58 protein-coding genes, 1 tRNA gene and 1 pseudogene (1 of these 60 running past the window's edge) are annotated in these 55625 nt (G+C 71.8%); 46 read left to right on the top strand and 14 right to left on the bottom strand.

The genetic code is table 11. The features are described 5' to 3' along the window. The 6 genes from cbiQ to HT134_RS37340 all read left to right on the top strand — a co-directional run. Window positions 1–9, top strand: partial view of a cobalt ECF transporter T component CbiQ gene (cbiQ, locus tag HT134_RS37365; RefSeq protein ID WP_175605210.1) — the 3' portion only. It extends 747 nt beyond the left edge of the window; the window shows 9 of its 756 coding nt (coding positions 748–756); its start codon lies off the left edge, out of view; the stop codon is at window positions 7–9. A 29-nt stretch (window positions 10–38) separates the two neighbouring features. Further along, window positions 39–770: an energy-coupling factor ABC transporter ATP-binding protein gene (locus tag HT134_RS37360; protein ID WP_312888721.1), complete on the top strand. Its 732-nt coding sequence runs from the start codon at window positions 39–41 to the stop codon at window positions 768–770. 54 nt (window positions 771–824) lie between these two features. Continuing rightward, window positions 825–1163, top strand: a complete 339-nt coding sequence (locus tag HT134_RS37355; RefSeq protein WP_175605208.1) for an STAS domain-containing protein — start codon at window positions 825–827, stop codon at window positions 1161–1163. Between the two features lie 48 nt (window positions 1164–1211). Continuing rightward, window positions 1212–1985 (top strand): SDR family NAD(P)-dependent oxidoreductase, encoded by a 774-nt coding sequence (locus HT134_RS37350; protein WP_175605207.1) that lies wholly within the window; start codon window positions 1212–1214, stop codon window positions 1983–1985. 6 nt (window positions 1986–1991) lie between these two features. Next, window positions 1992–2756 (top strand): crotonase/enoyl-CoA hydratase family protein, encoded by a 765-nt coding sequence (locus HT134_RS37345; RefSeq protein ID WP_175605206.1) that lies wholly within the window; start codon window positions 1992–1994, stop codon window positions 2754–2756. Between the two features lie 110 nt (window positions 2757–2866). Further along, window positions 2867–3490 carry a rhomboid family intramembrane serine protease gene (locus HT134_RS37340; protein ID WP_175605205.1) on the top strand — a complete coding sequence of 208 codons (624 nt, stop codon included), beginning with the start codon at window positions 2867–2869 and terminating at the stop codon, window positions 3488–3490. Window positions 3491–3560: 70 nt separating this feature from the next. On the opposite strand, the gene serC is transcribed toward HT134_RS37340, so the two are convergent. Then, window positions 3561–4670: a phosphoserine transaminase gene (serC, locus tag HT134_RS37335; RefSeq protein ID WP_175605204.1), complete on the bottom strand. Its 1110-nt coding sequence runs from the start codon at window positions 4668–4670 to the stop codon at window positions 3561–3563. A 152-nt stretch (window positions 4671–4822) separates the two neighbouring features. Here serC and HT134_RS37330 point away from each other — a divergent pair, with 152 nt between their 5' ends. Then, window positions 4823–7333, top strand: a complete 2511-nt coding sequence (locus HT134_RS37330; RefSeq protein WP_175605203.1) for an ABC transporter substrate-binding protein — start codon at window positions 4823–4825, stop codon at window positions 7331–7333. Between the two features lie 49 nt (window positions 7334–7382). Here HT134_RS37330 and HT134_RS37325 read toward each other — a convergent pair whose 3' ends face one another. Beyond that, window positions 7383–8489 (bottom strand): citrate synthase 2, encoded by a 1107-nt coding sequence (locus HT134_RS37325; protein ID WP_175605202.1) that lies wholly within the window; start codon window positions 8487–8489, stop codon window positions 7383–7385. A gap of 176 nt (window positions 8490–8665) precedes the next feature. Here HT134_RS37325 and pdxH point away from each other — a divergent pair, with 176 nt between their 5' ends. Then, window positions 8666–9319 (top strand): pyridoxamine 5'-phosphate oxidase, encoded by a 654-nt coding sequence (gene pdxH, locus HT134_RS37320; RefSeq protein WP_175605201.1) that lies wholly within the window; start codon window positions 8666–8668, stop codon window positions 9317–9319. 10 nt (window positions 9320–9329) lie between these two features. After that, window positions 9330–10568: an MFS transporter gene (locus tag HT134_RS37315; protein WP_312888719.1), complete on the top strand. Its 1239-nt coding sequence runs from the start codon at window positions 9330–9332 to the stop codon at window positions 10566–10568. On the opposite strand, the gene HT134_RS37310 is transcribed toward HT134_RS37315, so the two are convergent. Continuing rightward, window positions 10543–11190: a UdgX family uracil-DNA binding protein gene (locus HT134_RS37310; protein ID WP_175605200.1), complete on the bottom strand. Its 648-nt coding sequence runs from the start codon at window positions 11188–11190 to the stop codon at window positions 10543–10545. The genes HT134_RS37315 and HT134_RS37310 overlap by 26 nt on opposite strands. A 104-nt stretch (window positions 11191–11294) precedes the next feature. Here HT134_RS37310 and HT134_RS37305 point away from each other — a divergent pair, with 104 nt between their 5' ends. The 3 genes from HT134_RS37305 (at window position 11295) to HT134_RS37295 (ending at window position 15154) form a co-directional block, all read left to right on the top strand. Continuing rightward, on the top strand, window positions 11295–12002 hold the full coding sequence (locus tag HT134_RS37305; RefSeq protein ID WP_175605199.1) for an iron-dependent transcriptional repressor DtxR: 708 nt from the start codon (window positions 11295–11297) through the stop codon (window positions 12000–12002). A gap of 123 nt (window positions 12003–12125) precedes the next feature. Continuing rightward, window positions 12126–14345: an ATP-binding SpoIIE family protein phosphatase gene (locus HT134_RS37300; RefSeq protein WP_175605198.1), complete on the top strand. Its 2220-nt coding sequence runs from the start codon at window positions 12126–12128 to the stop codon at window positions 14343–14345. A 17-nt stretch (window positions 14346–14362) separates the two neighbouring features. Beyond that, window positions 14363–15154 carry an alpha/beta fold hydrolase gene (locus HT134_RS37295; RefSeq protein WP_175605197.1) on the top strand — a complete coding sequence of 264 codons (792 nt, stop codon included), beginning with the start codon at window positions 14363–14365 and terminating at the stop codon, window positions 15152–15154. 28 nt (window positions 15155–15182) lie between these two features. Here the strand turns inward: HT134_RS37295 and HT134_RS37290 are convergent, their stop codons facing one another. Continuing rightward, entirely contained in the window at window positions 15183–15551 is a 369-nt protein-coding gene (locus tag HT134_RS37290; RefSeq protein ID WP_175605196.1) for a winged helix DNA-binding protein, read from the bottom strand. A 20-nt stretch (window positions 15552–15571) separates the two neighbouring features. Here HT134_RS37290 and HT134_RS37285 point away from each other — a divergent pair, with 20 nt between their 5' ends. Then, a complete protein-coding gene (locus HT134_RS37285; protein WP_175605195.1) occupies window positions 15572–16003 on the top strand; it encodes a MarR family winged helix-turn-helix transcriptional regulator in 432 nt (143 codons plus the stop codon). Window positions 16004–16046: 43 nt separating this feature from the next. Here HT134_RS37285 and HT134_RS37280 read toward each other — a convergent pair whose 3' ends face one another. Then, window positions 16047–16790 carry an ABC transporter permease gene (locus HT134_RS37280; RefSeq protein ID WP_175605194.1) on the bottom strand — a complete coding sequence of 248 codons (744 nt, stop codon included), beginning with the start codon at window positions 16788–16790 and terminating at the stop codon, window positions 16047–16049. Then, window positions 16787–17488, bottom strand: a complete 702-nt coding sequence (locus tag HT134_RS37275; RefSeq protein WP_175605193.1) for an ABC transporter ATP-binding protein — start codon at window positions 17486–17488, stop codon at window positions 16787–16789. Before HT134_RS37275 ends, HT134_RS37280 begins: the two co-directional genes overlap by 4 nt. 88 nt (window positions 17489–17576) lie before the next feature. Here HT134_RS37275 and HT134_RS37270 point away from each other — a divergent pair, with 88 nt between their 5' ends. Together HT134_RS37270 and HT134_RS37265 are read left to right on the top strand one after the other, a co-directional pair. Beyond that, window positions 17577–18680 (top strand): sensor histidine kinase, encoded by a 1104-nt coding sequence (locus HT134_RS37270; RefSeq protein WP_175605192.1) that lies wholly within the window; start codon window positions 17577–17579, stop codon window positions 18678–18680. Then, complete coding sequence (locus HT134_RS37265) at window positions 18677–19306, top strand: response regulator transcription factor (RefSeq protein WP_175605191.1); 630 nt, start codon at window positions 18677–18679, stop codon at window positions 19304–19306. Before HT134_RS37270 ends, HT134_RS37265 begins: the two co-directional genes overlap by 4 nt. Here the strand turns inward: HT134_RS37265 and HT134_RS37260 are convergent. Both HT134_RS37260 and HT134_RS37255 read right to left on the bottom strand, forming a co-directional pair. Continuing rightward, window positions 19303–19464, bottom strand: a complete 162-nt coding sequence (locus HT134_RS37260; RefSeq protein ID WP_175595499.1) for a hypothetical protein — start codon at window positions 19462–19464, stop codon at window positions 19303–19305. The genes HT134_RS37265 and HT134_RS37260 overlap by 4 nt on opposite strands. 83 nt (window positions 19465–19547) lie before the next feature. Beyond that, window positions 19548–20693: an acyl-CoA dehydrogenase family protein gene (locus HT134_RS37255; protein WP_175605190.1), complete on the bottom strand. Its 1146-nt coding sequence runs from the start codon at window positions 20691–20693 to the stop codon at window positions 19548–19550. A gap of 182 nt (window positions 20694–20875) precedes the next feature. Here HT134_RS37255 and HT134_RS37250 point away from each other — a divergent pair, with 182 nt between their 5' ends. From HT134_RS37250 to HT134_RS37220, 6 genes are all read left to right on the top strand, one after another. Next, window positions 20876–22246, top strand: a complete 1371-nt coding sequence (locus HT134_RS37250; protein ID WP_175605189.1) for a hypothetical protein — start codon at window positions 20876–20878, stop codon at window positions 22244–22246. Continuing rightward, window positions 22246–23163 (top strand): class F sortase, encoded by a 918-nt coding sequence (locus tag HT134_RS37245; protein WP_175605188.1) that lies wholly within the window; start codon window positions 22246–22248, stop codon window positions 23161–23163. The genes HT134_RS37250 and HT134_RS37245 overlap by 1 nt, the downstream gene beginning before the upstream one ends. Window positions 23164–23387: 224 nt before the next feature. Next, the gene (locus HT134_RS44955) at window positions 23388–24188 is read left to right on the top strand and encodes a hypothetical protein (RefSeq protein ID WP_217708821.1); all 801 of its coding nucleotides are present in this window, start codon (window positions 23388–23390) and stop codon (window positions 24186–24188) included. Between the two features lie 7 nt (window positions 24189–24195). Next, entirely contained in the window at window positions 24196–24951 is a 756-nt protein-coding gene (locus tag HT134_RS37230) for a class F sortase (protein WP_175605185.1), read from the top strand. Window positions 24952–24974: 23 nt separating this feature from the next. Then, on the top strand, window positions 24975–25652 hold the full coding sequence (locus tag HT134_RS37225) for a hypothetical protein (protein ID WP_175605184.1): 678 nt from the start codon (window positions 24975–24977) through the stop codon (window positions 25650–25652). Between the two features lie 60 nt (window positions 25653–25712). Further along, window positions 25713–26858, top strand: coding sequence for an acetyl-CoA C-acetyltransferase (locus tag HT134_RS37220; protein ID WP_175605183.1), 1146 nt, complete (start codon window positions 25713–25715; stop codon window positions 26856–26858). Window positions 26859–27361: 503 nt separating this feature from the next. Here HT134_RS37220 and HT134_RS37215 read toward each other — a convergent pair. Further along, a complete protein-coding gene (locus HT134_RS37215) occupies window positions 27362–27817 on the bottom strand; it encodes an Lrp/AsnC family transcriptional regulator (RefSeq protein ID WP_175595491.1) in 456 nt (151 codons plus the stop codon). A gap of 80 nt (window positions 27818–27897) precedes the next feature. Between HT134_RS37215 and HT134_RS37210 the strand changes: the two genes are divergently transcribed. The 5 genes from HT134_RS37210 (at window position 27898) to HT134_RS37190 (ending at window position 34421) form a co-directional block, all read left to right on the top strand. Beyond that, window positions 27898–29169: an APC family permease gene (locus HT134_RS37210; RefSeq protein WP_175605182.1), complete on the top strand. Its 1272-nt coding sequence runs from the start codon at window positions 27898–27900 to the stop codon at window positions 29167–29169. 67 nt (window positions 29170–29236) lie between these two features. After that, window positions 29237–31099, top strand: coding sequence for an acyl-CoA dehydrogenase family protein (locus tag HT134_RS37205; RefSeq protein WP_175605181.1), 1863 nt, complete (start codon window positions 29237–29239; stop codon window positions 31097–31099). Window positions 31100–31304: 205 nt separating this feature from the next. After that, a complete protein-coding gene (locus tag HT134_RS37200; RefSeq protein ID WP_312888718.1) occupies window positions 31305–32582 on the top strand; it encodes an extracellular solute-binding protein in 1278 nt (425 codons plus the stop codon). Between the two features lie 70 nt (window positions 32583–32652). Continuing rightward, window positions 32653–33537 carry a carbohydrate ABC transporter permease gene (locus HT134_RS37195; protein ID WP_175605180.1) on the top strand — a complete coding sequence of 295 codons (885 nt, stop codon included), beginning with the start codon at window positions 32653–32655 and terminating at the stop codon, window positions 33535–33537. Further along, window positions 33537–34421, top strand: a complete 885-nt coding sequence (locus tag HT134_RS37190) for a carbohydrate ABC transporter permease (RefSeq protein ID WP_175605179.1) — start codon at window positions 33537–33539, stop codon at window positions 34419–34421. Before HT134_RS37195 ends, HT134_RS37190 begins: the two co-directional genes overlap by 1 nt. A gap of 3 nt (window positions 34422–34424) precedes the next feature. On the opposite strand, the gene HT134_RS37185 is transcribed toward HT134_RS37190, so the two are convergent. Continuing rightward, a complete protein-coding gene (locus HT134_RS37185; protein WP_312888717.1) occupies window positions 34425–35135 on the bottom strand; it encodes a class I SAM-dependent methyltransferase in 711 nt (236 codons plus the stop codon). 131 nt (window positions 35136–35266) lie between these two features. Here HT134_RS37185 and HT134_RS37180 point away from each other — a divergent pair, with 131 nt between their 5' ends. Further along, window positions 35267–35824 (top strand): RNA polymerase sigma factor, encoded by a 558-nt coding sequence (locus HT134_RS37180; protein WP_312888716.1) that lies wholly within the window; start codon window positions 35267–35269, stop codon window positions 35822–35824. Next, window positions 35811–36626 carry a hypothetical protein gene (locus tag HT134_RS37175; protein WP_217708820.1) on the top strand — a complete coding sequence of 272 codons (816 nt, stop codon included), beginning with the start codon at window positions 35811–35813 and terminating at the stop codon, window positions 36624–36626. Before HT134_RS37180 ends, HT134_RS37175 begins: the two co-directional genes overlap by 14 nt. Window positions 36627–36647: 21 nt before the next feature. Here the strand turns inward: HT134_RS37175 and HT134_RS37170 are convergent, their stop codons facing one another. After that, the gene (locus HT134_RS37170) at window positions 36648–37667 is read right to left on the bottom strand and encodes an adenosine deaminase (RefSeq protein ID WP_175605177.1); all 1020 of its coding nucleotides are present in this window, start codon (window positions 37665–37667) and stop codon (window positions 36648–36650) included. A gap of 70 nt (window positions 37668–37737) precedes the next feature. Here HT134_RS37170 and HT134_RS37165 point away from each other — a divergent pair, with 70 nt between their 5' ends. The 4 genes from HT134_RS37165 to HT134_RS37150 all read left to right on the top strand — a co-directional run bounded on the left by HT134_RS37165 (window position 37738) and on the right by HT134_RS37150 (window position 40798). After that, window positions 37738–38238, top strand: coding sequence for a SigE family RNA polymerase sigma factor (locus tag HT134_RS37165; protein WP_175605176.1), 501 nt, complete (start codon window positions 37738–37740; stop codon window positions 38236–38238). Beyond that, window positions 38235–39140 carry a PASTA domain-containing protein gene (locus HT134_RS37160; RefSeq protein WP_175605175.1) on the top strand — a complete coding sequence of 302 codons (906 nt, stop codon included), beginning with the start codon at window positions 38235–38237 and terminating at the stop codon, window positions 39138–39140. Before HT134_RS37165 ends, HT134_RS37160 begins: the two co-directional genes overlap by 4 nt. Window positions 39141–39457: 317 nt before the next feature. Next, window positions 39458–40267, top strand: a complete 810-nt coding sequence (locus HT134_RS37155; RefSeq protein ID WP_175605174.1) for a hypothetical protein — start codon at window positions 39458–39460, stop codon at window positions 40265–40267. 27 nt (window positions 40268–40294) lie between these two features. Then, complete coding sequence (locus HT134_RS37150; protein ID WP_175605173.1) at window positions 40295–40798, top strand: hypothetical protein; 504 nt, start codon at window positions 40295–40297, stop codon at window positions 40796–40798. Window positions 40799–40894: 96 nt separating this feature from the next. Here the strand turns inward: HT134_RS37150 and HT134_RS37145 are convergent, their stop codons facing one another. Further along, window positions 40895–42103 (bottom strand): pyridoxal phosphate-dependent aminotransferase, encoded by a 1209-nt coding sequence (locus HT134_RS37145; protein ID WP_175605172.1) that lies wholly within the window; start codon window positions 42101–42103, stop codon window positions 40895–40897. Window positions 42104–42322: 219 nt separating this feature from the next. Between HT134_RS37145 and HT134_RS37140 the strand changes: the two genes are divergently transcribed. From HT134_RS37140 to rplA, 5 genes are all read left to right on the top strand, one after another. Next, window positions 42323–42395, top strand: a tRNA-Trp gene (locus HT134_RS37140). A 78-nt stretch (window positions 42396–42473) separates the two neighbouring features. Beyond that, window positions 42474–42719, top strand: coding sequence for a preprotein translocase subunit SecE (gene secE, locus HT134_RS37135; protein ID WP_175605171.1), 246 nt, complete (start codon window positions 42474–42476; stop codon window positions 42717–42719). 78 nt (window positions 42720–42797) lie between these two features. Next, complete coding sequence (gene nusG / locus HT134_RS37130; protein ID WP_175605170.1) at window positions 42798–43571, top strand: transcription termination/antitermination protein NusG; 774 nt, start codon at window positions 42798–42800, stop codon at window positions 43569–43571. A gap of 117 nt (window positions 43572–43688) precedes the next feature. Beyond that, window positions 43689–44120: a 50S ribosomal protein L11 gene (rplK, locus tag HT134_RS37125; RefSeq protein WP_175605439.1), complete on the top strand. Its 432-nt coding sequence runs from the start codon at window positions 43689–43691 to the stop codon at window positions 44118–44120. 57 nt (window positions 44121–44177) lie between these two features. After that, on the top strand, window positions 44178–44897 hold the full coding sequence (gene rplA / locus HT134_RS37120) for a 50S ribosomal protein L1 (RefSeq protein ID WP_175605169.1): 720 nt from the start codon (window positions 44178–44180) through the stop codon (window positions 44895–44897). A 112-nt stretch (window positions 44898–45009) separates the two neighbouring features. On the opposite strand, the gene HT134_RS37115 is transcribed toward rplA, so the two are convergent. Further along, window positions 45010–45609: a hypothetical protein gene (locus HT134_RS37115; protein WP_175605168.1), complete on the bottom strand. Its 600-nt coding sequence runs from the start codon at window positions 45607–45609 to the stop codon at window positions 45010–45012. Window positions 45610–46063: 454 nt separating this feature from the next. On the opposite strand from HT134_RS37115, the gene HT134_RS37110 reads away from it, so the two are divergent. The 5 genes from HT134_RS37110 (at window position 46064) to HT134_RS47320 (ending at window position 51523) form a co-directional block, all read left to right on the top strand. Then, window positions 46064–46699 (top strand): MBL fold metallo-hydrolase, encoded by a 636-nt coding sequence (locus HT134_RS37110; protein ID WP_175605167.1) that lies wholly within the window; start codon window positions 46064–46066, stop codon window positions 46697–46699. A gap of 116 nt (window positions 46700–46815) precedes the next feature. Then, complete coding sequence (locus HT134_RS37105) at window positions 46816–47643, top strand: SCO4651 family lipoprotein (protein ID WP_246366259.1); 828 nt, start codon at window positions 46816–46818, stop codon at window positions 47641–47643. A gap of 283 nt (window positions 47644–47926) precedes the next feature. Next, window positions 47927–48451: a 50S ribosomal protein L10 gene (gene rplJ, locus HT134_RS37100; RefSeq protein WP_175605166.1), complete on the top strand. Its 525-nt coding sequence runs from the start codon at window positions 47927–47929 to the stop codon at window positions 48449–48451. A gap of 69 nt (window positions 48452–48520) precedes the next feature. Beyond that, window positions 48521–48913, top strand: coding sequence for a 50S ribosomal protein L7/L12 (gene rplL / locus HT134_RS37095; RefSeq protein ID WP_175605165.1), 393 nt, complete (start codon window positions 48521–48523; stop codon window positions 48911–48913). Between the two features lie 330 nt (window positions 48914–49243). After that, window positions 49244–51523 (top strand): glycosyltransferase family 39 protein, encoded by a 2280-nt coding sequence (locus HT134_RS47320; RefSeq protein ID WP_312888715.1) that lies wholly within the window; start codon window positions 49244–49246, stop codon window positions 51521–51523. 672 nt (window positions 51524–52195) lie between these two features. Here HT134_RS47320 and HT134_RS37085 read toward each other — a convergent pair. Continuing rightward, window positions 52196–52585 (bottom strand): nuclear transport factor 2 family protein, encoded by a 390-nt coding sequence (locus HT134_RS37085; protein WP_217708819.1) that lies wholly within the window; start codon window positions 52583–52585, stop codon window positions 52196–52198. An 87-nt stretch (window positions 52586–52672) separates the two neighbouring features. Between HT134_RS37085 and HT134_RS47905 the strand changes: the two genes are divergently transcribed. From HT134_RS47905 to HT134_RS37065, 4 genes and pseudogenes are all read left to right on the top strand, one after another. Continuing rightward, a complete protein-coding gene (locus tag HT134_RS47905) occupies window positions 52673–53233 on the top strand; it encodes a TetR/AcrR family transcriptional regulator (protein ID WP_175605163.1) in 561 nt (186 codons plus the stop codon). 210 nt (window positions 53234–53443) lie between these two features. Continuing rightward, a complete protein-coding gene (locus tag HT134_RS37075) occupies window positions 53444–53896 on the top strand; it encodes an Rv1363c family protein (protein ID WP_217708818.1) in 453 nt (150 codons plus the stop codon). A 41-nt stretch (window positions 53897–53937) separates the two neighbouring features. Next, window positions 53938–54435 (top strand): hypothetical protein, encoded by a 498-nt coding sequence (locus HT134_RS37070; RefSeq protein WP_312888714.1) that lies wholly within the window; start codon window positions 53938–53940, stop codon window positions 54433–54435. 436 nt (window positions 54436–54871) lie between these two features. Continuing rightward, a pseudogene (locus tag HT134_RS37065) lies at window positions 54872–55625 on the top strand (DNA-directed RNA polymerase subunit beta); the annotation flags it as partial.

Raw genomic sequence — 55625 nt, 5'->3', positions numbered from 1 at the left:
TCCCTGTGAACTCTCCGAACGACGTGAACTCTCTCGAGGTGTCTCGCCTGGCCTACGCCTACCCGGACGGCACCCAGGCGCTGTTCGGCGTGGACCTGACGATCGGCCGGGGCGAGCGGGTCGCGCTGCTCGGCCCGAACGGCGCGGGCAAGACCACGCTCGTCATGCACCTCAACGGCATCCTCACCGCCGGGCACGGCACGGTCACCGTGGGCGGCACGCCCGTGCGCAAGGACACGCTCAAGGAGGTCCGCCGCCGGGTCGGCCTGGTCTTCCAGGACCCCGACGACCAGCTCTTCATGCCGACCGTCCGCGACGACGTGGCCTTCGGCCCGGCCAACATGGGCCTGACCGGCGAGGAGCTGGAGCGCGCGGTCAAGGGCGCCCTCGACCGCGTCGGCATGCTGGAGGCCATCGACCGGCCGCCGCACCACCTGTCCTTCGGCCAGCGGCGCAGGGTGGCCGTGGCGACCGTGCTCGCGATGGAGCCCGAGATCCTCGTGCTGGACGAGCCGTCGTCCAACCTCGACCCGGCCGCCCGCCGGGAGCTGGCCGAGATCCTGCGCTCGCTCGACGTGACCGTGCTCATGGTCACGCACGACCTGCCGTACGCGCTGGAGCTGTGCGAGCGCTCGCTGATCCTCTCCGGCGGGGTGATCGCGGCCGACGGGCCCACGCGCGAGCTCCTCGCCGACACCGAGCTGCTCGCGGCCCACCGGCTGGAGCTTCCCTACGGCTTCGCCGTCCCGGCCCCCGCCGAGCCCGCCTGAGCCGCGCCACGGCGCCTCAGGGAGAAGTACAGTGGCTCAACGAGGAGGGGCCCTATGAAGCTGCGGCTTGCGCGACACGCCCTCGGTGACGCCGTGGTGGTGGCCGTGGAGGGTGAGCTCGACCTTTTCACGGCGCCGTTCCTCCGCGACGAGGTACGCGACGCCATCAAGCAGGACAGCGCCCGGCTCGTCCTCGACCTGCAGCAGCTGTCCTTCATGGACTCCAGCGGCCTGTCGGTGCTCATCGAGGCGTGGCGGCTGGCGACCGGCGAGGGCGGCGGGGTGTCGCTGGCCGCGCCGCAGGCTCCGGTGGCCCGGATCCTGCACACGACCGGCCTCGACCGGCGGATCAAGGTGTACGCCGACGTCGACAGCGCCGTTGGCGAGATTTAACCCACCCCGAGTAGAACTTCATTCGGTCGTCGGGTTAGGGTCCGGGATATGGACGTGAACGGATCTGCAGCAATCATCTCCGGCGGCGCCAGCGGCCTCGGTGAGGCCACCGCCCGCGAGCTCGCGCGGCACGGCGCGACCGTCGTCGTCGCCGACCTGAACGAGGAGCGCGGCAAGACCGTCGCCGACGAGCTCGGCGGCGTCTTCGTCCGCACCGACGTGGCCGACGAGGACCAGGTGCAGGCCGCCGTGGACGCCGCCGTCGCCACCGGCAAGCCGCTGCGCGTCGTGGTCAACAGCGCGGGCATCGGCTGGGCCGAGCGCACGGTCAACCGCGAGGGCAACCCCCACAGCGCGGCCTCCTACCGCAAGGTCATCGAGGTCAACCTGATCGGCACGTTCAACCTCATGCGCATCGGCGCCGCCGCCATCGCGAAGACCGAGCCGGTGGACGGCGACGGCCAGCGCGGCGTGGTGATCAACACCGCGTCCGTGGCGGCCCTGGAGGGCCAGACCGGCCAGCTCGCCTACTCCGCCTCCAAGGGCGGCATCGTCGGCATGACCGTGCCCGCCGCCCGCGACCTGGCGGCCATCGGCGTCCGCGTCAACACGATCTGCCCCGGCATCATCGACACCCCCATCTACGGCTTCAACCCCAACGCCGAGGAGTTCAAGGCCAAGCTGGTCGCCCCGGTCGTCTTCCCCAAGCGCATGGGCCAGGCGAGCGAGTTCGCCCACCTCGTCCGCTCCCTCGTCGAGAACGACTACATGAACGCCGAGGTCGTCCGCTTCGACGGCGGCATCCGCTTCCAGCCCAAGTGAGGTCACGTGTCTGACGACGTCCTCGTCGAGGAGTCCGGCGGCGTCGCCGTGCTCACGATCAACCGCCCGAAGGCGCGCAACGCGATCAACGGCGCGGTGGCCCGGGGCATCGCCGAGGCGCTGGACGCCCTCGACGGCCGCCCCGACGTGTCCGCCTACGTCCTGACCGGCGCGGGCGGCACGTTCAGCGCCGGCATGGACCTCAAGGGGTTCCTGGCCGGCGACTTCCCCGTGGTCGAGGGGCGCGGCTTCGGCGGGCTCACCGAGGCGCCGCCGCGCAAGCCGCTGGTGGCCGCGGTCGAGGGGTACGCCCTCGCGGGCGGCTTCGAGCTGGCGCTGTCCTGCGACCTGATCGTGGCCTCCTCCGAGGCGACGTTCGGCCTGCCCGAGCCCAGGCGGGGGCTGGTCGCGGGCGCGGGCGGCATCATGCGGCTGCCGCGCCGCGTGCCGTACCACGTGGCCATGGAGATCGCCCTGACCGGCGACCACTACCCGGCCTCACGCCTGTACGAGCTGGGCCTGGTCAACCGGATCACCGAGCCCGGCGCCGCCCTGGAGGGCGCGCTGGAGCTGGCCCGCAAGATCGCCGCCAACGCGCCGCTGGCCCTCGCGGCGACCAAGCGGGTGATCATCGAGTCGCAGGACTGGCCGCTGGAGGAGATGTTCCGCCGCCAGGGTGAGATCATCAACCCGGTGTTCGGCTCCAAGGACGCCATGGAGGGCGCGGCGGCCTTCGCCGAGAAGCGCGCCCCCCAGTGGAAGGGCGAGTAGCCCGGCGGACCCGACGACCCCCTCCCCGCCCAGGGGAGGGGGTCGTTTTCCGCACGCGCGCATGACGGGCCCTGCGTACGGTAAAGAGAGGGCGTCGAGCGGGAGGGCGTATGAGCGGCGATTCCAGTGCGAGGTACGACTCGGTCAAGCGCGGGGCGGGCACGCTGCTCACCGGCGCGCTGAGCGCCCTCGTCGTCATGGTGGTGATCCTCGGCCTGATGTGGGGCGTCGAGGTCGTGGACTACGTGCTGGGCGGCACCCTCGACCGGCAGTTCGGCATCGTCGGCTGGGAGCCCGACGGGCTGGCCGGCATCGTGTTCGCGCCGTTCCTGCACGTCGGCTTCGGCCACCTCATGGCCAACTCGCTGCCGCTGCTCGTCCTCGGCTTCCTGGCCGCCGTGCGCGGCCTCGGCCGGTTCTTCGCGGCCAGCGCGCTCATCATCGTCATCGGCGGCCTCGGCACCTGGCTCACCAGCCCGGAGATCATCACGGTCGGCGCCAGCGGGCTGGTGTTCGGCTACTTCGGCTACGTCGTGTGCCGGGGGCTGTTCGACCGCCGCCCCCTCGACATCGTCATCGGCGTCGGCGTGGCCATCGCGTACTACTCGATCCTGTGGGGGCTGCTGCCCAACCAGCAGGGCATCTCGTGGCAGGGCCACCTGTTCGGCCTGATCGGCGGCGTCGTGGCCGCCTGGGTGCTGCGCCGCAAGCGCCCCGCCGCCCTGCCGTCCTGACCTCGCGACGCGAACGGCCCCGCACACCGCCTGCCGGCGGGTGCGGGGCCGTCTCCGCGTGACGCGCCGGCTAGAGGCGCTCGACCACGTGGTCGATGCACACGGTCAGGGCCTCGATGTCGGCCGGGTCGATCGCCGGGAACATCGCCACCCGCAGCTGGTTGCGGCCCAGCTTGCGGTACGGCTCGGTGTCGACGATGCCGTTGGCGCGCAGCACCTTGGCCACCGCCGCCGCGTCGACCTCGTCGGAGAAGTCGATCGTGCCGACCACCTGCGAGCGGAACTCCGGCGCCGCGAACGGCGTCGCGTAGGACGACTTCTCGGCCCACGAGTACAGGCGCTGCGCCGAGTCGGCCGTGCGGGAGGTGGTCCAGGCCAGGCCGCCGTTGCCGTTCATCCAGTCGAGCTGGTCGGCCAGCAGGAACAGCGTGGCCACGGCCGGGGTGTTGTAGGTCTGGTCCTTGGCGGAGTTGTCGATGGCGACCGGCAGGCTGAAGAACTCCGGCACGTAGCGGTCGGTGGCGGCGATCTCCTCGACGCGGGCCAGCGCGCGCGGCGACATCAGCGCGATCCACAGGCCGCCGTCGGAGGCGAAGCTCTTCTGCGGCGCGAAGTAGTAGACGTCGGTCTCCTCGATCGACACGGGCAGGCCGCCCGCGCCGGAGGTGGCGTCCACGAGCACCAGCGAGTCGTCGGAGCCGACCCGCCGGATCGGCATGGCCACGCCGGTCGAGGTCTCGTTGTGGGTGAGCGCGTAGACGTCGACGCCGTCCTCGGCGACCGCCGTCGGGTGGGTGCCGACCTCGGACTTGATCACCGAGGGCTCGCCCAGCCACGGCGCCTTGCGGGCGACGGTGGCGAACTTGGAGGAGAACTCACCGAACGACAGGTGCTGCGAGCGGTCGCGGATGAGCCCGAAGGAGGCGATGTCCCAGAACGCGGTGGTGCCGCCGTTGCCGAGGACGACCTGGTAGCCCTCGGGCAGCGAGAACAGGTCGGCCAGCCCGGAGCGCACGCGGCCGACCAGCTCCTTGACCGGCTTCTGGCGGTGGGAGGTGCCCATGACGCTCGCCCCGGCGGAGGCGAGGGCGGCCAGCTGCTCGGTGCGAACCTTCGAGGGCCCGCAGCCGAAGCGGCCGTCGGCGGGCTTGATGTCAGCGGGAATCACGATGTCAGCCACCCGACCAGGTTACTGAGCCGGTCAGGGTGACTCGGCCCGGGTCCGGAATGTGAGATGTCCGTGGACCTGGCCTCATCTCAGGATGATCACATACGCTCGGCCTCATCAGCCGAATCCCGGGGGACACGTCAGGTCCGGAGGCCCGATCGCGTATGCCCAGAACGCCGGTGTACCAGGTGATCGACGAGGCCGTGCGGCGGCCGTCGCCGCTGTCGAGGGAGCGCGGGCTGCCGATCCTGGTGATCGTCGGGGAACCGGCGGCCGCCGCGCGGGCGGCCGGCACCGCGGCGTGGTTCGGGCGGCGGGTGCCGTACGCGGAGCTCGACGCCGGCGACTTCCCGGACGTGGCCGCGATCGCCGAGCGGCTGGCCGGCGCCCAGGGCATGCTGTCCACCTGGGTCCGCGGCACGCTGCTGCCCCCGCCCCGCTTCCCGCTGACCCTGTTCGCCCTGTGGGCCTGGAGCCGGCGCGGGGCCGAGGTCCCCGGCGCGGGCACCCCGCCCAACCCCGTGGTCAAGCGGCTGGTGTTCCGCCAGTGGATGGCCGAGTGGCGCAAGGAACGGGCCCGCACCGGCCGCGTGCGCCGGGCCATGGCCGACTACGTGGGCCGCGCCATGACCACCTGGATCCCCGCCTCCGGCCTGGCCGCGTACGGGCTGCAGAAGCTCGTGGACGGCGTCAGCCTGGTGGTGTGGGGGGCGGGCATCGCCGTGGCCCTCGTGGGCGGCCTGGTGCACGCCCTGCTGCTGATCCGCGGGCCGATCTTCTACCGGTGGTTCCGGCGGGCCCCGTACTTACGGCGCGGGCGCGACGAGAGCGTCGTCGAGTACGCGGTGCGCGTGAGCGAGGCGCCACCGGAGGAGGTCGAGCGGCTGCTGGTCGCCGCCCTGCTGGAGGACCTGCGCCAGGCGTACCAGCGCCGGGTCATCCCGTGGCCCGGCTGGGGCCGCGACACCTATCCCGTGCTCCAGCTCAGGAACGCCGAGCCCGGCACGGCCGGCCGCCGGTTCATGGAGCTGGTCGACGACGTCAGGAGCGTCGCCGGGCAGAAGGGCCCGCTGCTGGTCGTCGCCTCGACCACCGTGGCGCCCGCGGCCGAGCCCGTGGAGCCGCCCACCGGGCCCGAGCCGGACGCGGTCGAGCTGTTCCGCGGCTGGCGCGAGCGGGTGCGGCGGCTGCGGCCCAGCCCGTACGTGGTGATCGAGGCCGAGCCGTCGGCCGGGACCGGCAAGGACGAGCCCCGCAGGCTGCTGCCCGTCCGGCCGCTGGGGTACTGGCTGGCGGTGACGGCGCTGCTCGTGCTGCCCCTCACCGGGGCCGTCGTCGCCACCTCCGGCTGCGGCGCCGAGCTGACCCGGGTGGCCGAGCAGTGCGTGGGCCTCGGCGCGCTGGAGAAGATGGCGCCCCACCCGCTCGTCCAGCCGGTGCTGGAGCGCATCGAGCGGCAGAACGCGCGGATCCCGTTCACCGCCAAGGTCTTCACCGTCGCCTACCTCGGGCCGCTGACGACGCAGCCGGGCGCGGCGTTCAAGGACGGGCAGATGGCGGCGGTGGCCGGCGAGCTCACCGGCATCGGCGCGTACCAGGACAGCTACAACCGCGGCAAGTCCGACTGGAAGATGAGGATCGTCTTCGCCAACACCGGCCAGGACTTCCTGAGCGCCGAGCTGGCGGCCCGCGACGTCGAGGAGCGCGCCCGGCGCGACCCGTCCCTGACGGCGGTCGTGGGCTTCGCCTGGAGCCGCGAGGAGGTCAGGCGGGCCGTGGACGTCCTGACCCGGGCGAACCTGCCGATGGTCAGCACGGTGAGCACGGTCGGCCGGATCGCCGGGACCGGACGGCAACGCTCGGCCTACCTGTTCCGGCTCGCGGTCGTGGACGAGCTGCAGACCAGGGCCACGGTCGCCTGGCTCGACACGCTGGGCCTGGCCGACGACGTGGGGCCGCGGCCGGACGTGGCCGTGGTCTGGCAGCGCCAGGAGGGCGAGCTGTACAGCGAGGACCTGAAGAACCTCTTCCTGCGCGACTACCCGGGACGCAGGTCCGACCACTCCTTCGGCGACGACGCCTCGCTCGGCGCGGCGATGGAGGAGGCGTGCGGCAGCGGGGCGCGGGTCGTCTACTACACGGGCCGGGCCGACTTCCTCACCAGCCTCAAGCGGGCCTGGGGCGCCTCGTGCGAGCGGCGCAAGGTCCGGCTGCTCGTCTCGGACGACCTCACCGGTGCCGTCGCCAACGACGTGGCCTCCAACGGAGGCGGTCACGACACGACCCTGTCGTTCGTGTCGCTGACCGACGTGCGCGACGCGTCGCTCAACCAGGGGCAGAAGTCGCTGCGCCAGTGGGCGGGCACGTCGGGGGTGTTCTCGTTCGCGCACGCCTCGTTCGGCTACGACGCGGCGCAGGCGGTGGCGATCGCGGTCGACGCGTACCGGACGCAGGGCGGCGCGGAGGACATCCGGGCCGGCGTCCACTACAACCTGCGGGGCCTGCGCTTCGACGGCGCCACGGGGACGGTGACCTTCTCCGGCGACGCCAAGGACCATGACGCGCAGGGGCGCGAGGTGTGGCTCATGTCCGTCGCCTCGGGACAGCCCATCCGCGCGATGTGGGTGTGCCGGCCGACGGCGGCGCAGGCGGGCTGCACCGCACCGCCCGGGTGATGTCGCACCCGGGCGGCGAGCGGACCGTACGGCCCTGTGGGCGCCGTGGTCAGATGGTGCCGGCGACCTCGTCGGCGCCGGGCACGTCGCTGAGCGGACGCGAGGCCGGGCCGGTGTACCTGGCGCTCGGGCGGACCAGGCGGCCCGTCTTCTTCTGCTCCAGGATGTGCGCGGCCCAACCGGCCGTGCGGGCGCAGGTGAACATCGAGGTGAACATGTGCGAGGGCACCTCGGCGAAGTCGAGGACCACGGCGGCCCAGTACTCCACGTTGGTGGCCAGCACCCGGTCGGGCTTGCGGGCGTGCAGCTCCTCCAGAGCCGCCTGCTCCAGAGCCGCGGCGACCTCGTAACGCGGGGCGCCGAGCTCCTTGGCCGTGCGGCGCAGCACGCGGGCACGCGGGTCCTCGGCGCGATAGACGCGGTGGCCGAAGCCCATCAGCCGCTGGCCCTTGTCCAGCTCGCTCTGCACGTACTTCTTGGCGTCGCCCATCTGCTCGACGCCCTCGATCATGTGCAGCACGCGGGCCGGGGCGCCGCCGTGCAGCGGGCCCGACATGGCCCCCACGGCGCCGGACAGCGCGGCCGCCACGTCGGCGCCGGTCGAGGCGATGACCCGGGCGGTGAACGTCGAGGCGTTCATGCCGTGCTCGGCGGCCGAGGTCCAATAGGCGTCGATGGCCTTGACATGCCGGGGGTCCGGCTCACCGCGCCAACGGACCATGAACCGCTCGACGATCGTCTTCGCCTCGTCCACCCGGCTCTGCGGCACCATCGGCAGGCCGAGGCCGCGCGCCGACTGCGCCACGAAGGACAGGGCCATCACGGAGGCGCGGGCGAGCTGGTCGCGCGCCTCCTCGTCCGAGATGTCGAGCAGCGGCTTGAAGCCGTACGCCGGGGCCAGCATGGCCAGGGCGCTCTGCACGTCGACCCGGATGTCACCGGAGTGGACGGGAATGGGGTACGGCTCCGCCGGGGGCAGGCCCGGCTGGAACTTGTTGTCCACCAGCAGGCCCCAAACGTGCCCGAACGGGACACGGCCGACCAGCTCCTCGATGTCGACGCCCCGGTATCGAAGGGCGCCTCCTTCTTTGTCCGGTTCCGCGATCTCGGTCTCGAAGGCCACGACGCCTTCGAGGCCGGGTTTGAAGTCGGACATTATTGGCCGCCTCCCTTTCTTGCCATGTTCCGGCAATGCCTTGATGTCGAGATACCGGCGGGTCAATTTAACCCCCTGCCGAGTCATGCTCGGTCTTCGGACCCGTTGAAACGCCATCGCCCCAGGTCGGGGGCTCGTTATGGGGTCCACGGCCGAGCGCGCAAGAATACCGTCTCGTGGATGCCACCTCGCGCCCGCCCTCGCTGGCCGGGCTTCGCCGCACGTACGAGGGCGAGCCGCTGCTCGAAGCCGGGGCCGCCGCCGATCCGATCACCCAGTTCAGCGTCTGGTTCGAGGACGCGCTGCAGGCGGGCGTGCCCGAACCGAACGCCATGGTGCTGGCCACGGCCTCGGCCGGCGGCCGGCCCAGCGCCCGCACGGTCCTGCTCAAGGGCTACGACGAGCGGGGCTTCGTCTTCTACACCAACTACGAGTCGCGCAAGGGCCGCGACCTGACCGAGAACCCCCGGGCCTCGCTGCTGTTCCCCTGGCACCCGATCCGCCGCCAGGTGCGCGTCGAGGGCTCGGTGACGCGCCTGTCGCACGAGGAGTCGGCGGTCTACTTCCGCTCCCGCCCGTACGGCTCGCGCATCGGCGCGTGGGCGTCGCGGCAGAGCGCGGTGGTGCGCTCGCGGGAGGAGCTGGACGCCCGCTACGCGGAGCTGGCGGCGCGCTGGCCGGACGATCCGCCGGTGCCCGACTTCTGGGGCGGCTACCGGGTCGTGCCGCTGGAGGTGGAGTTCTGGCAGGGGCAGCTCGACCGCATGCACGACCGCCTCCGCTACCGGCGAACCGGATCTCGGTGGGTCTTGGAGAGACTTGCCCCTTAATGTGCCTTAAGTGGCAATCGGGGAGCTGGTTAAACGTCATCTACTGGACACCCGGCCGCTGGGCGTGCCCGCGTACCGGCGGATCTGGATCGGCCAGTCCGTCTCGCACGTGGGCAACGCCGCGACCCTCGTCGCGGTGGGCCAGCAGGTCTACGTCCTCACGCACTCGTCCCTCTGGGTGGGCCTGCTGGGCATGGCGAACTTCGTCCCGCTGGTCGCCTTCGGCCTGTGGGGAGGAGCGGTCGCCGACGCCGTGGACCGGCGCCGCCTCCTGCTCGTCGGCTCGGCCATCTCCTGGGCGAGCACCCTGCTCATCCTGCTCCAGGCGCTCGCCGGCCTGGACAACGTCTACGCGCTGCTCGCGGCCGTCGCGCTGAACGCCACCGGCTTCGCGATCAGCTCGCCCACCCGGGGCGCGATCATCCCGCGCATCCTCACCCCCGAGCTGGTTCCGGCGGCCAACGCCCTCAACTCCCTGGTGTACAGCCTCGGCGCCATCGCCGGGCCGATGATCGGCGGCCTGGTCCTCGCGTGGTCCGGCTACGCGGCCGTCTACGCGCTCGACGCCGTCCTGTTCGGCGCCGGCCTGTACGCCGCCCTGCGCCTGCCCCCGCTGCCGCCGCAGGGCGAGGTGCGCCGGCCCGGGGCCCGCGCGGTGGTCGAGGGGCTGCGGTTCATCCTCGGCAGCCAGGTGCTGCTCATGTCGTTCGTGGTGGACATCATCGCGATGGTGCTGGCGCTGCCCCGGGCGCTGTTCCCCGAGGTGGCGGCCGAGCGGTTCGGCGGCGACCCCCTCGCCCTGGGCTGGCTCAACGCGTCCATGGCGATCGGCTCGGCCGCCGGGGCGCTGTTCTCCGGCTGGGTCGGCCGGGTCACCCGGCAGGGGATCGCCCTGGTCGCCGTCATCGCCGTGTGGGGTCTGGCGGTCGCCGCGGCCGGGATCGTCCACCAGCTGTGGGCCGTCGTGGCGTTCATGGCCGTGGGCGGCGCGGCCGACGTCGTGTCGTCCGTGTGGCGGCAGTCCATCCTCCAGCTCCACGCGCCCGACGAGATGCGCGGCCGCATGCAGGGCGTCTTCCTGGTGGTCGTGGCCGGCGGGCCGCGCCTCGGCGACCTGCGGGCCGGCGCCACGGCCGTCGCGTTCGGGCTGGGGGCCGCCTGGGTGGGCGGCGGCCTGGCGTGCGCCGCCGCCGTGCTGGCCGTCGGCCTGTCCGTCGCCCGCTTCAGGGACTACCGCGCCGATCGTTGACGGTGCCGGCGGCGACCAGGAGGTCGGCGAGCAGGCCCGCGTAGGCCGCGTCCCGGTCGGGGGCGCGCAGCACCGCCGACGGGTGGATGGTCGCGACCGCCAGCGCGCCGGCCCCGTCGCCCAGCGGCACGGGCTGCCCCCGCTGCCGCGTCACCCGGAAGGCGGGCCCCAGCAGCGAGCGCGCCGCCGTGGCGCCCAGCACCACGACCACCTCCGGCTCCACCAGCGCCAGCTCGGCCGTCAGCCACGGCCGGCAGGCGTCCACCTCGGCCGCCGTCGGCTTCTGGTGGATGCGGCGCTTGCCCCTGAGCACGAACGAGAAGTGCTTGACCGCGTTCGTCACGTAGACGTCGTCGCGGTCGATGCCGGCCTCCTCCAGCGCCCGGTCCAGGATCCGCCCGGCGGGCCCGACGAAGGGCGCGCCCTTGCGGTCCTCCTGGTCGCCCGGCTGCTCACCCACCAGCATGAACCGGGCCGACGCCGGTCCTTCGCCGAAGACGGTCTGGGTGGCGTCGCGGTAGAGGTCGCAGCCCTCGCAGCGGGTCGCCGCCTCGCGCAGAGAGTCCAGGTCGAGGCGGTCGGGAAGGAACGGGGCCGCCCCGTTGTTGCCGTCCTTTGCCATCGCCGGTCCTTGTCCGCAAGTAAGGTTTCCTCTGACTTGTGTGCCCGAGGCGGACGGGCTCAGTCCCCGCCGTGACCGGCGTAGCATTCCAGTTGGGAGGAGCCTTGACCGCACACGGCCTGATCGACACCACGGAGATGTATCTCCGGACGATTTACGAGCTCGAGGAGGAGGGCATCGTCCCGCTCCGGGCGCGCATCGCCGAGCGCCTCCAGCAGAGCGGCCCGACGGTGAGCCAGACCGTGGCCCGCATGGAGCGCGACGGACTGGTCCGCGTCGAGGGCGACCGGCACCTGTCGATGACGGAGCTGGGCCGCACGCTCGCCACGCGCGTGATGCGCAAGCACCGCCTGGCCGAGTGCCTGCTGACCGAGGTGATCGGCCTGCCGTGGGAGGAGGTGCACATCGAGGCGTGCCGCTGGGAGCACGTGATGTCGGAGTCCGTGGAGGCCCGGCTGGTGACGCTGCTGCACAACCCGACGACGTGCCCGCACGGCAACCCCATCCCCGGCCTGGCCGAGCTGGGGGCCAAGGAGCCGTCCGACGAGACGAGCCTGTCCATCCTGACCTCGATGTCGGCGCTCGCCGGTCCACGGGACGTACCGGTCGTCGTGCGGCGAATTAGCGAACAAGTGCAAAGCGATCCCGCCGTGATGCTTAAACTCAAGCAAGTTGGGATACAACCCGGACGCGAGGTCACGCTCGCGGCGAGCGACGACGGTGTACGGGTGACAGGTGACGGTGACGCGAACAACACTCCCGCGGAACTACCGCGCGACGTTGCGGCGCACGTTTTCGTCTCCAAGCGCTGACGCGCGCGCTGCTGCTTGGTTGAATCCCTCGAGGGAGGCCCTCCACTCCCCTCCGGTCAAGACTGTTGCAGGAGCGCCCGTGGTTCGCTTTGCGCACATGCCTCCCCGAGGAGTGGTCTCCGGATGAAGCGATGGGGGGATCTCTCCGAGGACGCGGCCGACCACCTCGCCGCGGAGTCCGTCCTGGACCACGCCGAGATGGCGGTCGTCGTGACCGACCGTTTCAGCAACCTCCTCTACTGGAACCCCTTCGCGGAGAAGCTGTTCGGCCGGCCCGGCAAGTCCGTGGCGAGCGACACCTCCGTGCTGTCCCTCGGCATCCTGGAGAAGGACCACCCGCTCGCGATCGAGCTGGCCAAGCACGTGCTCAAGGGCGGCGTCTGGGAGGGCACGTTCGACGTGCGGCGCGGCGACGGCACGATCGTCTACGTCCGCGCCCAGGCCGTGCCGCTGCGCCACTCCTCCGGCTCGGTCACCGGCATCGTCATCACGGCGCGCGAGGCGCTGCGCAGCAACGAGCGCGAGAAGGACCGCTTCGGCCTGCTGGAGCGCATCGGTGAGCGGCTCGCGGGCTCCCTGTACGTCGAGGAGACGCTCAAGCGGGTCGCCGAGATGCTCGTCCCGCAGTTCGCCGACCACTGCTTCATCGAGCTGATGGAGGGCGACCGCCTGGTGCGCCGGGTGTCGCAGCACGTGCAGGGCTGGACCCCGCCGCCCGGCACCTGGAAGCCGGTCGGCGCGGAGATCCGCTACCCGCCCGGCCACTACGCCGAGGTCGCGATGCGCCGCCAGGAGACGATCCTCGTCGAGGACTTCTCCTCCAGCAGCTTCCCCGCCCCGAGCGAGGACAGCGCCAAGCTGTGCGGCGAGGTCGGCATGACCTCCGCCATCGTGGCGCCGCTGTGCGTACGCGGCGAGACGCTGGGCCAGATGTACCTCGGCCTGTCCAACCTGACCGACCGGCGCAGCCCCCACTACGACGCCTTCGACCGCGACTTCGTCGGCGCCATCGCCACCCGCGTCGCGCTCGCCATCGACAACGCGCTGCTGTTCGAGGAGGAGCGGCACACCGCCGAGTCGTTCCAGAAGCACCTGCTGCCGCGGGCGCTGCCGAAGCTCGACGGCCTGCAGATCGCCGTGCGCTACTATCCGGCGGCGCCGCTCGCCTCCCACGGCCAGGGCATCCAGACCCAGGTCGGCGGCGACTGGTACGACGTGATCCCGCTGTCGGCCGGCCGGGTCGGCATCGTCATCGGCGACGTCGAGGGCCGGGGCGCCCGCGCCGCGGCGATCATGGGACAGCTCCGCGCCGCCCTGCGCGCCTTCGCCCAGGACGACAAGTCGCCCGCCGACATCCTCGCCCGGCTCGACGAGTGGACCCGCATCATCGCCACTCCCGAGAAGGACGACAACGGCGCCGACGTCAGCGTCCCGCCCATCGTGACCTGCCAGTACCTCGTCTACGACGCCTGGTCGCGCACGCTGTCGTTCGCCAACGCCGGTCACGCGCCGCCGCTGCTGCTGGTCGACGGCCAGTGCGTCGAGATGGACATCGAGGAGGTCGGCCAGCCGCTCGGCGTGCGCGCCAAGGGCCTGCACGCCGACCTGGTCTACAAGGAGCAGACCCGCGTGCTGCCGCCCGGCGCCGCGCTGCTGCTCTACACCGACGGCCTGGTGGACCGGCGTCCCAACCGCGACGGCCGGATGCCGAGCGACGAGGAGACGCTCGGCGTGCTGTGCGAGAAGCTCGGCAAGTACGCCGACGCCGAGGTGGAGCGGGTGGCCGACGCCGCCACGGTGGCCGTGCCCGGCGAGATCGACGACGACATGGCGATCCTCGTGGTCCGCTCCAGCCAGGCCGACCTGGACGTGGAGGAGCGCACGTTCCCCGCTCAGCCGATCATGGTCGGTGAGGCGCGGCGCATGGCCTCGGAGGCGTTCGACGCCTGGAACGTACCCGAGGAACGGGCCGAGCTGGCCTGCCTGCTCGTGTCGGAGGTCGTCACCAACGTGGTGCTGCACGCCGCGAGCGCCAGCGTGCCGCGCCGCGAGCTGACCGTGGACGGGCCGCTGCCGTTCGACGAGTCGTGGGACGTGCCGGGCTTCGAGGACGAGGTCGTGGGCGAGAAGGAGTTCACCCTGCGGCTGCGCCGGGGCGACGAGGCGGTCTGGGTCGAGGTGTTCGACCAGGACCTGCGGTTGCCGCGCATCCGCAGCGCGGGGGAGAACGACGAGGGCGGGCGCGGCCTGTACCTCGTCGACCAGCTCGCCCGGCGTTGGGGCTCGCGTCCCACCAGGGAAGGCAAAGCCGTCTGGTTCGAGATTCCCACCCGCAGCCGCTGAGTGGTTCACTCCTACGCATGGAGTTGGCCTTCGAGCGGCGCGGCGCCGGTCCGCCGCTGATCCTCGTCCACGGCATCGGCCACCACTGGCAGGGCTGGCTGCCGGTCATGGACCGGCTGGCCGCCTCGCGCACGGTGATCGCGCTCGACCTGCCCGGGTTCGGGGTCTCGCCGCCGCTGCCCGCCGGCACGCCGTACACCGCGGAGGCGCTGGCCGACGCGGTCGAGGCGTTCTGCGACCTGCTGGGCGTGCGGGAGCCGCACGTGGCGGGCAACTCGCTGGGCGGCTACATCGCGCTGGAGCTGGCCTCGCGCGGCGTGGTCCGCACCGCCACCGCGCTGTCGCCGGCCGGCTTCTGGTCGCCCTCGGAGCTCGTGTACGCCCGGACGGTGCTGCGCGCCCTGCGCGCGTCGGCCGGGGCGCTGCCGCCCGAGCAGGCGGCCCGGGCCGCCGCCACCCCGGCGGGCCGGGCCCTGACCGCCGGGCTGCTGGTCGCCCGTCCCTCCAGGCTGGCGCCGGAGGCGCTGGTGGCCGCGGCGCAGGCGATGGCGGCCGCGCCCGGCTTCGAGGAGACGCTGGAGTCGTTCGCCGGGATGATGCCGCCCGCGCCGCCCAAGGCGCCGATCACGATCGCCTGGGGCGAGCACGACCGTCTGCTGCCGCGCCGCCAGGCCGTGCGCGCCGCCCGGTGGTCGGGGCAGCGGGTCAAGCTGCTGCTCGGGTGCGGGCACCTGCCGATGAGCGACGACCCCGAGCTGGTGGCCAGGGTGCTGCTGGAAGGCAGCGGCGGTCAGGCGGCTTCGGGATAGCCGGTCGGGCGGCCGCGGGGGAGGGCCGTCAGGCGGCTTCGAGGTTGGCCGCCATGCGGCGCAGCACGTCGATGGTGGCCGCGTACTCCTCTCGGCTCACTCCCTCCGCGGCGCGCCGGCGGATGCGGCCGACCTGCTCCGCGAGCGCCGCGTGCGCGCGCCGTCCCTCCTCGGTGAGCTCGGCGCCCTCGGCCCATCCGCGGCCGGCCAGGCGTTCGTGCGCGTCGTCCACCCCGGCGAACGGGGCGAGCTGGGCGCGGGGATCGTCGCCGGCGGCGAGCACGTTGAGCACCTGCCACTCCCTGCGCGTCACCCCTCCCGCGTCCAGGGTCGCCGTGAGCGTGTTCTCGAACAGCTCGTCCAGGTGCTTGAGCCAGTAACCGATCATTCTCTCCATGAATGTAGAATAGCAACTATATGTACGATGACAACAATCTTGCGGCGGTCGAACGCGCCATGGTCGCCATCAGACGCAGGCAGAGCAGGCGCGTCCTGGCGCGGCAGCAGGGCGCGCCGGCCCCCGAGCACGAGGTGCTGGACGTGCTGGAGGCGGCGGGCGAGCCGGTGACCGTGTCGGTCGTCGCCGAGGCGCTGTCGGTCGACCAGCCGCGCGCGAGCCGCCTGGTGGCGGCGGCGGTGTCGGCCGGTCTGGTACGGCGCGAGGCCGACCAGGCCGACGGCCGCCGGGCGCTGCTGGTCATGACCGAGGCGGGGCGCGAGGCGGTCGAGCGGGCCCACCAGGGCCGGCGCGCGACCTTCGACCAGGCCATGGCCGGGTGGACCGGCGAGGAGCGCGCGCAGTTCGCGCGGCTGCTCACCCGCTTCGTCGAGTCGCTGCCGGGCGGCTAGAGCCGGTTGGAGCCGGCCTACGGCGGTCGAGGGACCCGGCTCGCTACGACACCCGCTCGTTGGCGAGGACCGCGATCAGCAGCGGTACGACAGCCCAGGCGCCGAGGACGGCGAAGGCGGCCGCGTCCGGCATGATGTCCGGCAGCTGCTCGATGAGCTGGAGCGCCGGATAGCCCGGCAGGATCCGGTTGACCACCTCGCCGCCCGGCAACATCAGCCCGGCGAAGGGAACCAGCACCATGAGCAGCATGAGCACGCAGACGGCCACGACGCCGTTGCGGAAGATCGCGCCGAGCGCGAGCCCGAGCAGCGTGGTCATCACGATCATGAGCGTGCCGCCGCCGACCACCGCCCATGCTCCGGCGGGGGGCAGCGTGGGGCCGAAGCGTGAGGCGACCGCGTGCCCGTACAGGTATCCGGGGATCGCGATGACCAGTGAGGCCGCGACGGCGATCGCCGCCAGCACGGCCGCCTTGGCGAGCAGCACCCGTGAGCGCGACGGCGTGGCGACGAAGGTCGTGTTGATCATGCCGGAGGCGTACTCACCGCTGATCGACATGGTGCCGAGCATGCCGAGCGGCAGCTGGGCCAGCACGACTCCGACGTAGTCGGCCACGACGATCCCCATCGCGGCCTGCTCGCCCGTCCGGCCCGGGGCCCAGCGCGAGATCACGGTGGAGGCGCCGAGCGCGGTGAGCGCGAGCGCCGTCAGCACCCCCACGCCCAGGGCCCACCAGGTCGAACGCAACGTGCGCAACTTGATCCACTCGGCCGCGACGGCGTTCACGACGCGCTCCCGATGACATCCATGAACGTGTCCTCCAGCGACCTGCCGGGGCGCACGAACCGCGTCATCTCCGTGTCGGCCAGCAGCCGGCCCCGCCCGATGACGATCAGGTGGTCGGCGGTGACGGCCATCTCGTGCATGAGATGGCTGGAGACCAGCACGGTCCGCCCCTCGGCCGCCAGCGACTTCAGCAGCCCGCGCATCCACCGGATGCCTTCGGGGTCGAGCCCGTTGAGCGGCTCGTCGAGCAGCAGCGCCTCGGGATCGCCGAGCAGGGTGGCGGCCAGTCCCAGCCGCTGCTTCATGCCGAGGGAGAAGGCGCCCACCCGCTGGCGCCCCGCTTCGCCGAGCCCGACCAGCTCCAGCAGCCCGCCGATGCGCGTGCTGGGGATCCCGTTGGTCCTGGCCAGCCACCGCAAGTGCTGCTCGGCACGGCGTCCGCCCTGCACGGCGCTCGCGTCGAGCAACGCGCCGACATGGGTGAGGGGTCTGGCCAAGGTCCGGTACGGCACGCCGTTCACGGTGGCCCGTCCGGAGGTCGGCCGGTCGAGTCCGAGGATGATCCGCATGGTCGTGGTCTTGCCCGCGCCGTTCGGCCCGAGGAATCCGGTGATCTTTCCTGGGGCGACGGTGAAGGACAGGTCGTCGACGGCGGCGCTCCGTCCGAAGCGTCTGGTCAACCCGATGACTTCGATCATGCCCAGCACGATGCGCCGCGGCGGCCGGCCCGCGCATCGGTCCTGAGACCGATACGCGCCGCCGACCCCGGTGGTTAGGGTCGAGGACGTGCCTGATCAGCCCCGACCTCCCCTGCTGAGCCGGATACCGGGCTGGGCCTGGGTGGCCCTCGACGCCGTGGTGGCCCTGCTGCTGGCGGTCGGCTTCCTGGGGCTCATCGCCTCGCGCAACCCCGCGCCGCCCGATGCGCTCGACCACGCGGTGGCCCTGGCCACCAGCCTGCCTCTCGCGGTCAGGCGCCTGTGGCCGCGGGCGGTGTTCGTGGTCGTGCTGGCCGGCGGGCTGGGGATGCGGGAGTTCCTCCTCCCGCCGGCGGACCCGTTCGGCCTGCCGCTCGTGCTCTACACGTTGGCCACCCGGAGCAAGGCGGTGCCCGCGCTGCTCGTGGCGGTGGCGGTCACGACGCAGGGGCTGGTGGAGTTCCCGCTGCGGGGCCAGGCCCTCGACCGGCTCGGGCTGGTGCTGGCGATCGTCGTGGCGGCCTGGACCACCGGCACCGCGGTACGGCAGCGCAGGCTCTACACCGAGCAACTGGCCGCCAAGGCCGAGGAGCGGGCCCGTGCCGAGGCGGCGAAGGAACGTCTGCGCATCGCCCGCGAGCTGCACGACGTCATCGGTCACAGCCTCAGCACGATCGCCGTGCAGGCCGGCGTCGAACGGCACGTCGGCGACGCCGCGGAGATGAGCCGCGCGCTGGGCTCGATCGAGCAGACCAGCAGGTCGGCGTTGCGCGAGACCAGGCGCCTGCTCGGGGTGCTGCGCGAGGACGGCCCGGCGGACCTGGCCCCCGCTCCCGGGCTCGGCGACCTCGACGAGCTCCTGGCCAGGACCAGGGCCGCGGGCCTGGAGGTGGAGTTGCGGCTCGACGGCGAGGTCCGGGGGGAGATGGAGCTCACGGTCTACCGGATCGTGCAGGAAGCGCTGACCAACGTGCTCAAGCACGCCGGGGCCCGGCGGGCCACGGTCCTGATCGAACGGCGGGAGGAGGAACTGGTCGTGGAGATCACCGACGACGGCGGGAACGCGCGGGAGCGGCCCTACGGCCACGGGCTGAAGGGGCTGCGCGAGCGCGTGCGTGTCTTCGGCGGCGAGTTCGAGGCGGGCGTCCGCCCGGTGCGTGGTTTCCGGGTGATGGCGAGGCTGCCGCTGTGATCAAGGTGCTGGTGGCCGACGACCAGCCGCTCATCAGGGCGAGCTTCCGCCGGCTGATCGACAGCGTGCCGGGGTTCCAGGTGTACGGCGAGGCCGCGACGGGCGCGCAGGCGGTCGCCGTCGCCGCGAGCGAACCGCCCGACCTGGTGCTGATGGACGTGCGGATGCCCGAGCTGGATGGCATCGAGGCCACGCGCCGCATCTGCGCCGCGGATCCGCGGGCGCGCGTGCTCATCGTGACCACCTTCGACCTGGACGAGTACGTCTACGGAGCGCTCCGGGCCGGCGCCACGGGCTTCCTGCTCAAGGACACCCCGCCGGCCGAGCTGATCCGAAGCGTGCGGGCCGTCGCGTCCGGGGACTCCCTGCTCGGACCCGGCGCCACGCGGCGGCTGATCGAGCGTTACGTGAGCCGGCCGGCCCGTCGCCTGGACATCACCGAACGCGAGCGGGAGGTGCTGGTCCTGGTGGCGCGCGGCCTGTCCAACGCGGAGATCGCGCAGACCCTGTACGTCACGCTGAGCACGGTCAAGACGCACGTCAGCAGCCTGCTGCTGAAGCTCGGCGCCCGGACCCGGGTCCATCTGGTCATCGCCGCCTACGAGGCGGGTCTCGTCCAGGGCTAGCGGAAGGTCTGGCCCCAGAGCAGCAGCATGACGATCACGAAGACGATCATGATTCCGGCGTAGCCGACGGCGCCCAGGCGCAGCGCGCGCCGCACACGGTTCAGGCCCCAGGCGAACAGCAACGCGAGGAACACCAGGAGGATCAGGCCGCCGTCCATGCTGCCCAGTATGCGCCGCCGGAAAGCCCGGCGCGCGCGGCCATGCCGGGTCCGCGCGAAAAGCCGCAGGGGCCGTTGGCCCGTCAGAAGCCGAACGAGCGGCCGATGATCTCCTTCATGATCTCGGTGGTGCCGCCGTAGATCGTCTGCACGCGACTGTCCACCCACGCCTTGGCCACGGGGTACTCCATCATGTAGCCGTAGCCGCCGTGGAGCTGGAGGCAGCGGTCGATGACCTTGGTCTGCAGCTCGGTGGTCCACCACTTGGCCTTGGCCGCGTCCACCGCGCTCAGCCGCCCCGCGTTGAGCGCGAGGACGCACTTGTCGACGTAGTGCCGGGCGATCTCCGTCTCGGTGGCCAGCTCCGCCAGGACGAACCTGGTGTTCTGGAACGAGCCGATGCTGCGGCCGAACGCCTGCCGGCCGCGGCAGTACTCCACGGTCTGCTCCAGCACGGTCTCGGCCGCCGCCACCGCGCCCACCGCGATCGACATGCGCTCCTGCGGCAGGTTGCGCATGAGCTGGAAGAACCCCTGTCCCTCGGCGGGGCCGAGCCGGTTGGCCACGGGCACGCGCACGTTCTCGAAGAACAGCTCGGCGGTGTCCTGCGCCTTCATGCCGATCTTGTCGAGGTTCCGGCCCCGGCCGAACCCCTCCATCCCGCGCTCCACGACCAGCAGCGTGATGCCCCGCGCCCCGGCGTCCGGGTCGGTCTTGGCCACGACCACGACCAGGTCGGCGTTGACGCCGTTCGTGATGAACGTCTTCTGCCCGTTGAGCACGTAGTGGTCGCCCTCGCGGACGGCGGTGGCGCGCACGCCCTGCAGGTCGCTGCCCGCGCCGGGCTCGGTCATCGCGATCGCCGTGATCAGCTCGCCGCTCGCGAACCCCGGCAGCCACCGCTGCCGCTGCGCGTCGTCGGTCAGCTCCACCATGTACGGGGCCATGACGTCGTTGTGCAGGGAGAACCCGAGACCGGTGGCGCCGTGGCGCATGATCTCCTCGACGATCACGGTGTTGTAGCGGAAGTCGGTGACGCCGGCGCCGCCGTACTCCTCGGGGACCGAGAAGCCGAACATCCCGATCTCGCCGGCCTTCTTCCAGACCTCGCGCGGGACGATGCCGTCCTGCTCCCAGCGGGCGTGGTGCGGGACCACCTCCCGGGCCATGAACTCGCGCACGGTCTCGCGGAAGAGCAGGTGCTCCTCCTCGAAGAGGTCTCGCTCCATCGGTCTCCTCCAGGGCGGGCGGTACGGACGCCAGAATACGATTCTGTTACCCCGAGGTATACCCCGGCTGAGCGCCTGCTTTGTGGAGTGGACACGGCTTCATCACAAGTGCCGAACATCGGCTGATTGAAAGTGGAATCGCCTTAAGATCTACCTTCGGTCGATGTGTGTCGGGAGTGTCCGTGAATCGGTGGCGCAAGGCGTTGATCGGCGCAACGGTCGGCATGGCCGCGTCCGCCGCCTTCGTGGCGGCATCCCACCCTGGGCAGGCCGAGGCGTCGCTGGTCGTCACCTATCAATGCCGTGACGGCATCGCGGGAGCCGGAGTCAAGGTCGAGGCGAGGGTCACACCCCGGATCGCGGCCGGCGGCATGCTGGACGTCGGCTGGTCGCTGAGCTACCTGGAGGAGAACAGAAGGTTCGGATCTCCGGGCTTCTTCGCCAAGGGCTCCACGCTCGACCTCGAAGGCGTGGTGGACATCAGCGGAGCCTGGAAAGGTCAGCTACAGCCCACCGGATCCAAGGAGCAGCCCGAGTTGGTGCCCGGCTCCTTCTTGGAGCTCCCCGAAGGGCTGTCCGATGCGGGCTCGATCCAGCGTCCCGGAAAGATCCGAGTGAAGCCGGGCGCTCTGACCGTGAGGTTCAAGCCCGCCAAGGGCGAGGTCATGGTCAACGACTCCAACAAGGCCATCAAGTATGACGGCCCCTGGTGGTCACACCACACTGAGCAGGAGTTCGGCGACCACCTCTATGACGTGAGTGAGACCGGACAGCAGGGCGCCTCCGCCGAACTCACCTTCACCGGTACCCAGGTCGCCTACATCGGCAGACGCGAGCGGGACCTCGGGCCGGTGCAGGTGTTCTTTGACGGGAAGGCCGTGACCGACCCGCTGGTCGAGCCGGGCAAGGACACCAACGGCACGCCGATGACCGGGACCAAGTCCAAAGAGGTGCTCTGGACCTCGCCGGTGCAGACGTATGGCGAGCACACCATCAAAATCGTCAATATGGAGGCCAAGAAGGCGTACCTTGACGCCTTCCGGGTGACCACGGGTGACAGTGAGGTGCCGCCGCCCTACAAGGAGGCGCACTGCGAGATCGTGGGAGACCCCGGCGCCATCGACGTCGTCGTGCCAGGCGCCACCCCGACCAGCACGCCGACGACTCCCACTCCTACCGTGACGACCCCCACGCCGACCGGCACCGGGGGCACCCCGACGTCAACGGCCACCACGCCGAACCCGAACAACTCCTCGCCCTACTCCCACACCCCCGGCTCGTCCCACGTCAGCGTGGTCACCGGAGGTGTGCGGACCGCGACGGCCACGGCGACGGTGACGCCGACCCGGTCGCCCAAGGCGACCACCACCAGGTACGTGAAGGCCCAGGTGGCCAAGACCCCCAAGGGCGGGGTGGACACGGGTGAGGCGCCGGAGCCCACGAGTTCCTCGTACGGGCTGATCGCCGGCGGTTCGCTGCTGCTGATGGGGAGCGCCACGGGCGGGCTGCTGCTGCGCAGACGGCAGGCCGCGCACGCCGGAGGAGGCCGCTGATGAGCGAGCACACGACTGGGCAGCCGAACGAGCCGACGCCCGAGCAGCCGAACGCACTGACAGCCGGGCAGCCGAACGCGTTGCCGCCCGGACAGGCGCACGCGCCGGCGGCCGGGCAGGCGCACGAGCGCGCGCGGGCGCGTAAGGCGGCGCTCGACAAGGCGATGCCGGGGCTGCTGGTCGCCGGCTCCCTGGGCGGCGTGGGCGCCATCATGGCCGGACTGCTGTCCCTGGCCCCCGCCGTGGACGACGGCTCCGCCCCCGTGCCGGGCGTGGTCGCGCAGGGCGAGCCGAGCACGGTGCAGATCCAGAACATGGGCGCGTTCGTCCTGTCGCCGACGGTCGGCCCGGGCGGCAAGGACGTGCCCCTGACCCCCGCCCGTCTCGACGCGCCGCCGCCCCCGGCCGCGGCCCCGGTCGTGGCGGCGATCCCGCCCGCGAAGACCACGACGAAGAAGAAGCCCGCGCCGACCCGCATCAAGATCCCCAAGATCAAGGTCAACGCGCTGATCGGCTCGGTCACGGTGGACTCCAAGGGGAACCTGACCACGCCGCCGCTGTCCAAGCCCAACCAGGCGGGCTGGTACCGCTTCTCGCCCGTGCCCGGCGAGCTGGGGCCCTCGGTGATCAACGGCCACGTGAGCACCCGCAAGGGCGCCGCCGTCTTCTACCGCCTGCGGGAGCTGGCCAAGGGCGACGCGATCTACGTGTACCGGTCGGACAAGAAGGTGACCAAGTTCACGGTCAGCGGGATCGAGCAGGTCGGCAAGACCTCGTTCCCCACCAGCCGGGTGTACGGCAACACCGCGAACGCGCAGCTCAGGCTGATCACCTGCGGGGGCGTCTTCAACAAGACCGCCCACTCCTACACGGACAACGTCATCGTTTACGCGACCTTGTCCAAGAAGAAGGGGTAGCGCCGCATTTGCGCGGGTTTCCCGGTTTACAGGAGATTTACAGGCACAATTCGTAAGATCTCAACCTAACCGTGACCAATGGCTGCCAGTCTGGTACGCCTGTTGAACCTGTGCCGAAACGGAGAAGGACAGTGCTGACGTCCAAGGCGCGGCGCCGCCGCCTCGCCCTCAAGACATCCGCCTTAGCCGCAGCAGGTGCAGGTATCTTCGGTGTCGTCCCGGCTGTGGCGGCACTGGCGACCCCTGTGGAGCGCCCCTACGTCTGCACGCCGGCCACCGGGGCCGGGGTCCCATCGCCCGCGCCCACCATGACGGTTCCCTTCAGCATGGAGCTGGTGACGCCGGCGGCGGCCACGCCACATGCGACGGTGACGGTCAACTGGCAGATCGTGCAGCCCACCACCGGAGCACTCACCGCGCCGGCCACGATCAGCGCCCAGGCCACCCTCGCCGCCGAGGCCACGGTGACGCCGAGCGGCACGCCGATCACCTCCTTGCCCGTCGTGGCCTCTGGCGCGGTCACGCCCTACAGCGTGATCACCCCGGGCGCGACGCCGCAGCTTCCCAACATGAAGATCGTGGTGACACCGACGGCGACGGGCACGGTCGCCATCAAGGGCGACGGGTTCGCGCTGAAGGTCAACAACACCACGTGGTACAACTGCGCGCCTCAGAGCGCGGGCGGCGGCCCCACTCTGGCCTTCGTCGTCGGCACCGGCACCCCGACCAGCACCTCGACCTCGACGTCGACCTCCACCTCGACCCCCAGCAGCACCCCGACCACCCCCACGCCGACCCCCACCAAGACGACCCCGACCCCCAAGAAGACCAAGACCAGCTACGTCACCGTGGTGGAGACCCCCACGAAGCGCTCGTCCAAGACCCCCAAGGCCGGTGCCAACACCGGTGCCGGTGGTGAGATGGGGCCCGACGGGCGGATGTTCGTGCTGGTCGGTTCCGCGCTGATCCTGGCGGCCGGCGTCGGGGGGCTGGCGATGCGTCGCCGCGGCGTCAACAGGGGCTGACGGCGCCATGGCCCAGCACTACCCCTACGGTGGCGAGCCGCCCGACGACCCCGGCGGGCGGGTGCTGCGCACCGTCCTCATCCTGGCCGCCATCGCGGGTGTGGTCACGGTCGTGGCCGGCATGCTGATCGTCTTCAACTCCCCGGAGGAGTACGGGCTGGCCTCCTCCCGGCGCGACCAGCTGCCCCTCAGCGCCCAGCCCGACGGCAAGGCCACCGGCCAGCCGGCGCAGGCGCTGTTCAAGGCCGCCCCGACCGTGCCGCCGCCCCTGCCGCTGCCGGACCCGGCTCCGCCGATGATGCCCTCCAGCCCGGTCCGCGTCGTGATCAAGAAGCTCGGCGTGAACGCCCCGGTCAAGTCGCTCGGTCTGGCCAAGGACGGCACGATCCAGGTCCCGCCGGCCGACAATCCCAACCTGGTGGGCTGGTACCGCGAGATGGCCACCCCTGGCGAGGCCGGCGCCGCCGTCATGCTGGGCCACAAGGACACCTACACGCGCGGCGCCGTCTTCAGCCGCCTGCACGAGCTCCGCAACGGCGACACCATCGAGGTCAAGCGGCAGGACGGCGTCACGGCGGTGTTCACGGTCGGCGGCATCGAGCAGGCCAGCAAGAAGACGTTCCCGACCGAGCGCGTCTACGGCAGCCGGGCCAACGCGCAGCTCCACCTCATCACGTGCGGTGGCACGTACAACCGCGCGATCGGTCACTACACCGATAACATCATCGTCTACGCGACGATGACGAGCTCCTATCGAAGCTGATCGCGGAGGCGCGCATGGGCTGGATGGCGAAGCGGAGACTGCGTACTGGCCCGACGGCGGCGTTGCCCGCCAAGCCGGCGCGTGGTGAGGTGCTGCGGCTGGTGCGGCTGGCCGATCCCGACGCCCGCGAGGACGGTGAGGACCTCGTCGCGACCGACGTCCGGGTCCACGCGCCGGTGGAGGCCGAGCCCGACCTGGTGGGCGGCGTGCTGGAGCAGGTGTGGGCGGTGCGGGTGTCGGCCGAGGGGCCGCTGCCGTTCGACTTCTTCGACCGTTACCTCGCGGAGGGCCTGGCGTTCCGGCTGGGCGGGCTCGCGGTGTGCCGGGGCGAGGTGAGCGATCCGGCCGACGAGGAGGGCGGCGGGCCCGCCGTGATCGTCCCCGTACGCCCGGCCGACGACGAGTTGCGTCCCCTGCTGGAGGCCGAGCTGGGCGAGGTCGAGCAGGAGGAGGAGTTCGTCCACCTGGGCGACGGCGTGCGGGTGCTCGTCGTGCCGCAGAAGGGCCGGCCGCCGGCCGTGGGCGAGCTGCTGCCGTTCGCCTCCGACCTGACGGCGATCGAGCTGCGCGGCGAGGACGCCGAGCGGCTGGGCGCGCTCGCCTTGCGGCTGGCCGAGGCGTTGAACGGCCTGGTGGTGGACCGGTGGCGGTTCCGGGTGGACGCCGTGACCGATCTGCTGCCTCCGGCCGGGAAGGCGTAGAGCATCGTTCTGTTGTAGTCTCTCCCTATAACCGAATAATGCTCGGTTTCAGGAGGCACTGTGGCAGAGGCGTACATCGTCGGGGCGGTCCGCACCCCGGTCGGCAAGAAGAAGGGCGGCCTTTCCACCGTCCACCCCACTGACCTGGCCGCGCACACGCTCAAGGCGCTGATCGACCGCACCGGCGTGGACCCGGCGGCGGTCGAGGACGTCATCATGGGGTGCGTGATGCAGTTCGGCCCCCAGAGCATGGACATCGCGCGCAACGCGTGGCTGTCGGCCGGGCTCCCCGAGACCACGGCCGGCGTCACGATCGACCGGCAGTGCGGCTCCTCGCAGCAGGCGGTCCACTTCGCCGCCCAGGGCGTGCTGTCCGGCACCCAGGACCTCGTCGTGGCGGCCGGTGTCGAGTCCATGAGCATCGTGCCGATGGGCGCCTCGATCACGGCGGCGCTGGAGAAGGGCATGCCGTTCCCGTTCGGCGACAGGTGGGTCGAGCGTTACGGCAAGCAGGAGATCTCGCAGTTCCGCGGCGCGGAGCTGATGTGCCAGAAGTGGGGCCTCTCTCGGGAGGAGCTGGAGCGGTTCGCGCTGGAGTCGCACCAGCGGGCGGCCAAGGCGGTCGCCAACGGCTACTTCCGCGACCAGATCGCGCCGGTCAACGGCGTCGAGGACGACGAGGGCCCGCGTCCCGACACGACGCTGGAGAAGATGGCCGAGCTGAAGACGCTCAAGGAGGACGGCCAGATCACCGCGGCCACCTCCTCGCAGATCTCCGACGGCTCCGGCGCGGTGCTCATCGCCTCCGAGCGGGCCGTCCGCGAGCACGGCCTCACCCCGCGCGCGCGGATCCACCAGCTCGCGCTCATGGGCGACGACCCCGTCTACATGCTGACCGCGCCGATCCCGGCCACCCGCAAGGCCCTGGACAGGGCCGGCATGTCGATCGACGACATCGACGTGGTGGAGATCAACGAGGCGTTCGCCCCGGTGCCGCTCGCCTGGATCAAGGAGCTGGGCGCCGACCCGGCCCGGGTCAACCCGAACGGCGGCGCCATCGCCCTCGGCCACCCGCTGGGCGCCACGGGCGCGATCCTCATGACCAAGCTGCTGCACGAGCTGGAGCGCACCGGCGGCCGGTACGGCCTGCAGACGATGTGCGAGGGCGGCGGCCAGGCCAACGTCACCATCATCGAACGCCTCTGACCCGAGAAGCGGTCCAGCGCGGCGCCCCGGCCCCACGTGGAGGCCGGGGCGCCGCGGTGGTGTGCGGGGGCCCATGGCGTACGGGCCGCGCGCCGCACTTCACCACCATCCCGGTAGTGGTCTAGCGCCCCTTGGGCGGGATGCGCCGCGGCGGCGCGATCGGCCGCTGCGGCAGTTTGGGCAGCTTCCGGGGCGCCGGCGAGGCCGGACTCCCCGGAAGGCTGGGGGCGTTCTTCTTTCGTTTACCGCTGGCACGTACTCGCATACGAGACTCCTTCGCGTGACTCGCGACGCGGCTGTGGAACGCCGGTCGACAAGCTCAGCTGCCGCGTCTGGACGGACTCGCCCGCGGGAGTGGACACCGCCGGGCGGATGGGCTGCCGAGTGGCCGGGCCGATCGAGGTCGGCCCCGCTCATCACAGGAAGAAACGCATGTCCTGGACGGTAGGGGACGCGGGGGAAGGGGCGCAACCGATTATTTCCGCGACGCCTTCGCCGAGGTGCTAGTCCAGCCGCGCCGGAGCGGTGTCGTGGACCTGCTGGAAGATGACCGACGTGCGGAAGCCGGCGATCTCGCGCCGCTTGCTCAGCCGGTCCAGCAGGAACGCGTGCAGGTGGTCGAGGTCCTGCACCGCGACGTGCAGCAGGAAGTCGTCGCCGCCCGCCAGCACGAAGACGCTGAGCACCTCCGGCAGCTCGGCGGCCGACTGCTTGAACGCGTCGATGACCTCCCGGCTGAGCGGGCGCACCTGCACCGACACCATCGCCTGGACCGACCGGTTGAGCGCCGCGGGGTCGATGTCGGCGTGGTAGCCGCGGATCACGCCGCGCCGGGTGAGCGCGCGGACGCGTTCCAGGCAGGTGGAGGGCGCCACGCCGAGCTTGCGGGCCAGCTCGCGGTTGGACTGGCGCGCATCTGTTTGGAGAAGGCGCACGATCGCCGAATCTAGTTCGTCCATGACGGCAGTCTCGCACCGGTTCCGGCCGTCTGTTCGGTCGCTATGCCACCAGAGCGGGCGAATGACTAGTTTTTCGGGATATGACAGGACAGACCGGTGGGCGGCTCGGGGCCGCGCAGGGGACGGCGTTGCTCGTGGGCGCGGTGCTCGGACCAGGGATGCTGGTGCTGCCGCACCTCGCCGCCGCCGCGGCCGGGCCCGCCTCGGTGCTGGCCTGGGCCGCGCTGCTGCTGCTCAGCGTGCCGGTGGCGCTCACCTTCGCCGCGCTCGGCGCCCGCTACCCCGACGGCGGGGGAGTGGCCAGCTTCGTGGCGCTGGCGTTCGGCCGGCGCGCCTCGGCGGTCGTCGGCTGGTGGTTCTACGGCGTCATCCCCGTGGGCGCGCTGGCCGGGGCGCTGGTGGGCGGCGAGTACGTGGCCGCCGCCCTCGGCCTGGACTCCAGCGCCGGGGCGTGGGCGGTCGCCGCGGCGCTGCTCCTGCTGGCGTTCGCGGCCAACGCCGCGGGGCTGCGCACCTCCGGGCGGCTCCAGCTCGGCATGGTGCTCGCCCTGGTCGCGGTGCTGGCCGGCGCCGTGCTCACCGCCGCGCCGCACGCCCAGGCCGCCCACTTCACCCCCTTCGCCCCGTACGGCCTGCCGGGGGTGGTGGACGCCGCCGGGGTGCTGCTGTTCGCCTTCGTCGGCTGGGAGGCCGCGAGCCACCTGTCGGCCGAGTTCGCCGACGGCCGCGGGCTCACCCGGGCGACCGTGGCCACCCTGGCCCTCATCACGGTGCTCTACCTGGGCGTGGCCCTCACCACGATCGGCGTGCTCGGCCGGCGCGCCGCCGAGAGCCCGGTGCCGCTGGCCGCGCTGCTGGAGATCGGCGCCGGCTCCGCGGCCCGGCCGGTCGTCGGCGGCGTCGCGGTGCTGCTGACCTTCGGCGCGATCAACACCTACGTCGCCGGCGCCTCCCGGCTCGGGGCGGCGCTGGCCAGGGACGGCGCGCTGCCCGCCTGGTTCGCCCGGGGCGGCGGGCCCGGCGGCACGCCGTACCGGAGCCTCGGGCTGCTGGCCGGGGCGACCGCCGTGACGACCGGCCTGGCGCTGGTCTGGACCGTGGACCTCGACACGCTGATGCGGGCCACGTCGGCCTGCCTGGCGGCGGTGACCGCGGCCGGCGTGGCGGCGGCCGTGCGGGTGCTGCCCCGCGGGCCGCTGCGGGTCATGGCCGTGGTCGCGACCGTGCTCGCGCTCGCCGCGCTCGCCTGCTGCGGGGCGTACCTGCTGGTGCCGGCCGGGCTGGCGGTGGTGGCCCTGGTGGCGACGCGCGCCTCGGCCCGCCGCCCGGTGGCACGCGTGACGATCCCTTGAGGTGATCTCGCCGGAGCGCCGGGTACACAGGCATCCCCAGGGAGCGTAACGTCGGCGGGAGGATGCCATGAGCGAGTACGCGAAGGCGAGAGAGCTCGGCGAGCAGGCCCGCGAGAAGGAATGGACGCGCCCCAGCTTCGCCAAGCAACTGTTCCTCGGGGACTTCCGGCTGGACCTCGTGCGCCCCGCGCCCGTCCCGGCGGAGGAGGCGGCCAAGCGGGGCGAGGAGTTCGTGCGCGCGGTGCGCAGGTTCCTGGACGCGCACGTCGATCCGGCCGAGATCGAACGCACCGCCCAGGTGCCGGACGAGGTGGTCAAGGGCCTGGCCGGGCTCGGCGCGTTCGGCATCACGATCGGCGAGGAGTACGGCGGGCTCGGCCTGCCGTACCTCTACTACTGCCGCACCCTCATGCTGGTCGGCTCGTACTGCCCCGCGCTGGCCACCCTGCTGTCGGCGCACCAGTCGATCGGCGTGCCGCAGCCGCTCAAGCTGTTCGGCACCGAGGAGCAGAAGCGCGAGTTCCTGCCCCGGTGCGCGCGCGGCGAGATCTCCGCGTTCCTGCTGACCGAGCCGGACGTGGGCTCCGACCCCGCCCGCCTGTCCACCACCGCGGTGCGCGACGGCGACGAGTACGTCCTGGACGGCGTCAAGCTGTGGACCACCAACGGTGTGGTGGCCGACCTGCTCGTCGTCATGGCCCGCACCGGCGAGAAGGTCAGCGCGTTCGTCGTCGAGGCCGACACGCCGGGCATCACGGTGCAGCGCCGCAACGCGTTCATGGGCCTGCGCGGCATCGAGAACGGCGTCACCGAGTTCCGCCAGGTCAGGGTGCCGGCCCGCAACCTCATCGGCCGCGAGGGGCAGGGCCTGAAGATCGCCCTCACCACGCTCAACACCGGCCGCCTCTCCCTGCCGGCCACCTGCGCGGGCAACGCCAAGTGGGCCGTCAAGATCGCCCGCGAGTGGGGCAACGCCCGCGTCCAGTGGGGGCGCAGCGTCGGGCGGCACGAGGCCGTCGCCACCAAGATCTCCTTCATCGCGGCCACCGCGTACGCCCTGGAGGCCGTCTGCGACCTGACCAGCCGCATGGCCGACGACCAGCGCAACGACATCCGCATCGAGGCCGCCCTGGCCAAGCTGTACGCCTCCGAGATGGCCTACCAGGTGCTCGACGAACTGGTCCAGATCAGGGGCGGGCGCGGGTACGAGAGCGCCGAGTCGCTGGCCGCCCGCGGCGAGCGCGGCGTGCCCGCCGAGCAGATGCTGCGCGACTCCCGCATCAACCGCATCTTCGAGGGCTCCTCCGAGATCATGCGCCTGCTCATCACCCGCGAGGCGGTCGACGCCCACTTGTCGGCCGCCGGCGAGCTGATCGACCCGGACGCCTCGCCGCAGGCGCGGGCCCGGGCGCTCAGACGGGCCGGCGCCTTCTACGCCCGCTGGCTGCCGACGCTCGTGGCCGGCACGGGCAACCTGCCCACCTCGTACGCCGGCTTCGGCCCGCTCGCCCACCACCTGCGCTACGTGGAGCGGACCAGCCGCAAGCTCGCCCGGTCGCTGTTCTACGGCATGTCCCGCTGGCAGGGGCGGCTGGAGCACCGGCAGGCGTTCCTCGGCCGGATCGTGGACGTCGGGGCCGAGCTGTTCGCCATGACGGCGGCCTGCGTCAGGGCCGAGGAGGACGCCGCCGACCTGGGGCGCCGGCCGTACGAGCTGGCCGACACCTTCTGCCGGCAGGCCAGGCGGCGGGCCGACGCCCTGTTCGCCCGGCTCTGGGACAACAGCGACAGCGCCGACGTCCGCCTGGCCCGGTACGTCCTCGACGGCCGCTACGGGTTCCTGGAGGAGGGCGTCCTCGACCCGTCGATCGAGGGGCCGTGGGTCGGCGCGCCCGAGGGCGGGGAGAACATCCGCCGGAAGATCACCTGAGACACCGGTCTAGACCGCTGGTCAGCGCTTTCCGCCCCAGATGTTGCCGAACCGAGACGAGCCGGTATAGACCGGCTGTCGAAAGCGGGCTTACGCTGGCGCAAACGCGTGGCGAGACGGCTCACGCACCCCCATATCCCTCTGGGCGGGACGGCGACTGGTACGGACCAGCAGGGACCCCGTCCGACGAGAAGGCGGTACACAGGTGAGAATCAAGCTTGCGGGCGGCGCCGCTCTCGGCGTGGCGGCCATGCTGGTCCTGTCGAGTTGCGGCTCCGGCTCGGGCGGCTCGGGCTCGTCCGGCGACCAGAAGGCGTCCGGCGGAGGCCAGGTCACGCTGAAGATGGTCGCCGCCGACTACGGCGACGGCCCCGGCAAGCCCAACTCCGGCGAGACGTTCTGGAAGGGCGTCGTCGACGAGTTCCAGGCGGCCAACCCGAACATCAAGGTCGACGTCCAGGTCATCAACTGGAACGACATCGACAAGCAGGTCGCCACCATGGTCCAGAACGGCCAGGTGCCCGACATCCTGCAGACCGGCGACTACTCGGGCTTCGCCAAGGACGACATGCTCTACAAGGTCGAGGAGGTGCTCTCCCCGAACGTCTCCGGCGACATGCTGCAGAAGTTCGCCGACTTCGGCAAGGTCGACGGCACCGCCTACGGCATCCCGTTCGTCTCCTCCGCCCGCGCCCTGTTCTACAACAAGGACCTGTTCACCAAGGCCGGCATCAGCGAGCCGCCCAAGACCTGGGACGAGCTCAAGGCCGCCGCCGAGAAGCTCAAGAAGGCCGGCGTCAGCCAGCCGTTCGGCCTGCCCCTCGGCCAGGAGGAGGCCCAGGCCGAGTCGTTCCTGTGGATGCTCGGCAACGGCGGCGGCTACAAGGACGCCTCCGGCAAGTGGGCCATCAACTCCCCGCAGAACATCGAGACGTTCACCTACCTCAAGGGCCTGGTCGACGCCGGCCTGACCACCCCCAACCCCGGCACCAAGGACCGCAAGACGGTCTGGGAGGACTTCGGCGCCGGCAAGGTCGGCATGGTCAACGGCGGCCCCATGTCCATCCCGATCTTCGACGCGGCCGGCCTGAAGGACAAGTACGGCGTCGCGCCCATCCCCGGCAAGTCCGGCCCGCTCGACACCACCCTCGGCGTCATGGACTGGATCATGGCGTTCAACAAGAACGGCCACGCCGCCGAGATCAAGAAGTTCTTCGACTTCTTCTACACCGGCTCCGCCGCCCAGAAGATCAGCGACACGTACAAGCTGCTGCCCGTCACCAACGGCGGCATCCAGAAGCTGTCCAGCGACGAGAAGCTCAAGCCGTTCCTCGACGCCCTGCCCAACGCCAGCTTCTACCCGTTCCAGGACCCCAAGTGGGCCGACCTGAACCCGGAGATCAAGCAGACCATCGGCGGGGCCGTCAAGGACGACCCGGCCAAGGTGCTCGGCGAGCTCCAGAAGACCGCCGACGCCGGCTGACCCCTCGGCGCACCGTACGGCCGGTGTCTCGCAGCCGGGGCGCCGGCCGTACCGTCCTGGAAGGTAGTTCATGAGAAGGTTGCGCGCCCTGGAGCCGCTGGCCTGGACCGGGCCCGCCGTCGTGCTCATCGCGCTCGTCGTGCTCTGGCCGGTCGTCGAGATGATCCGGTCGTCGTTCCTCAAGATCAACCGGCGAGGGGTGGAGCAGGGCTTCTACGGCCTGGCCAACTACGACAAGCTGTTCGACGAGAAGGACTTCGCGGACATCATGGTCCGCAGCGTCATCTGGGTCGTCGCCGTCGTCGCCCTGACCGTGCTCGTCTCGCTCGCCCTCGCCCAGCTGTTCAACCAGCGCTTCCCCGGCCGCCGCGTCGCCCGCTGGGCGCTCATCGCGCCCTGGGCCGCGTCCGTGCTGATGACCGCGATCATCTTCAAGTGGATGCTCGACCCCGAGGTCGGCGTCGTCAACCAGATCCGGGTCAAGCTCGGCCTCCTCGACGCGCTCGGCGGCGCCTCGGCCGACCAGCTCGGCGACGCCTCCACCGCCATGCCGTGGCTGGTCTTCGTCGCCGTCTTCGTCTCCGTGCCGTTCACCACGTACGCGCTGCTCGCCGGCCTGGCCACCATCCCGGCCGACGTCTACGAGGCGGCCAAGATGGACGGCGCGTCCAGACTGCGCACGTACTGGTCCATCACGCTGCCCCTGCTGCGGCCCGCCCTGACCGTGGCCGCGCTCATCAACGTGATGAACGTCTTCAACAGCTTCCCGATCATCTGGGCGATGACGCACGGCCAGCCCGGCTACTCCACCGCCACCTCGACGATCCTCATGTTCATCCTCAAGGGCTCGAACATCGGTGAGTCGGCCGCCATGTCCGTGGTCAACTTCGGCATGGTGCTCGTCCTGACCGTGATCTTCCTCAAGGTCTCCCGCTGGAACAAGGAGGTGGCCTGATGGCCGTCACGACCGCGCCCCCCGCCACCGCCCGCCAGCACGCCCGGCCCCGGCCCCCCGGCCGGCGGGCCATGCCGAGGCTCAAGACCACGATCACCGCGGCCGCCGCCTACGTGATCGCGTTCATCTTCGTCTTCCCGTACCTGGTGATGCTGCTCACCTCGATGCGGCCCCAGGACTCGCTGCGCGAGGCCACCCTGCTGCCCACCGAGTGGGACCTGTCGAGCCTGACCGGCTTCTGGAGCAGCGGCCTGGCCGGCAACCTCATGGTCACCCTCAAGGTGGCCGCCGGGTCCACCATCCTCGTGCTGCTCGTGGCCCTGCCCGCCGCCTACTACTCCGCGCGGTACAACTTCCGGGGGCGCACGGCGTTCCTCATCCTCGTGCTCGTCACCCAGATGTTCCAGCCGACCGCGATGCTCGTCGGCATCTACCGCGAGTTCTACCAGTTCGGGATGGTGGACTCGATCTGGTCGCTCATCCTGGTCAACGGCGGGTTCAACCTGGCGTTCGCGGTGTGGATCCTCAACGCGTACTTCTCGTCCATCCCACGCGAGCTGGAGGAGGCCGCGTTCATCGACGGCAACGGCCGGTTCGGGGCGCTGTTCCGCATCACGCTGCCGCTGGCCATGCCCGGCGTCATCACCGCGCTGATCTTCACGTTCATCGCCGCGTGGAACGAGTTCGTGGTGGCGCTCACGCTCGCCACCACGCCCGAGAACCAGCCGCTCACCGTGGCGCTGAACTCGTTCATCGGTCAGTACCAGGTGGACTGGCAGAGCCTGTTCGCCGGCTCGGTCATCGCGACCATCCCGGTGATCATCCTGTTCGCGCTGATCGAGCGGAAGGTCGTCGGCGGCCTCACCGCCGGCTCCATCAAGTGACGGCTACCGGGGGACGCGGGCCACGCAGAAGACCGTCTGGCCGAACGGCGGCGTGATGAACCGCTCGATCAGCCGCGTCGCCGGCACCACCGTGCGGTCGTAGATCTTCACCAGCCGCGGGTCGGGGTAGCCCACCCCGCCCCGCCGCACCGCCGCCCACCAGGCGATGCCGCCCAGGAAGTTGATCGGCTTGAGCACGTCGATGTCGAGCCCCGCCTTGGCGACCGTCGAGCGCAGCGTCTTGGGCGTGTAGCGCTGGACGTGGCCGACCTTGCGGTCGAAGTCCCCGTAGAGCTGCATGTAGCCCGGCACCCAGATGATGATCCGCCCGCCCGGCAGCGTCACCTTCGCCAGCGAGCGCAGCGCCTCGGCGTCCTCCTCGATGTGCTCGAGGACGTTCATCATCACGACCGTGTCGACCTTGTCCTCCAGCGGGATGTCGGTCGGCAGCCCGAACTGGAGCACGTCGATGTCGTCGCGACCCGCGAAGCGCTTGCGCAGCTGCTCGACGCAGTAGGGGTCGAAGTCGCTCACCACGAGCCGGTCGAGCCGCGGCAGGAACTGCTCGGCGAAGTGGCCCAGGCCGGAGCCGATCTCCAGCATCGACCGCCCGACGTGCGGGGCGACCATGTCCAGCTCGTACTGCCGGTAGTTCTTGGCCTCGTCGCCTCCGAGGTGGTTCTCCAACGCCTCGTCGCCGGCCGCCGGCTGCACTACACGGTCATACCCTGAAGACATAGTCCCGTTCCTTTAAGGGCTCGCGGATTGGCCCGAGTCTAGTGCCCGGCCGGGCTCGAAGGTCACATGATGCGCCGAACGGGTCTTCCCAGACCGTCCGGGATGCGGTGGAATCTGACCCGCCCATGGACGACGACGAGGCCATCGCCCGCTCCCTCGCCGGTGACCTGACCGCCTACGAGGCGCTGGTCGCCCGCTACAGCGCGCTCGCCCACCGCACCGCCGCCATGCTCGGCGCCGCCGACGAGGCCGAGGACGTGGTGCAGGAGGCGTTCGTCAAGGCGTACCGCGCCCTCGCGTCGTTCCGCCGCGGGTCGCCGTTCCGGCCGTGGCTGCTGCGGATCGTGGCCAACGAGACGCACAACCTCACCCGCTCGCGCGGGCGCAGGAACGGCCTCGCCGCCCGGCTCGGCGCCGTCGCCGACCCCGTCGCCCCCGACGACCCGGAGGGCGCCGCCGTGGCCGGGGACCGCCGCGCCCGGCTGCTGGAGGCCGTCCGCGCCCTGCCCGACGGGGAACGCGACGCGGTCGTCTGCCGGTACTTCTTACAGCTGAGCGAGGCCGAGACCGCCGAGGTGCTCGGCCGTCCAGTGGGCACCGTCAAGTCCAGCACGCACCGCGGGCTGGCCCGGCTGAGGGAGGAGGTGGGCGGTGAGCTCGCGTGAACCCCACGACGACGATCGCGGCGATCGCGGCGATCGCGACGATTTCGGCGACTCCGATGCTTTCGGCGACCTCGAAGCTGAGCTGTTCGCGCTCGGCGACGCCCTCGACGTCCCCGCGCCGCCGCCCGCCGACGTCGCGGCAGCCGTCCGTGCCCGCCTGGCCGCCACCCCCGCCTCCCGTGTCACCCGCACACCGGGCACGTGGCGCAGGCGCCGGTGGGCGGTCGTCGCCGCCGTGGTGCTCGCCGTGGCCGCCCTCACGGCCGCCACCCCGCAGGGCAGGGCCGCGGTCGCGCAGATCCTCCGGTACGCCGGGATCGAACTGCGCCTCGGCGGCGCCCCGACGACCGGCACGACCACACCCGGCGGCCCCACGCCCACCTCGCTGCCGGGAGAGCGCGCCGTCACCCTCGCCGAGGCCCGCGCCATGGTCCGCTTCCCCGTCCGGACCCCGGCCGCCCTCGGCGCCCCGGACACCGTCACCGTCGCCGACGGCGGGCGCGTCGTCTCCATGCTGTGGCCCGGCGGCCTGCGGCTCGACCAGTTCGACGGCACCATCAGCCCGTACCTGTGGAAGCAGCTCGGCCCGCCCTTCCCCGAGCAGGTCCACGCCCGCGGCATCGACGCCCTGTGGATCGGCGGCGCCCACCCCCTCGGCTACATCAAGCGCGAGGACGGCACCTCCGTGCCGCTCCGGCAGGCCGCGCCCACCCTGATCTGGGAGAACGGCGGAGTCGGCCACCGCCTGGAGGGCGCGGGGGACAAGGACCGCGCCGCCCGCATCGCCGCCTCGCTACGCTGACCGCCCACCGGGGAGCGGCGCTCACCCGGGCGCGGCCAGCCAGTCGTCGATCTCCTTCAACAGCTCCTTGCGGGTCTCCTCCGGCGCCGCCGAGGCCCGCACCGACTGCCGCGCCAGCTCCGCGACCTCCGCGTCGGTGAAGCCGTACGCCTCGCGCGCCAGCTCGTACTGCCGCGCCAGCCGCGACCCGAACAGCAGCGGGTCGTCGGCCCCCAGCGCGATCGGCACCCCCGCCTCGAACAACCGCCGCACCGGCACGTCGCTCGCCCGCTCGGCCACCCCGAGCCCCACGTTCGAGCTGGGACACACCTCGCAGCAGATCTCCCGCCGCGCCAGCAGCTCCATCAGCCGCTCGTCCTCCGCCGCGCGCACCCCGTGCCCCAGCCGGTCGGCGCCCAGGTCCTCCACGCACTGCGCCACGCTGCGCGGCCCCAGCAGCTCACCGCCGTGCGGCACCGCCAGCAGCCCGGCCCGCCGCGCGATACGGAACGCCCGCTCGAAGTCGCGGGCCTGCCCCCGGCGTTCGTCGTTCGACAGCCCGAACCCCACCACGCCCCGCCCCGCGAACTGCGCCGCGAGCCGCGCCAGCGTGTTGGCGTCCAGCGGGTGGCGCGTGCGGTTGGCCGCCACGACCACCGCGATCCCCACGCCCGCGTGCTCCGCGGCCCGGCCGACCGCGTCCAGCACCAGCTCCATCGTCGCCGTCAGCCCGCCGAAGCGGTGCGCGTAGCCCGACGGGTCCACCTGGATCTCCAGCCACCGCGACCCCTCGGCCGCCTCGTCCTCGGCCGTCTCCCGCAGCAGCCGGTAGACGTGCTCCGGCCGCGACAGCACCGACCGCGCGATGTCGTACAACCGCTGGAACCGGAACCAGCCCCGCTCGTCGGTGGCCCGCAGGCGCGGCGGCCAGTCCTGTTCCAGGGCGTCCGGCAGGTGCAGGCCCTGCTCCCGGGCCAGCTCGATCAGCGTCGAGTGCCGCATCGATCCGGTGAAGTGCAGGTGCAGGTGAGCCTTGGGGAGAGCGTCGAGCGGACGTGCCATTTCCCTATGGTGCCACTCAACCCGGTGCGGTACTCACGCGTTGAGGAGGGGCGAAAGGGGACCCTCGCTCATGACGGATGAAGATGAGGCGGCGTTCGACGAGTTCCTCGCCGCCCGGAGCACCTCGCTCATGCGCACCGCGATCCTGGTCTGTGGCGCCACCAGCCACGACGCCGAGGACCTCGTCCAGCACGCGCTGGAGAAGGTCTACCGGCACTGGCCGAGGATCCGGGGCGACAATCCCGATGCGTACGCGCGCAAGATCGTCGTCAACGCGGCGATCAGCAAGGCGCGGCGCCGCCGCCTGATCCAGGAGATCACGTTCGCGCGGCCGCCCGAGACGGCCGCGCCCTCACCCGACCTCGACCTGCGCGACGCGCTCTTCGAGGAACTGCGCAGGCTCCCGCCCAGGATGCGGGCCGTGCTCGTCCTCCGCTACTGGGAGGCCCAGTCCGAAGCCGCGACCGCTGCCCTGCTCGGCTGCTCGCCCGGCACCGTCAAGTCCCAGGCCGCGCGCGGCCTGGCCAGGATCCGCGAACGCATGAACGTCACCGAAGGAGCGATGCCATGAACGTCGAGGACCTCCTCGCGGAGGCCATGGAGCGCCAGGTGTCCCACGTGCAGGCCCCGCCCACACTGGGCCGGACCGTGCGCCGCCGGCACCGCGCCCACGTCATGAGGTTCCGCGTGGCCGGAGCCGCCCTCGTGACGGCGGCCGTCGCCGTGGCCGTGCCGCCGGCCCTGAACACCGGAGGGGCCGTCCCCGCGGCTCCCGCCGGTTCGCCCACCTCCGGCCAGGACACCGCCGTGGTGGACTCCGTCACCATGCCCGACGTCACGGGCATGAAGATCGCCGACGCCGTCGCGGCCGTACGCGCGGCCGGCCTGGGCCTGGACGGCGCGGAGCCGTTCAGCCCCGGGTCGGCCGACGAGATCGTCGTCACGCAGAAGCCCGCCGCCGGCGCGGAGGTCGCCAGGGGCTCCCTCGTCGCCCTCACCTCCCTGCCCCCGATCAGCCGGCCGCAGGACCTCGGCGACCTCGGCGACGGCCGCACGTTCGGCGGCATCCACGTCGGCTACCTGCCCGAGGGCCTGGCCTGGAGCCGGTGGTCGGGCAAGAACGGCTTCGGCAAGACCAGCTACGCCACCTCGTACGCGCCCGACGGCGGTGACGACAGCCGCGGGTACGGCGTCCAGATCGTCGTGTACAAGGGCGAGGCGGCCAAGCGCGTCCGGAGCCGGATGGACACCCTGCCGTCCGTCGCGATCGGCGACCGCGAGGGCTACCTGGCCAACCTCACCGACGGCGGGGAGGTCGTCAAGGAGCCCCGGGACGACGCCACGGCCACGATCGGCTTCCTCGTGAGCGACGAGATGGCGGTCGAGGTGTGCATCAGCCCCAAGTACGCCAAGCAGGTCGACGCCATGGCCGAGCTGAAGAAGATCGCCGAGGGCATCGAACCGATCAGGTGACCCGTGCCCGTCGCCGGCTGAGCGGGGGCCAGTCGTGCGAACGGCACCACGGGCGGCGGTGGAGCGGGGATCCTACGGTCATGACCCCTGAGGCGATGACCCCCCGTCCCCCGCAGGACGCGCCACCCCGGCGGTTCCCCGGGGAGACGGGCACGCCGGCGGCCGTCGCCTCCCATGGCACCCCACCCCTCCACCCTGCTCCGCCCCCACAGGAGGGCTCGGCCTTGGGAGCGGGCCCTGCCCCATGGGAGGACCCGGCCCCACGGGACGGCTCGGCCCCGGGAGAGCCGGGAGAGGTTGTGGCTCCGGGTGACGCCGTGACCCTGCAAGAGCGCGCGGGGGAGGGCCCCGGTGTTCGGCAGGGCGGGCAGTGGTGGCGGGCGGTGCTCGCGCTCGGCGCGTTCGGGGTGGCGGCGGCCACCGTGTTGGGGATCTTCTCCTCGGGGTTCGGCCGCCCGCCCCGCGCCGCCGCCCTCGACCCGCCGCCGCGCTCCGGGGAGTCGTCGGCGTCCTCGCCCGGGGCGGGAGCGCTCGTGACCGCGCCGCCCGGCGTCGCGCCACCCACGGCAGGCGCCCCCGCCGGGCCCGCGCAGGCGCCGCCGCCTCCCGGCCCCGCCTCCACCCTCGCCGTCGTCTCCGCCGACCTGTGGTTCACCCACCTCCCGGCCGGGCTCACCCGAACGGGCGGGGGAGCGGCCGACACGGGCCCCGGCACACGTACCGTGTGGGCCCTCTGGGCCGCACGACCCTCCTCCGTGCCGGACACCGAGGCCGCGGGACACGGGACGGTAGCGGGACACGGGACGGTAGCGGGACACGGGACCGACGTCCGGGCCACCGGGTACGCGGCGGGCGACCGGTTCGTCGAGGTCCGCGCCGACTACGGCGCGATCGCCGCGAGCTGGGCGGCCTACCGCCGCACCGCACCGCCCGGCTCCAGGGAGACCGCAGTCGGCGGCAGGCCCGCCATGGTCGGCCGTGACCCGCGCGGCGGCCGCACCGTCGTCCGGCTCCTGCGCCCCGGCCTCGGGGTCCGCGTCCGGGTCGGGGAGCCGCTCGCCGGGGAGCTGCTTCCTGTTGCCGCCTCCGTACGGAGTCTTGTAGGAGACTGGGGAGGTTTTCCCTGAGTCTCCACACATAGTCATGGGGGGTCGATGCGCCGCTGCCTGGCCTCGGCGATCATCGTGCTGGCAGTGGCCGGTTGCGGCTCCGACGTGCCCGTGACGCACACCGCGCGCACCACGCCCGGTCCCGTCACCGTCCACGAGACGCCGTATCCGGACCTCACCTGCGGTGACGGCAGCGTGACGCTCACCTACGTGCCGTCCGGGCTCTCCCGCGGCCCCGCGTTCAACCGGGTCAAGTCGCTGACCCGCAAGCTCCACGTGCGCGGCCGGACCTGGCGCGGCAGCGGCGGCGAGCAGCTGCTGGTCGGGGTGGTGTGCGGGGTGCGGTCCGTCGAGACGTTCGCCGGCCTGGTCAGCAGGGCCGGGCTCGGCGCGTACGAGGGCATGCCGGCGCTCCGCTGGCGCACCCGGGGCGACATGCGCAACTTCATGTGGCTCGAACGGCCCGGCGTCGCGGTGTACGTGGCCGCGACGCCGGGACTCGCCCACGAGGTCCGGGACGTCGCCGACGGCGTCGCCCTGGACGGCTGACGGACACACAGCGGCTGACGGACTCGCACCGGTTGACGGACTCGCAGCGGCTGCCGGGCCCCGGACGGCCGCCGCGCCCCCCGGACGGCCCGGGTGTCAGTGCGCCTCGGACAGCAGCTTGGCCATCCGGCTGACGCCCTCGACCAGGTCGTCGTCGCCCAGCGCGTACGACAGCCGGAAGTACCCCGGCGTGCCGAACGCCTCACCCGGCACCACCGCGACCTCGGCCTCCTCCAGGATCAGCTCGGCCAGCTCCGCCGACGACGCGGGCCGCCGCCCGCGCAGCTCCTTGCCCAGCAGCTCCTTGACCGACGGGTACGCGTAGAACGCCCCCTTCGGCTCCGGGCACACCACGCCGGGGATCTCGTTGAGCATCCGCACCATGGTCCGCCGGCGCCGGTCGAACGCCTCGCGCATCCGCTCCACCGCCGACAGGTCGCCCCGCACCGCCGCCAGCGCGGCCATCTGCGAGACGTTCGCCACGTTGGAGGTGGCGTGCGACTGGAGGTTGGTGGCCGCCCGCACCACGTCCGGGGGGCCGATGAGCCAGCCCACCCGCCAGCCCGTCATCGCGTACGTCTTGGCCACGCCGTTGAGCACGACCACCCGGTCGGCCAGCTCCGGCACGGCCGTGGCGATGCTGGTGAACTCGGCGCCGCCGTACACGAGGTGCTCGTAGATCTCGTCCGTGACCACCCACAGGCCGTGCTCGGCCGCCCAGCGGCCGATCTCCTCGGTCTGCTCGCGCGTGTGGACCGCGCCCGTGGGGTTGGACGGCGAGACGAACAGCAGCACCTTCGTGCGCTCCGTGCGCGCCGCCTCCAGCTGGTCGACCGTCACGAGGTAGCCGGTCGTCTCGTCGGTCACGACGTCGACCTGGACGCCGCCCGCCAGCTTGATCGCCTCGGGGTACGTCGTCCAGTACGGCGCGACGACCAGGACCTCGTCGCCCGGGTCGAGCAGCGTGGCGAACGCCTCGTAGACGGCCTGCTTGCCGCCGTTGGTGACCAGGACCTGCGTGGGCTCCACCCGGTAGCCGGAGTCGCGCAGCGTCTTGTCGGCGATGGCGAGCTTCAGCTCGGGCAGGCCGCCGGCGGGCGTGTACTTGTGGAAGCGGGGGTCGCGGGCCGCCTCGACGGCCGCCTCGACGATGTAGTCGGGCGTCGGGAAGTCCGGCTCGCCGGCGCCGAAGCCGATGACCGGGCGGCCGTCCGCCTTCATCGCCTTCGCCCGTGCGTCCACGGCGAGGGTGGCCGACTCGGAGATCGCGGAGATTCGCGTGGAGACGCGAGGTCGCATGGACATGTCCCCATGCTTTCATCTCCTCGCCGCCGCGACCCGCCGCAGGGCCCGTCGTGGCGGCCCGTCGCGAGGGCCCGTCGCGAGGGCTCTGAGCTGGGAGATCGGAATGAGTTCGACGGAATGGGGATCCACCGATACACTTTCGCCTGGTCGTACCGCCGCATGTCGATGTGCGGTTCGGTCCAGGCAGTGAGCTGATCAGGGTAGTGTGGTTGGCGACATAGGGCACTGGCGCAATTGGTAGCGCACCGGTCTCCAAAACCGGCGGTTGGGGGTTCGAGTCCCTCGTGCCCTGCGAGTGCGGTCCGCGCAATAATGGGCGTGTAAGGCGCGCCGCAAACTGCGTTGGATACGACAGATTCAGGTGAGGACTGTGGCGATCGACACGCGCGGCGAGACCGCAGGCAAGCCCAGTGGTGAGAAGAAGTCTCGCACTACGCCTGCCCTTTTCTACCGGCAGGTCGTCAACGAGCTGCGCAAGGTCATCTGGCCGACGCGCAAGGATCTTGTCACCTACACCACGGTCGTCCTGGTATTCGTTCTGATCATGGTGGCCATCGTGTACGGGCTGGACAGCGCCCTCGGCTGGGCCGTCCTCAAGGTCTTCGGCGGATCCTGATCCGCGCCGGGGTCGTCAAGGCCGCCTGACGGAGTCGCCATTCGATTCGACGAAATTCGACGGAAGAGGAAAGTCACCGTGTCCGAGTCTTCAGTGCCGGCGGAGGAGCCCCGCAGCGAGTGGGGCGACGAGCCGGAAGAGGCCGCCGAGGCCACTGAGGAGTCCTACGGCGCCGAGTTCGCGGACAGCGACGAGAGCGCCGCCGACGAGGCTCCCGCAGCCGAGGACGGTGACGTTGAGCCCGACGTCGAAGAGCCCGACGTCGATCCCGTCGAGGAGTTCAAGCGCGGTCTGCGCGGCCTTCCCGGCGAGTGGTACGTGATCCACTCCTACGCCGGTTACGAGAACCGCGTCAAGTCCAACATCGAGAGCCGCAACGTGTCGCTCAACATGGAGGACTACATTTACCAGGTCGAGGTGCCGACGCACACCGTCCAGGAGTTCAAGAGCGGCAAGAAGGTCCCGGTCAAGGAGCGGGTGCTGCCCGGCTACGTGCTGGTGCGCATGGAGCTGACCGACGAGTCGTGGGCCGCGGTGCGCAACACGCCCGGCGTCACCGGCTTCGTCGGCCTGTCCAACAAGCCGAGCCCGCTGAGCCTCGACGAGGTCGCCAAGCTGCTCGCCCCGGAGCCCACCGAGGAGAGCAAGAAGGCCGCCACCAAGACCGCCACCGGCCCGACCGTCGAGTTCGAGATCGGCGAGTCCGTCACGGTCATGGACGGCCCGTTCGCCACGCTGCCCGCCTCGGTGAGCGAGATCAGCCCCGAGTCGCAGAAGCTCAAGGTGCTCGTCTCGATCTTCGGCCGCGAGACCCCGGTCGAGCTGTCGTTCAACCAGGTCTCGAAGATCTAAGACGATCACCTACACTTAGACGTTCGGCTGGCCGCCTGTCGCGAAGGGCGGCCTTCCGACATGTCCGGCCGCACCCGCGCCCGGACAGCATCACGATCAGGACCCGGAGAAGGACACATGCCTCCGAAGAAGAAGATCGCGGCGCTCGTCAAGGTTCAGCTCCCCGCTGGCCAGGCCACGCCCGCCCCGCCGGTCGGTACCGCCCTCGGTCCGCACGGCGTCAACATCATGGACTTCGTCAAGCAGTACAACGCTGCGACGGAGGCCCAGCGGGGCAACATCATCCCCGTTGAGATCACCATTTTCGAGGATCGCAGCTTCACCTTCATCACGAAGACGCCGCCGGCGCCCGAGCTGATCAAGAAGGCTCTGGGTCTCGACAAGGGCAGCGCGGTCCCGCACAAGGACAAGGTCGGCAAGCTCACCCGCGAGCAGCTCCGCAGCATCGCCGAGACCAAGATGCCCGACCTCAACGCCAACGACATCGAGGCGGCCGAGAAGATCATCGCCGGCACCGCCCGGTCGATGGGCATCACCCTCGCCGACTGACCTTTTCCCATCCCGTGGGAGGGCCCAGCGCTGGCCCGCGGACCACAAGGAGACATCATGCAGCGCAGCAAGGCGCACAAGAACGCCGCGGCGAAGATCGACCGCGAGAAGCTCTACTCCCCGGCCGAGGCGGCCAAGCTCGCCAAGGACACGTCGACCACCAAGTTCGACGCGACCGTCGAGGTCGCCGTCCGGCTCGGCGTCGACCCCCGCAAGGCCGACCAGATCGTGCGCGGCACGGTCAACCTTCCGCACGGCACCGGTAAGACCGCCCGGGTCCTGGTCTTCGCGACCGGTGACCGTGCCGAGGCCGCCCGCGAGGCCGGCGCCGACATCGTCGGCGCCGACGAGCTGATCGACGAGATCGCCAAGGGCAACCGGCTCAACGAGTTCGACGCCGTGGTCGCCACCCCGGACCTCATGGGCAAGGTCGGCCGCCTGGGCCGCGTCCTCGGCCCGCGCGGTCTCATGCCCAACCCCAAGACCGGCACCGTGACGCCCGACGTCGCCAAGGCCGTGACGGAGATCAAGGGCGGCAAGATCGAGTTCCGCACCGACCGGCAGGCCAACCTGCACTTCATCATCGGCAAGACGTCGTTCGACGAGCGCAAGCTCATCGAGAACTACGCCGCCGCGCTGGACGAGGTGCTGCGTCTCAAGCCGTCGGCCGCCAAGGGCCGCTACGTCAAGAAGGTCACCTTCTCGACCACCATGGGCCCCGGCGTCCCGGTCGACCCCAACGCCACGCGCGGCCTCACGGCCGAGCTCGACGCGTAACGACCTTCCGCGCCTTCGGGCGCACATCGAACGGCCCCCGTCTCCTCGCAGGCGGGGGCCGTTCGCGTACGGGCCTGTAGGGGCGTAGGGGTTCGCGCCGGCTGTGCGGCCGTCAGCGTTCGGCGCGCCACACCGCGCCGTAGGAGTACGTCGGCGGGTTGTCGTAGGACACGAATCCCGCCGCCCAGAGTCCTCGGTCGGCGACAACGAGGGCGTTGACGCCGAGGGCGTTCATGCCCATCCGGGCGACCGTCTCCCAGACGCCGGTCGAGCGGTACACCTGCAGCGCCTCGTCCTTCTCCCGCCACAGGCCGGTCGGCCGGTCGGGACCGCCGCGCGCGGCGGGGCGCAGCACGTACGACCCTTCGTCGCAGATCGCCTCGCCCTCTTCGTCCAGGCAGATCCGCCACGACTCGCCCAGCATCCACACCTGCCCCGCCGCCTCGACCGTCACCTGGGTGAGCAGGCTCTCAACCCCTCTCGCCCGCGGGGGCACGGGCAGGCTGTGCCAGGCGCGGCCGTCCCAGCGTGCCATCGCCGGGCGTCCCCGCACCTCGTCATCCCGGACCCCGCCGACGACCCAGACGCCGCCGCGCTCACTGGCGTCCACCGCCCACGGCTCGAACGGCAGCGCCGGCTTCCGCCAGGAGCGCCCGTTCCAGTGGCGGACCCAGCCCTTGCCGCCGCGCGCCGGCTCCGGGATCGCCCACACCTGGCCGTCGTCCAGGGCGACCGCATCGCTGATGGGCCGCTCGGACGGGAAGGCGCCGGCCGGCGCCGGTCCAGCGCACCACCGGATGTCTCGTCAGCGTGCTCACCCCGCAGACCACCGGCGGGCCTGCCGTCCGGCGGGGGCCCACCGCCCAGACCGAGCCGTCCCGCGCGGTGGCGACGTCGCCGAACGCGTGGACGTCGGGAGAAGGGAACGTGTGCACGCGCCAGCCCCGGGCGACCCCCGTCGGGGCCGCGGCCGGGGTGGCGCCCGGCGTGAAGGTGGAGCTGGGGGACTCGTGCCACAACGGGGCCGGGGGGCCGCCGGGGCGGCGCCCGCTTCACCCGGCGGCAGGACTCGGAAAACGATCACATCGGTGCCGCCCTTCAGCCGTTCGTGTTCGCTGGTAGGGGAGGCGGCCCGGCATGAGGCGGATGTGGCGGACGATGCCGCTATGAGACTGACGAAGTTCGGGCACGCCTGCGTGCGGTTGGAGAAGGACGGGCGCGGGCTCGTCATCGACCCCGGCATGATGACCCCGGAGGCCGAGGCCCTGAGCGGGGCGGAGGCCGTGCTCATCACGCACCAGCACTTCGACCACCTCGACCCGGACCGCCTTCGCGCCGCCGCCGCGCACGATCCGGACCTGGCCGTCTACACCTGTCCCGGCGTGGCGCTCGAACTGCCCGACCTCGCCGGCCGCGTGACCGTGGTGCGTGACGGCGACACGTTCTCCGTCGCGGGCTTCCAGGTGAGAGCCGTGGGCGAGAAGCACCATCTCAGCCATCCCGACGTGCCGCCCGTGGACAACGTCGGGTTCGTCGTCGACGACGAGGTCTTCCATCCGGGTGACGCGCTGACCCTGCTCGACGTCCCCACCGTGCTCGTCCCCGGCCAGGCGCCCTGGATGACGGTGCCCGATCTGATCGCGTACCTGCGGAAACTGTCCCCGCGACGCGCCTACGCCATCCACGACGGACTGCTCGGCGAATGGGGCCTGCGCGTCCTGGACGGCGTCCTCGCCGGCGAGGCGGCCGGCCTGGGCACGACCATCCGGCGCCTCGCCGCGGGCGAGTCCGTGGATCTCTGAGCACCGCTGACCCGGACAGGCGACGGCACCACGGGATGGTCCGGGACGACCCTGGGTTTTCCCTTAGATCTCCGGGGAAGACGGCATTCCCGGCTACTGACACGTAGGGTCAAGACATGCTGAAGCGCAGGATTTCTCTCGCCACTGCCGCGGCCGGTGCCGCGTTAGTGGCGGTCACGCTCACCGGTTGCGGCTCGAACACGCAGCCGATCCAGGTGAACCTGGCCGCCTCCGAAGTGCTGGCGCAGGCCGCGCAGAAGACCGCGGAGGTCACCAGCTACACCGTGGACGCCGTCGTCAACGTCACAGGCTCGCAGGACGACAGCGGCAAGGTGCAGGGGCGGATGCTCTATCAGAGCAAGCCGCAGCTCGCCGTCGACCTCACGCTCGACACCGTCGACATGGGCCAGCGCGCGCTGCCCGGCGGGGTGCGCGCCGTGCTCCAGGGCGACACGGTGTACGTCAAGGTCGAGGCGCTGAAGGAGCTCGTCGGCGCCACCAAGCCGTGGATCAAGGTGTCGCTCAGCGACATGGGCGGCTCCGACCAGGTCAGGCAGACGCTCGACCAGGTCCAGCAGTTCGACCTGGCCAACGTCACCAAGATGGTCACCACGTCCCAGGACGTGAAGTCCGTCGGCACGGAGACCGTGGACGGCACGGACACCACGCACTACAGCGGCACGTTCCCGACGGACGTGGCGGTCAAGCAGCTCCCCGCCGACGAGCAGGAGCAGGCCCGCAGGGGCCTGGCGGAGCTGAAGGACGTCAAGTTCGACGTGTGGGTCGGCTCCGACGGCCTGCCGCGCAAGCTCGCCCTGAACGGCAAGGAGCAGGGCACCACGCTCGACGCCACGCTGTTCTTCAAGGGCTTCAACGAGCCGGTGAACATCGAGGCGCCGCCCGCCGACCAGGTCGGTGAGATGCCCAAGGGCACCACCAACTAGTCCGACCAGGACGAGTCCACCAGCGACCGAGCGATCGGTCTCGAGAGCGATTTGGAAACTCGGCGGCCAGGCCGTACTCTGGTCGTTGCCGAAGACCGCCGGCTGTTGTCGGGTGCCTGACTACCTGACGACCGAAGGATCCGCGTAAGCGGACGGCCCGCGCAGGTGTGATGCGAGTTTCCCGCATGGTTCATCCATGTGCGTGAGCCCCGTGTGCGCCCTGCGCCCGGGGCTGTTCTCGTTTCTGTGGGCCTTCACCGGTGGCACATCTGGAAGGAGGCCCATGGCGAGGGCGGATAAGGCGACAGCGGTTGCCGAGCTCAAGAGCGAGTTCGAAGGCAGCGCCGCCGCCGTTCTGACCGAGTACCGCGGTCTCACCGTCGCCCAGCTCAAGCAGCTGCGCGTTGCTCTTGGTGAGAATGCGAAGTTCGCCGTGGCGAAGAACACCCTGACCAAGATCGCGGCCAACGAGGCCGGCGTGACGGGTCTGGACGACCTGCTGATCGGCCCGACCGCTGTCGCCTTCGTCAAGGGCGACGTCGTCGAGGCGGCCAAGGGTCTGCGTGACTTCGCCAAGGCCAATCCCCTTCTGGTGATCAAGGGTGGCGTGCTGGAGGGCAAGGCCCTCGACGCCGCTGAGATCACCAAGCTCGCCGACCTCGAGTCCCGCGAGGTTCTCCTCGCGAAGCTTGCTGGCGCGCTCAAGGCGAAGCAGAGCGCCGCTGCCGCGATGTTCGCCGCGCTGCCCACGCAGATGGCTCAGCTGGCCGAAGCCCTTCGCGCCAAGCGCGACGAGGCGGGCGAGTAGCTCGGGGATTGCCGCACACACCGCGGTCCCGTTCCTAATTTTCGCAAGTCCCATACGGAGGAAATCATCATGGCGAAGCTCAGCAACGACGAGCTGCTCGACGCGTTCAAGGAGATGACCCTCCTCGAGCTGTCCGAGTTCGTGAAGCAGTTCGAGGACGTCTTCGACGTCAAGGCCGCCGCCCCCGTCGCGGTCGCCGCCGCTGCCCCCGCCGGTGGCGGTGCCGCCGCCGCCGAGGTCGAGGAGCAGGACGAGTTCGACGTCATCCTCGAGGCCGCCGGCGACAAGAAGATCCAGGTCATCAAGGAGATCCGCGCCCTCACGTCCCTCGGCCTGAAGGAGGCCAAGGACCTGGTGGACGGCGCTCCCAAGCCGGTCTTCGACGGCAAGGTCAACAAGGAGCAGGCGGAGAAGGCCAAGGCTGCCCTCGAGGGCGCCGGCGCCACCGTCACCGTCAAGTAACACCCCTCTCCGGGCGCCCTTCGCGGGCGCCTCGCGAGGTCGTACGTCCAGAAGGGGCGGCCACACCCTGGTGCCGGGTGTGCCGCCCCTTCTGCGTGCCCGCGCCCTTACGCCGCCACCCCCTTACGGTCCCCACCCCCTTGCGGTCCCCACCCCCTTACGGTCCCCACCCCCGTACGGCCGCCACCCCCGCACGGCCGCGCGCCCCCGTACGCCGCGGCCCCGGTACGCCGTCGCCCCGGGCGTTCTTCGCGGGCCCCGGCCGGGTGCTCAGCAGATTCTCATGCGCCTTTCATGGCCGGCGGAGGAGCCGTTCCTAGCCTGGCCTGCGTGACCACCACCACGCATGTCAGGACCCGATGGGCGCTGGGCGGCCTGCTGGCCGCCACCGCCGCGCTCTACCTGTGGGGGCTCGGCTCGTCCGGCTGGGCCAACGCGTTCTACTCGGCCGCCGTGCAGGCCGGCACCCAGAGCTGGAAGGCGTTCTTCTTCGGCTCGTCCGACGCCGCGAACGCGATCACCGTCGACAAGACGCCGGCGTCGCTGTGGCCGATGGAGCTCAGCGCGCGGATGTTCGGGCTGAACACCTGGAGCATCCTCGTCCCCCAGGCGCTCATGGGGGTGGCGACCGTCGCCGTGGTGTACGCGACCGTGCGCCGGCGCTTCCCGGCCTGGGCGGGGCTGCTGGCCGGCGCCGTCATGGCGCTGACGCCGGTGGCGGTGCTGATGTTCCGCTTCAACAACCCGGACGCGCTCCTGGTGCTGCTCATGACGCTCGCCGCGTACTGCGTGGTGCGGGCGCAGGAGCGGGCCGCCACCCGGTGGCTGGTGCTGGCCGGGGTGTGCCTGGGGTTCGCTTTCCTGGCCAAGATGCTGCAGGCGTTCCTGGTGCTGCCGGGGTTCGCGCTGGTGTACCTGCTGACGGCTCCGACGGGCGCGTGGCGGCGGGTGGGACAGCTCGCGCTGGCCGGGGCGGCCATGGTGGTGTCGGCCGGGTGGTGGCTGCTGGCCGTGGCGCTGGTGCCCACGTCCGACCGGCCGTACATCGGCGGCTCGCAGAGCAACAGCGTGCTGGAGCTGGCGCTCGGCTACAACGGCATCGGGCGGCTCAACGGCGCCGACTACGGCGGCCTCGGCAACCTCAACCAGGAGGCGGGGCCGCTGCGGCTGTTCGACGCCGAGGCGGGCGGCCAGATCTCGTGGCTGCTGCCCGCCGCGCTGATCCTGCTGGGGGCGGGGCTGTGGCTGACGCGGCGCGCGCCCCGTACGGACGCGGCGCGCGCGCAGCTCGGCGTGTGGGGCGGGTGGCTGGTCGTCACGGGGCTGATCTTCAGCTTCATGCAGGGGATCTTCCACGCGTACTACACGGTCGCGCTGGCGCCGGCGATCGCCGCTCTGGTGGGAGCGGGCGCCGCGCTGGCGTGGGAGCGCCGGGAGCCGGTCCTGCCGGCCGCGGTCACGGCGGTGACGGTGCTGTGGTCGTACGTGCTGCTGACGCGTAACGAGGACTGGAACCCCTGGCTGGGGCCCGTGGTGCTGGTGGCGGGACTGGCGCTGGCGGCGGCCCTCCTGACCCTGGGGCGCCTCGCCACGGGGCGCGTGGCCGTACGGGAAAGTCCGGTCGCGGAGGGTGCCGGTCAGGAGGACATGCGGCCCGATCCGGCCGTACGGGGGCTGCCGGTCGAGGAGCGCTCTGCCGTGGCGGGCCCGCTTCAGCCGGAGGCGGTCGGGGAGCACGGCCGGCGCGGCCCGGAGCGGACGGCCCTGACACACGGAGCGGTCCGGATCCGCGAGGCCGCCCACGCCGCCCAGGGCGGGCCGGCCGCCCAGCAAGCTCGGACAAGTCGGGAAGGGCGGGAGCCGGGACGGGGGCGGGCGCCGAGATGGTGGGGTGCGGTCGTCGTGGGCGCGGTCGTGGTGTGCCTCGCCGGGCCGGCCGCGTACGCGGTGGACACCGCCTCCTCGCCGCACACCGGCGCCATCCCGACGGCCGGCCCCTCCACCGGCGGTCCGGGACGCTTCGGCGGCCCCGGCGGGTTCCGCGGCGGAGGCCGGGCGACGGGCACGGGCCCCATGGGCGCCCAGCCCGGTCAGGGTTTGCCCGGGGGAGCGCGGCAGGGCACGGGGCAGCCGGGCGGGGCGTTCCCGGACGGGCGCGCCGCAGGTCGTGGCGGCATGGGCGGCGGCCGGCCCGGCGGCATGGGCGGGCTGCTGAACGCGGGAACCCCGTCCGCCGAGCTGACCACCCTGCTCGAGCGGGACGCCGCCGCCTACACGTGGGCCGCGGCGACTGTCGGCTCGAACAACGCCGCCGGGTACCAGCTCGCGACCGGTCTCCCCGTGATGGCGGTGGGCGGCTTCAACGGCACCGACCCGGCGCCCACACTGGCCCGCTTCCAGCAGTACGTGGCCGAGAAGAAGATCCACTACTTCGTCGGGACGGGCATGCCGGCCATGGGCGGCATGGGCGGCATGGGCGGCACGAACGGCATGGGGGGCTCGGGCAGCGGGGGCAGCGACGACGCGGCCCGGATCGCGGCGTGGGTCCAGGAGACGTTCACGGCCATCACGGTGGGCGGCGTGACGGTCTTCGACCTGACCACCCGCTGACCGGCGACCCACCGGGCCCACCTCCACGCCCGGACGGCCGCCGGTCCCGAGCCGCTCTCACGCCCGCACGGCCGTTCCAGGTGCGTCCCCACGCCCGCACGGTCGCCCTTCCCGACGCGTTCTCGCGCTCGCATGGCGGCCTCGCGCTCGCATGGCGGCCTCGCGCTCGTACGGTGGCCTCGCGCTCGTACGGTGGCCTCGCGCTCGCACGGCGGCGTTCCCGGTGCGCCCCCACGTTCGCACGCCCGCGGTTCTCGGTACGCCCCACGCCCCCACGCCCGCACGCCCCCACGCCCGCACGCCCCCACGTCCCACGGCCGCCGTTCCCAGCGCACGCCGCCGTCCCTGCGGCGGCCCGGTCGACGCGCCCCGGCACCCGTGCGGTGGCTCACCAGGTGCCGCGCCTGTGCAGCGGCCGCCGAGCACCGTGCGCCCCGCCCCCGCCCCCACCCGCGCGGCGGTCCGGCGGAGGCGTCACGGTGCCCATGTGGCAGCCCCCGGGCGCGCCCGCGTCCGCGCGGCCACCGGAGGCGTCCCGGCACCCGTGTGGTGGTCAACCGGGCACACCCACGTCCGTGCGTCGGTCCGGCGGAGGCGTGCTCCGAGGCCCGGGGCCGCGGCCTCGTCAGACCGCGGGCCCCGGCCTCGGTCAGACCGCGGGCCCGGCCCCGGTCAGACCGCGGCGCGGACGCGGCTGATGGCGGAGGAGTCCATGTAGTCGCGCGTGTGGACGATCCGCCCATCCCTCACGCGCAGCACCAGCAGGCCCGGGACGGTGATCGGGTTCCCGGCCACCGTCACGTCGGTCTGCTGCTCCACCACCACGACCTCGGGATCGGCCGTGGCGTGGAGCGCCACCATCCGGACCCGCTCCACCTCGGCCGGAGTCTCCGACCACGTCACGCGGTAGGCGGCGCGCACCTCCTCCCGTCCCTTGAGCGGCGGCAGCCCGCCGAACGGGAACTCGTGCAGCCCCTCCTCGGCGTACAGGTTGGCCAGCTCGTCGGCGGACTTGTGCAGCATGGCGCGGTGGAACGCCGCCACGGTCTCCTCGATGGACACGGAATTACCCCATTTCGCTCAACAGGCGTTGACTCAACGAGCGTAGAGCGAAATGGGAAGTCCGGTCAACGCATGTAGAGTCGACCCGTGACCGAGCCAGCGCCGCCGCGCGCCGAGCGCCGCCGCAGGACCGAGCAGCGGGTCCTCGACGCGGCGCGCGAGCTGTTCGCCGAGCGCGGCTTCGAGCGCACCACGATCCGCGCCGTGGCGGCGTCCGCCGAGGTCGATCCGGCGCTGGTCATGCAGTACTTCGGCAACAAGCGGCGCCTCTTCGCCGAGGCCGTGCGCGTCGCGGGCCCGGCCGGCTCCGCGGGGAGCCCGGAGGAGGCCGTCGAGCAGTTGCTCGCCACCCTGGGCGTGAAGATGCGGCTGCCGCCCGCGTCCCTGGCGATGCTCCGCTCGATGCTCACCCACCCCGAGGCGGCCGCGACGGCGCGCGAGACGCTGGGCCGGCAGGTCGCACAGGTCGGCGCGTCGCTGCCCGGCGAGGACGCCCCGCTGCGCGCGGCCCTCATGACGACGATCCTGCTGGGCGTGACCGTGGGCCACCAGCTTCTGGAACTGGACGAGCTGCGCGAAGCATCACCTGACGCCCTCGCCGCCGCCCTGCGCCCCGCCCTGCGCGCCCTCGCCGACCCAGGCGCCTGAGCTCGCCGGGATTCAGCGCCCGGGCTCAACCCGGGCTCACGCGGCCGCCGCCTGAGTCGCGCCGTCGCTGACCGATCCATGCCGTCTCATGCCGGTCCGGCCGATTCCCGTCCGGTCGCGGTGACCTCCGCGTTATGATCCGGCCGGCGGAAGGGGTGCGCGGACGTGACGAATCTCTCTCTTCGGTTCGGTCGCCCACTGATCCTCGCGATGTCCGCGCTGCTCGTCGTGCTGGCCGTGGCCGGCCTGTGGATCGGCGCGCAGGAACGGGACGCGCAGGCCAGGGCCGACGATCGCGAGGCGGCGCTGCGGGCCGCGGGCTCGCACGCGGTGAACCTGCTGTCGCTGCACTACAAGACCGTGGACGCCGACGCCCGGCGCATCCTCGACTCCTCCACCGGGGCGGCGCGCGAGGAGTACGAGGCGAACCTGGGGCGGCTCAAGAGCACCACGGTCGCCAACAAGGTCGTGCAGGACGGCGTGCTGCGCGCCACCGGGCTCGTGTCGATGACGGGCTCGGCGGCCAGGGTGCTGGTGGTGGCCGACGTGGACATCCGCTGGGAGGGCTCCAAGGCGCCGCCGCAGGACCGGTTCTTCCGGTGGTCGATGGACCTCGTCAAGGTCGGCGGGGTCTGGCTGGTGTCCAAGGCCGTGCAGATGTAGCCCGCCGTCCGGGTGGGTGCCCGGAGGAGAGGAGCGCTGGTGTGAGGGTCGTCATGGCCGCCGTGCTGGCCGTCGCCGTGCTCGTGCTGGGCGCGGTCGTCGGCGTGATGTGGGCCGACCTGCGGGCCCTGCGCGGCGCCGACGCGGACGGCGTGGAGGCGACGGCGGCGGCCCGTACGGCGCTGCCCGAGCTGATGTCGTACGACTACCGCACGGTGGACCGCGACCTGGCGCGGGCCAGGTCGCGCACGACGGGCGCGCTGTCCGGCTACTACGGCGAGCTGGCGAGGTCCCTGGCCGGCAAGGCCAGGGCGCAGAGGACCGTGCAGACGGCGTCCGTCACGGCGGCGGCCGTCGAACGCGCGGAGCCCGGGCGGGTCGAGGTGCTCTTGTTCGTGAACACCGGTACGGTCAGGGAGGTTCCGGGGGAGGCGGCGCCGCAGCGTCAGATCAGCCAGAACCGGGTCAGGCTGACCATGGTCCGCGGTGACCGCGGGTGGCTGGCGGCGGACCTGTCGACGCTGATCGGGACCGTCTGAGGGGCTGGGCGCGGCGGGTCCGTCAATTGTTACCAAAAATGAGGTTTGGCGAAGGCAAAGGACGGGGTACCTCCTTCACGACCACACCGGTCGCCGGCATGGGTTCGGTCCTCGGTGTGACGGAGCGTTAACCGTCCCCGTTCGCGGGTATCGTCTTGGGCCTGACGGTAGGCGCCCGATCACGCAGGGGAGAAAACCCAGCGTCCGGGCCCCTGGTCGGCGGAAAGTCCGGCTTGTGGGCTTGACGTTTCCGCTCGAACGGGCGATGCTGCGACCAACGTGGAGCATGCAGCGAAGGCGAAGTGGACAGGCGTGTGCCGTTCGGCTACACTGCCCCTTTGCGCTGCCCTTTGACGACCCGCTCCGCTTGCTCACGTTGCGAGGTTGTCTGGCGTGCGTGTAGTCAGTCCGCCGCGAGCCCTCGGAAGGACATCTGTTGGCAGCCTCGCGCAACGCCTCCGCCGTACCCGCCGGTCCCCGTCGCGTCTCTTTTTCGCGCATCCAGGAGCCCCTCGAAGTTCCTGACCTCCTCGCCCTGCAGACCGAGTCCTTCGACTGGCTGCTCGGCAACGAGAAGTGGAAGGCCCGGGTAGAGGCGGCTCGCCAGGCCGGTCGCAAGGACGTCCCGACCCAGTCGGGCCTCGAAGAGATCTTCGAAGAGATCAGTCCGATCGAGGACTTCTCGGGGACCATGTCCTTGTCGTTCCGCGACCACCGGTTCGAGCCGCCCAAGTACTCAGTCGATGAGTGCAAAGACAAGGACATGACCTTCTCCGCCCCGATGTTCGTGACGGCGGAGTTCATCAATAACACCACCGGTGAGATCAAGAGCCAGACGGTGTTCATGGGCGACTTCCCGCTCATGACCCAGAAGGGCACCTTCATCATCAACGGCACCGAGCGTGTCGTGGTCTCCCAGCTGGTCCGCTCGCCCGGTGTGTACTTCGAGCGCAACGTCGACAAGACCTCCGACAAGGACCTGTACGGCTGCAAGGTGATCCCGTCGCGGGGCGCCTGGCTCGAGTTCGAGATCGACAAGCGCGACAGCGTCGGTGTGCGCATCGACCGCAAGCGCAAGCAGGCCGTCACCGTGCTGCTCAAGGCACTGGGATGGACCAACGAGCAGATCCTCGAGCGCTTCGGCCAGTACGAGTCCATGCGGGCCACCCTGGAGAAGGACCACACGGCCG

Source organism: Nonomuraea rhodomycinica, from assembly GCF_013363995.1.
Taxonomy (GTDB): domain Bacteria; phylum Actinomycetota; class Actinomycetes; order Streptosporangiales; family Streptosporangiaceae; genus Nonomuraea; species Nonomuraea rhodomycinica.
This window is presented reverse-complemented; position numbering and strand designations above follow the sequence as displayed.

Excerpts from the sequence above, each read along its gene's own strand:
- rplA (WP_175605169.1), top strand. The coding sequence starts at position 44,178 with ATGCAGCGCAGCAAGGCGCACAAGAACGCCGCGGCGAAGATCGACCGC.
- HT134_RS37205 (WP_175605181.1), top strand. The coding sequence starts at position 29,237 with ATGAGCGAGTACGCGAAGGCGAGAGAGCTCGGCGAGCAGGCCCGCGAG.
- HT134_RS37225 (WP_175605184.1), top strand. The coding sequence starts at position 24,975 with ATGGCGAAGCGGAGACTGCGTACTGGCCCGACGGCGGCGTTGCCCGCC.
- HT134_RS37215 (WP_175595491.1), bottom strand. The coding sequence starts at position 27,817 with ATGGACGAACTAGATTCGGCGATCGTGCGCCTTCTCCAAACAGATGCG.
- HT134_RS37355 (WP_175605208.1), top strand. The coding sequence starts at position 825 with ATGAAGCTGCGGCTTGCGCGACACGCCCTCGGTGACGCCGTGGTGGTG.
- HT134_RS37150 (WP_175605173.1), top strand. The coding sequence starts at position 40,295 with ATGCGCCGCTGCCTGGCCTCGGCGATCATCGTGCTGGCAGTGGCCGGT.
- HT134_RS37190 (WP_175605179.1), top strand. The coding sequence starts at position 33,537 with ATGGCCGTCACGACCGCGCCCCCCGCCACCGCCCGCCAGCACGCCCGG.
- HT134_RS37325 (WP_175605202.1), bottom strand. The coding sequence starts at position 8,489 with ATGTCCGACTTCAAACCCGGCCTCGAAGGCGTCGTGGCCTTCGAGACC.
- HT134_RS37105 (WP_246366259.1), top strand. The coding sequence starts at position 46,816 with ATGCTGAAGCGCAGGATTTCTCTCGCCACTGCCGCGGCCGGTGCCGCG.
- HT134_RS37310 (WP_175605200.1), bottom strand. The coding sequence starts at position 11,190 with ATGGCAAAGGACGGCAACAACGGGGCGGCCCCGTTCCTTCCCGACCGC.
- rplK (WP_175605439.1), top strand. The coding sequence starts at position 43,689 with ATGCCTCCGAAGAAGAAGATCGCGGCGCTCGTCAAGGTTCAGCTCCCC.
- HT134_RS37330 (WP_175605203.1), top strand. The coding sequence starts at position 4,823 with ATGCCCAGAACGCCGGTGTACCAGGTGATCGACGAGGCCGTGCGGCGG.
- HT134_RS37110 (WP_175605167.1), top strand. The coding sequence starts at position 46,064 with ATGAGACTGACGAAGTTCGGGCACGCCTGCGTGCGGTTGGAGAAGGAC.
- rplJ (WP_175605166.1), top strand. The coding sequence starts at position 47,927 with ATGGCGAGGGCGGATAAGGCGACAGCGGTTGCCGAGCTCAAGAGCGAG.
- HT134_RS37285 (WP_175605195.1), top strand. The coding sequence starts at position 15,572 with ATGTACGATGACAACAATCTTGCGGCGGTCGAACGCGCCATGGTCGCC.
- rplL (WP_175605165.1), top strand. The coding sequence starts at position 48,521 with ATGGCGAAGCTCAGCAACGACGAGCTGCTCGACGCGTTCAAGGAGATG.
- HT134_RS37145 (WP_175605172.1), bottom strand. The coding sequence starts at position 42,103 with ATGTCCATGCGACCTCGCGTCTCCACGCGAATCTCCGCGATCTCCGAG.
- HT134_RS37245 (WP_175605188.1), top strand. The coding sequence starts at position 22,246 with ATGAGCGAGCACACGACTGGGCAGCCGAACGAGCCGACGCCCGAGCAG.
- HT134_RS37075 (WP_217708818.1), top strand. The coding sequence starts at position 53,444 with ATGTCCGCGCTGCTCGTCGTGCTGGCCGTGGCCGGCCTGTGGATCGGC.
- HT134_RS37170 (WP_175605177.1), bottom strand. The coding sequence starts at position 37,667 with ATGGCACGTCCGCTCGACGCTCTCCCCAAGGCTCACCTGCACCTGCAC.
- HT134_RS37160 (WP_175605175.1), top strand. The coding sequence starts at position 38,235 with ATGAACGTCGAGGACCTCCTCGCGGAGGCCATGGAGCGCCAGGTGTCC.
- HT134_RS37340 (WP_175605205.1), top strand. The coding sequence starts at position 2,867 with ATGAGCGGCGATTCCAGTGCGAGGTACGACTCGGTCAAGCGCGGGGCG.
- HT134_RS37255 (WP_175605190.1), bottom strand. The coding sequence starts at position 20,693 with ATGGAGCGAGACCTCTTCGAGGAGGAGCACCTGCTCTTCCGCGAGACC.
- HT134_RS37300 (WP_175605198.1), top strand. The coding sequence starts at position 12,126 with ATGAAGCGATGGGGGGATCTCTCCGAGGACGCGGCCGACCACCTCGCC.
- HT134_RS37195 (WP_175605180.1), top strand. The coding sequence starts at position 32,653 with ATGAGAAGGTTGCGCGCCCTGGAGCCGCTGGCCTGGACCGGGCCCGCC.
- HT134_RS37230 (WP_175605185.1), top strand. The coding sequence starts at position 24,196 with ATGGCCCAGCACTACCCCTACGGTGGCGAGCCGCCCGACGACCCCGGC.
- HT134_RS37290 (WP_175605196.1), bottom strand. The coding sequence starts at position 15,551 with ATGGAGAGAATGATCGGTTACTGGCTCAAGCACCTGGACGAGCTGTTC.
- HT134_RS37350 (WP_175605207.1), top strand. The coding sequence starts at position 1,212 with ATGGACGTGAACGGATCTGCAGCAATCATCTCCGGCGGCGCCAGCGGC.
- HT134_RS37295 (WP_175605197.1), top strand. The coding sequence starts at position 14,363 with ATGGAGTTGGCCTTCGAGCGGCGCGGCGCCGGTCCGCCGCTGATCCTC.
- HT134_RS37260 (WP_175595499.1), bottom strand. The coding sequence starts at position 19,464 with ATGGACGGCGGCCTGATCCTCCTGGTGTTCCTCGCGTTGCTGTTCGCC.
- HT134_RS37210 (WP_175605182.1), top strand. The coding sequence starts at position 27,898 with ATGACAGGACAGACCGGTGGGCGGCTCGGGGCCGCGCAGGGGACGGCG.
- HT134_RS37165 (WP_175605176.1), top strand. The coding sequence starts at position 37,738 with ATGACGGATGAAGATGAGGCGGCGTTCGACGAGTTCCTCGCCGCCCGG.
- HT134_RS37275 (WP_175605193.1), bottom strand. The coding sequence starts at position 17,488 with ATGATCGAAGTCATCGGGTTGACCAGACGCTTCGGACGGAGCGCCGCC.